The 46339-nt window shown below is 72.2% G+C and carries 46 protein-coding genes, 2 tRNA genes, 1 pseudogene and 1 riboswitch; of the genes and pseudogenes, 11 read left to right on the top strand and 38 right to left on the bottom strand.

Annotated features, from left to right (window positions below):
* Both ACWGDE_RS07445 and ACWGDE_RS07440 read right to left on the bottom strand, forming a co-directional pair.
* A pseudogene (locus tag ACWGDE_RS07445) lies at positions 1-1323 on the bottom strand (hypothetical protein); the annotation flags it as partial.
* Positions 1324-1529: 206 nt separating this feature from the next.
* Positions 1530-2900: a peptidoglycan-binding protein gene (locus tag ACWGDE_RS07440; RefSeq protein WP_453388032.1), complete on the bottom strand. Its 1371-nt coding sequence runs from the start codon at positions 2898-2900 to the stop codon at positions 1530-1532.
* A gap of 285 nt (positions 2901-3185) precedes the next feature.
* Between ACWGDE_RS07440 and ACWGDE_RS07435 the strand changes: the two genes are divergently transcribed.
* Positions 3186-3259 (top strand) — tRNA-Lys (locus ACWGDE_RS07435).
* 84 nt (positions 3260-3343) lie between these two features.
* On the opposite strand, the gene ACWGDE_RS07430 is transcribed toward ACWGDE_RS07435, so the two are convergent.
* The 13 genes from ACWGDE_RS07430 to ACWGDE_RS07370 all read right to left on the bottom strand — a co-directional run bounded on the left by ACWGDE_RS07430 (position 3344) and on the right by ACWGDE_RS07370 (position 16629).
* Entirely contained in the window at positions 3344-4009 is a 666-nt protein-coding gene (locus ACWGDE_RS07430; RefSeq protein WP_453388025.1) for a class F sortase, read from the bottom strand.
* A gap of 4 nt (positions 4010-4013) precedes the next feature.
* Positions 4014-4694 carry a hypothetical protein gene (locus ACWGDE_RS07425; protein WP_453388024.1) on the bottom strand — a complete coding sequence of 227 codons (681 nt, stop codon included), beginning with the start codon at positions 4692-4694 and terminating at the stop codon, positions 4014-4016.
* A 92-nt stretch (positions 4695-4786) separates the two neighbouring features.
* Positions 4787-5566 carry an HAD-IIA family hydrolase gene (locus tag ACWGDE_RS07420; protein ID WP_453388023.1) on the bottom strand — a complete coding sequence of 260 codons (780 nt, stop codon included), beginning with the start codon at positions 5564-5566 and terminating at the stop codon, positions 4787-4789.
* Between the two features lie 117 nt (positions 5567-5683).
* Positions 5684-7216: an alkaline phosphatase family protein gene (locus ACWGDE_RS07415; RefSeq protein WP_453388022.1), complete on the bottom strand. Its 1533-nt coding sequence runs from the start codon at positions 7214-7216 to the stop codon at positions 5684-5686.
* A gap of 185 nt (positions 7217-7401) precedes the next feature.
* Entirely contained in the window at positions 7402-8490 is a 1089-nt protein-coding gene (locus ACWGDE_RS07410; RefSeq protein ID WP_453388021.1) for a 2-aminoethylphosphonate ABC transporter substrate-binding protein, read from the bottom strand.
* 65 nt (positions 8491-8555) lie between these two features.
* On the bottom strand, positions 8556-9353 hold the full coding sequence (locus ACWGDE_RS07405; protein ID WP_453388020.1) for an ABC transporter permease: 798 nt from the start codon (positions 9351-9353) through the stop codon (positions 8556-8558).
* Complete coding sequence (locus tag ACWGDE_RS07400) at positions 9340-10317, bottom strand: 2-aminoethylphosphonate ABC transporter permease subunit (protein WP_453388019.1); 978 nt, start codon at positions 10315-10317, stop codon at positions 9340-9342. The genes ACWGDE_RS07405 and ACWGDE_RS07400 overlap by 14 nt, the downstream gene beginning before the upstream one ends.
* Positions 10310-11359 (bottom strand): ABC transporter ATP-binding protein, encoded by a 1050-nt coding sequence (locus tag ACWGDE_RS07395; protein WP_453388018.1) that lies wholly within the window; start codon positions 11357-11359, stop codon positions 10310-10312. Before ACWGDE_RS07395 ends, ACWGDE_RS07400 begins: the two co-directional genes overlap by 8 nt.
* On the bottom strand, positions 11356-12090 hold the full coding sequence (locus ACWGDE_RS07390; protein ID WP_453388031.1) for a phosphonatase-like hydrolase: 735 nt from the start codon (positions 12088-12090) through the stop codon (positions 11356-11358). Before ACWGDE_RS07390 ends, ACWGDE_RS07395 begins: the two co-directional genes overlap by 4 nt.
* Positions 12091-12098: 8 nt before the next feature.
* Positions 12099-13220: a TIGR03364 family FAD-dependent oxidoreductase gene (locus ACWGDE_RS07385; RefSeq protein WP_453388017.1), complete on the bottom strand. Its 1122-nt coding sequence runs from the start codon at positions 13218-13220 to the stop codon at positions 12099-12101.
* A gap of 147 nt (positions 13221-13367) precedes the next feature.
* Positions 13368-14141 carry a GntR family transcriptional regulator gene (locus tag ACWGDE_RS07380; RefSeq protein WP_453388016.1) on the bottom strand — a complete coding sequence of 258 codons (774 nt, stop codon included), beginning with the start codon at positions 14139-14141 and terminating at the stop codon, positions 13368-13370.
* 141 nt (positions 14142-14282) lie between these two features.
* Positions 14283-15041: a hypothetical protein gene (locus tag ACWGDE_RS07375; RefSeq protein WP_453388015.1), complete on the bottom strand. Its 759-nt coding sequence runs from the start codon at positions 15039-15041 to the stop codon at positions 14283-14285.
* Between the two features lie 481 nt (positions 15042-15522).
* Positions 15523-16629: an ROK family transcriptional regulator gene (locus ACWGDE_RS07370; protein WP_453388014.1), complete on the bottom strand. Its 1107-nt coding sequence runs from the start codon at positions 16627-16629 to the stop codon at positions 15523-15525.
* A gap of 98 nt (positions 16630-16727) precedes the next feature.
* Between ACWGDE_RS07370 and ACWGDE_RS07365 the strand changes: the two genes are divergently transcribed.
* Positions 16728-17819 carry a Gfo/Idh/MocA family oxidoreductase gene (locus ACWGDE_RS07365; RefSeq protein WP_453388013.1) on the top strand — a complete coding sequence of 364 codons (1092 nt, stop codon included), beginning with the start codon at positions 16728-16730 and terminating at the stop codon, positions 17817-17819.
* A gap of 78 nt (positions 17820-17897) precedes the next feature.
* Here the strand turns inward: ACWGDE_RS07365 and ACWGDE_RS07360 are convergent, their stop codons facing one another.
* The 6 genes from ACWGDE_RS07360 to ACWGDE_RS07335 all read right to left on the bottom strand — a co-directional run bounded on the left by ACWGDE_RS07360 (position 17898) and on the right by ACWGDE_RS07335 (position 22821).
* The gene (locus ACWGDE_RS07360) at positions 17898-18755 is read right to left on the bottom strand and encodes a fumarylacetoacetate hydrolase family protein (RefSeq protein WP_453388012.1); all 858 of its coding nucleotides are present in this window, start codon (positions 18753-18755) and stop codon (positions 17898-17900) included.
* Between the two features lie 122 nt (positions 18756-18877).
* Positions 18878-19651, bottom strand: a complete 774-nt coding sequence (locus tag ACWGDE_RS07355; protein ID WP_453388011.1) for a YidC/Oxa1 family membrane protein insertase — start codon at positions 19649-19651, stop codon at positions 18878-18880.
* A 114-nt stretch (positions 19652-19765) separates the two neighbouring features.
* Positions 19766-20134 (bottom strand): DUF6412 domain-containing protein, encoded by a 369-nt coding sequence (locus tag ACWGDE_RS07350; protein WP_453388030.1) that lies wholly within the window; start codon positions 20132-20134, stop codon positions 19766-19768.
* Between the two features lie 127 nt (positions 20135-20261).
* Positions 20262-21764 carry a sodium:solute symporter family protein gene (locus ACWGDE_RS07345; RefSeq protein WP_453388029.1) on the bottom strand — a complete coding sequence of 501 codons (1503 nt, stop codon included), beginning with the start codon at positions 21762-21764 and terminating at the stop codon, positions 20262-20264.
* Between the two features lie 38 nt (positions 21765-21802).
* A complete protein-coding gene (locus ACWGDE_RS07340) occupies positions 21803-21985 on the bottom strand; it encodes a DUF3311 domain-containing protein (protein ID WP_453388010.1) in 183 nt (60 codons plus the stop codon).
* 35 nt (positions 21986-22020) lie between these two features.
* Positions 22021-22821 (bottom strand): class E sortase, encoded by an 801-nt coding sequence (locus ACWGDE_RS07335; RefSeq protein WP_453388009.1) that lies wholly within the window; start codon positions 22819-22821, stop codon positions 22021-22023.
* A gap of 56 nt (positions 22822-22877) precedes the next feature.
* Here ACWGDE_RS07335 and ACWGDE_RS07330 point away from each other — a divergent pair, with 56 nt between their 5' ends.
* Complete coding sequence (locus tag ACWGDE_RS07330) at positions 22878-23885, top strand: SEC-C domain-containing protein (RefSeq protein WP_453388008.1); 1008 nt, start codon at positions 22878-22880, stop codon at positions 23883-23885.
* Between the two features lie 14 nt (positions 23886-23899).
* On the opposite strand, the gene ACWGDE_RS07325 is transcribed toward ACWGDE_RS07330, so the two are convergent.
* The 3 genes from ACWGDE_RS07325 to ACWGDE_RS07315 form a co-directional block, all read right to left on the bottom strand.
* A complete protein-coding gene (locus tag ACWGDE_RS07325; protein ID WP_453388028.1) occupies positions 23900-24307 on the bottom strand; it encodes a very short patch repair endonuclease in 408 nt (135 codons plus the stop codon).
* A gap of 104 nt (positions 24308-24411) precedes the next feature.
* Complete coding sequence (locus ACWGDE_RS07320) at positions 24412-25653, bottom strand: hypothetical protein (RefSeq protein ID WP_453388007.1); 1242 nt, start codon at positions 25651-25653, stop codon at positions 24412-24414.
* 553 nt (positions 25654-26206) lie between these two features.
* Positions 26207-26773, bottom strand: coding sequence for a GNAT family N-acetyltransferase (locus tag ACWGDE_RS07315; RefSeq protein WP_453388006.1), 567 nt, complete (start codon positions 26771-26773; stop codon positions 26207-26209).
* A gap of 192 nt (positions 26774-26965) precedes the next feature.
* On the opposite strand from ACWGDE_RS07315, the gene ACWGDE_RS07310 reads away from it, so the two are divergent.
* Positions 26966-27142, top strand: coding sequence for a hypothetical protein (locus tag ACWGDE_RS07310; protein ID WP_453388005.1), 177 nt, complete (start codon positions 26966-26968; stop codon positions 27140-27142).
* Positions 27143-27387: 245 nt separating this feature from the next.
* Here the strand turns inward: ACWGDE_RS07310 and ACWGDE_RS07305 are convergent, their stop codons facing one another.
* The 6 genes from ACWGDE_RS07305 to ACWGDE_RS07280 form a co-directional block, all read right to left on the bottom strand.
* Positions 27388-28602: an RNA-guided endonuclease InsQ/TnpB family protein gene (locus ACWGDE_RS07305; protein ID WP_453388004.1), complete on the bottom strand. Its 1215-nt coding sequence runs from the start codon at positions 28600-28602 to the stop codon at positions 27388-27390.
* A 146-nt stretch (positions 28603-28748) separates the two neighbouring features.
* Positions 28749-30092: a DUF445 domain-containing protein gene (locus tag ACWGDE_RS07300; protein WP_453388003.1), complete on the bottom strand. Its 1344-nt coding sequence runs from the start codon at positions 30090-30092 to the stop codon at positions 28749-28751.
* 74 nt (positions 30093-30166) lie between these two features.
* Positions 30167-30916 carry a DUF1707 SHOCT-like domain-containing protein gene (locus ACWGDE_RS07295; RefSeq protein WP_453388027.1) on the bottom strand — a complete coding sequence of 250 codons (750 nt, stop codon included), beginning with the start codon at positions 30914-30916 and terminating at the stop codon, positions 30167-30169.
* 244 nt (positions 30917-31160) lie between these two features.
* Positions 31161-32129 carry an ABC transporter ATP-binding protein gene (locus ACWGDE_RS07290; RefSeq protein WP_453388002.1) on the bottom strand — a complete coding sequence of 323 codons (969 nt, stop codon included), beginning with the start codon at positions 32127-32129 and terminating at the stop codon, positions 31161-31163.
* 5 nt (positions 32130-32134) lie between these two features.
* The gene (locus ACWGDE_RS07285) at positions 32135-33025 is read right to left on the bottom strand and encodes an ABC transporter permease (RefSeq protein WP_453388001.1); all 891 of its coding nucleotides are present in this window, start codon (positions 33023-33025) and stop codon (positions 32135-32137) included.
* Positions 33018-33845: an ABC transporter permease gene (locus ACWGDE_RS07280; RefSeq protein WP_453388000.1), complete on the bottom strand. Its 828-nt coding sequence runs from the start codon at positions 33843-33845 to the stop codon at positions 33018-33020. Before ACWGDE_RS07280 ends, ACWGDE_RS07285 begins: the two co-directional genes overlap by 8 nt.
* 184 nt (positions 33846-34029) lie before the next feature.
* On the opposite strand from ACWGDE_RS07280, the gene ACWGDE_RS07275 reads away from it, so the two are divergent.
* Positions 34030-36519, top strand: coding sequence for a transglycosylase domain-containing protein (locus tag ACWGDE_RS07275; protein ID WP_453387999.1), 2490 nt, complete (start codon positions 34030-34032; stop codon positions 36517-36519).
* Between the two features lie 21 nt (positions 36520-36540).
* On the opposite strand, the gene ACWGDE_RS07270 is transcribed toward ACWGDE_RS07275, so the two are convergent.
* From ACWGDE_RS07270 to ACWGDE_RS07260, 3 genes are all read right to left on the bottom strand, one after another.
* A complete protein-coding gene (locus ACWGDE_RS07270; protein WP_453387998.1) occupies positions 36541-36861 on the bottom strand; it encodes a DMT family transporter in 321 nt (106 codons plus the stop codon).
* A 31-nt stretch (positions 36862-36892) separates the two neighbouring features.
* A riboswitch (guanidine-III (ykkC-III) riboswitch) is annotated at positions 36893-36991 on the bottom strand.
* 71 nt (positions 36992-37062) lie between these two features.
* Complete coding sequence (locus tag ACWGDE_RS07265; protein ID WP_204357783.1) at positions 37063-37407, bottom strand: GroES family chaperonin; 345 nt, start codon at positions 37405-37407, stop codon at positions 37063-37065.
* A gap of 46 nt (positions 37408-37453) precedes the next feature.
* Positions 37454-37831, bottom strand: a complete 378-nt coding sequence (locus ACWGDE_RS07260; protein WP_453387997.1) for a DUF3618 domain-containing protein — start codon at positions 37829-37831, stop codon at positions 37454-37456.
* Positions 37832-37893: 62 nt separating this feature from the next.
* On the opposite strand from ACWGDE_RS07260, the gene bcp reads away from it, so the two are divergent.
* Both bcp and ACWGDE_RS07250 read left to right on the top strand, forming a co-directional pair.
* A complete protein-coding gene (bcp, locus tag ACWGDE_RS07255; protein WP_453387996.1) occupies positions 37894-38361 on the top strand; it encodes a thioredoxin-dependent thiol peroxidase in 468 nt (155 codons plus the stop codon).
* Between the two features lie 145 nt (positions 38362-38506).
* Positions 38507-38590, top strand: a tRNA-Leu gene (locus ACWGDE_RS07250).
* A 63-nt stretch (positions 38591-38653) separates the two neighbouring features.
* Here ACWGDE_RS07250 and rdgB read toward each other — a convergent pair.
* The 4 genes from rdgB to ACWGDE_RS07230 all read right to left on the bottom strand — a co-directional run bounded on the left by rdgB (position 38654) and on the right by ACWGDE_RS07230 (position 41066).
* A complete protein-coding gene (gene rdgB / locus ACWGDE_RS07245) occupies positions 38654-39280 on the bottom strand; it encodes an RdgB/HAM1 family non-canonical purine NTP pyrophosphatase (protein WP_453387995.1) in 627 nt (208 codons plus the stop codon).
* Between the two features lie 96 nt (positions 39281-39376).
* Complete coding sequence (locus ACWGDE_RS07240) at positions 39377-39763, bottom strand: hypothetical protein (RefSeq protein WP_453387994.1); 387 nt, start codon at positions 39761-39763, stop codon at positions 39377-39379.
* Positions 39764-39879: 116 nt separating this feature from the next.
* Positions 39880-40611 (bottom strand): ribonuclease PH, encoded by a 732-nt coding sequence (gene rph, locus ACWGDE_RS07235; RefSeq protein WP_453387993.1) that lies wholly within the window; start codon positions 40609-40611, stop codon positions 39880-39882.
* Positions 40612-40766: 155 nt separating this feature from the next.
* Positions 40767-41066 (bottom strand): glucose PTS transporter subunit EIIB, encoded by a 300-nt coding sequence (locus tag ACWGDE_RS07230; protein WP_453388026.1) that lies wholly within the window; start codon positions 41064-41066, stop codon positions 40767-40769.
* 212 nt (positions 41067-41278) lie between these two features.
* On the opposite strand from ACWGDE_RS07230, the gene ACWGDE_RS07225 reads away from it, so the two are divergent.
* Both ACWGDE_RS07225 and ACWGDE_RS07220 read left to right on the top strand, forming a co-directional pair.
* Entirely contained in the window at positions 41279-42580 is a 1302-nt protein-coding gene (locus ACWGDE_RS07225) for a PTS transporter subunit EIIC (RefSeq protein WP_453387992.1), read from the top strand.
* A gap of 421 nt (positions 42581-43001) precedes the next feature.
* Positions 43002-44267: a PTS transporter subunit EIIC gene (locus ACWGDE_RS07220; protein ID WP_453387991.1), complete on the top strand. Its 1266-nt coding sequence runs from the start codon at positions 43002-43004 to the stop codon at positions 44265-44267.
* A gap of 107 nt (positions 44268-44374) precedes the next feature.
* Here ACWGDE_RS07220 and ACWGDE_RS07215 read toward each other — a convergent pair whose 3' ends face one another.
* Positions 44375-45127: an MBL fold metallo-hydrolase gene (locus tag ACWGDE_RS07215; protein ID WP_453387990.1), complete on the bottom strand. Its 753-nt coding sequence runs from the start codon at positions 45125-45127 to the stop codon at positions 44375-44377.
* 239 nt (positions 45128-45366) lie between these two features.
* Between ACWGDE_RS07215 and ACWGDE_RS07210 the strand changes: the two genes are divergently transcribed.
* Positions 45367-45777, top strand: a complete 411-nt coding sequence (locus tag ACWGDE_RS07210) for a hypothetical protein (protein ID WP_453387989.1) — start codon at positions 45367-45369, stop codon at positions 45775-45777.
* On the top strand, positions 45741-46115 hold the full coding sequence (locus ACWGDE_RS07205) for a DUF488 domain-containing protein (RefSeq protein WP_453387988.1): 375 nt from the start codon (positions 45741-45743) through the stop codon (positions 46113-46115). The genes ACWGDE_RS07210 and ACWGDE_RS07205 overlap by 37 nt, the downstream gene beginning before the upstream one ends.
* The last annotated feature ends 224 nt before the right edge of the window (positions 46116-46339 follow it).

Raw genomic sequence — 46339 nt, 5'->3', positions numbered from 1 at the left:
GCCGTGCGCGTCCGGGCCGTACTCGGCCGAACCCTCATGGCCGGCCGAGCCGTCGTACGCGCCGGGGCCTCGGGGCCTCGTGGCAGCGGGAGCAGCGGAATCGCCGTCGGCGCCGCGCTGATGGCCGGCTTCGTCCTCGAGGACGAGTCCGGTCGCGCCACGCGGCCCGGCGCCGTCCGCCGCACCGCTCGGGCGGCCCGGTCCGCCCGGGGCGGTGGCCCGGACCTCGTCCCGCGCCGGCACACCGCCGGCCCCGACCGGTTCGCGGACCGCTACGGCGGGCCCGGGCACGGACAGGTCGCGGGCGTCGGCCCGGTCGGGGGCGTCGCCGCCGGAGCCGGACCGGAGCTCCTCCGGACCGCCCGGCAGGGAGGCGCCGACGGGACGGGAACCGCCCCGCGCGTGCGGGGCAGCATCCGGTTCCGGTTCCCCCGCGGGCACGGGCACGGACGGCACCAGGTCCCGCGCGGCGGGCGCACCGCCGTGAACCCCTTCCGGTGCGAGCCCGGAGACGAGGCCTGCCGAGCCGTGCTCCGACTCACCGAACATCCGGGCCGGAACCGCACCGCGGAACCCGGCGTCCGCACCGCCGGAGCGGGAGTCCGGCGCGGACCCGGCCGCAAAGCCTCGGTCTGCGCCGGTCGAGGGGTGCTCGGACCGTGCGATCGCCTCATGGGGGCCGGGGTCCGGGACGGCGGCCCGCGGAGCGCCGGACGGGGCGGTGGCTCCCGCCGGTTCGGCGCCGACGCCGACGGGTGCCCGCACCGGCAGGCCGTACTCGGCCTGCCGGTCGAACGCAGGCGCACCGGGTGCGGGGACTCGGTCGGCCCCGGCGGACGCGCCGCCGGGGTCGACCTGCCGTGCTGCTCCCGCGGCGGCCGGGGGCCAGGGGGTGTCCTGGGGGTGGGGGCGGGCCGTTTCGGCGTCCGGATCCCGCGGGCGCGCGGTGGCCGCGCCTGCGAAGTCCGTCTCCTCCTGCGGATGCGGGATGTCCACCCGCACGGCCGGTACGTCACTGCGCCCGGACCCGGCCGCGTCGTCGCCCGCCGCGAACGGCACGGCCGGACCACGGCCCTCGGCCCGTACCCGAGCTGCGTGGGAGTGGAGCTCCGCCGAACGGCCCTCCTCCGCAGCCGAAACGGAACCGGCGGCAAACGAGGCGGCGGCCGGCCCGTGCGCGGCGCCCGTCGCGAAGGGTCGCTCCGCCTCCCGCTCCGGGGCCTGCGCCCAGGCCGCGCCCGAGCGGGGCTCCGCCGAATGGCCCGTGTCCGAGGTCCGCGCGGAGGCCGGGTACGGCTCCGCGGCGGCCCGGCCGGGTGCCACGGCCGGCGTCGCCTCCGGTCCGTCCGCGGACGCGGTCGGTGCAGGGGCCGCAGCCGGTGCCGCCTCCGTGGGGGACGGCCACCGGGGCGGGGTGGACCATTGCGTCGAGGTCCGGTCGGACGGGGCGGGGGGCGGGGTCGGGCGTGGGGGGACGTGGAAGGTGCCCGTGGTCGAGGTCGTGCGCGTGGGGTACATCGTTGCCTCCGTCATGCGAACAGCCGGCGCCAGGTTTCCGGGCCCGGGTAGCCGTCGGCCTCGGCTCCGCGCCAGCCCTGGGCGCGCTGGAAGGCCTCGACGTTGCGGCGGTCGGCCTCGCCCCAGCGGGGGCCCGGCCCGGACGTGTAGTACTTGCCGAAGCCCTTCTTCACCAGCTGGCGGCCAAGGGCGGTGATGGACGGGTGGGACACGCCCGGACGGAACGTCGCGGCCCCCGGGAAGGCGGGCCTGCCCGCCGGTCCCGGTGCGCCGCCCGGCTTCGGCGGTGCCGGTGCCGCGCCCGGGATCGGCGGGATGTCCTTGCCCTGGTGCTGGGCGAGCAGCCTCCAGGTGTGCGCGCCGGGGATGCCGTCGGCGTCCGCGCCGGTCCAGCCCTGGGCGCGCTGGAAGGCCTGGGTCGCCTGCCGGTCGGCGTCGGTCCACTGCGTGCCGATGCCCTGCGGGTAGAAGCGGGAGCCGCCGCGGTCGACGAGCATCCGGCCGAGCTGGGCGATGTACTCGTTGTTCGCGCCCGGGCCGAACTTCGACGCCCCCGGGAAGGTCGCCGAGACGGCCGGGGTGCCGCCCGGGGCGGGCGGTTCGCCGACCGGCGGTTCGGGAACGGCCGCGCCGGTCACCCCGTTGAACCGGTACGGGACGTACTTCAGCGCGTTGTTCCAGTAGCCGTAGGGCGTGGCCTGGCGCCGCGTCGTGGGCCGGGTCTGCTCGTAGGCGACGTAGTAGGTCCGCGTCTCGTCCGCCCACCCGCCGAAGATCACCACGTGCGAGCCCTTGTTGGGATCGGCCGGGTTGTGGAAGAGCAGCATGTCTCCCGGCAGCAGCTCCTCCTTCGTGATCTTCGTGGCGAACTTGTCGAGGCTGCCGGTCCATTCGTTCGAGCCGAGGTTCCAGGCCATCGAGACGTAGCCGGAGCAGTCCTGCCGGTACCCGTCCGACCAGTACTCGCTCATGCTGTACGGGACCTGCGCGTCCAACCACAGCTTCGCCCGGTTGATGATCGTCGCCCGGTCGATGCGTTTGACCGCCGAGGGCGCTCCCGGCAGACCGGCCGGCTTCGCGGGCCGGCCCTTGTTCGGCCCGTGCAGCGGGGCCCGGCCGCCCTGCGGCGAGCCGGGGTCGTCCAGCGCCACCGTTCCGGGGCCCGGCGCCGCCACCGCGACCGCCGCTCCCCCGCCACCGCCGAGGACCACCCCGGCTGCGGTGGCCAGCACCAGGGCCCGGCGGGCTCCGCGCGCCGCGGGGTGACCTCCGTCGCGCAGCGGTATGGCCCGGGCGCGGGCGAGCGTGCGCCGGCGCTGGGCGCAGCCCCGGCACGGGCAGTCGCCGGCGGGCTCGTACTCCTCGAAGGCGGGCATCGGCATCGAGGGCAGCGGCGCCGGGGCGGCTGCGGCCGTCGTCGTCGGGGCCGCCGTCGTACTCGGCGTCTGTTCGTACACATGCGTCGGAGGCTGCATCGTCATGCGGTTCCGTCCACTCCCCTGCTCGTCCACTGGGCGGCCGGGACCGCATCTGGCGGGGCATCAGATCCGGCCTGGCCCAGACATATCGTGCACGACAAAACCCCCAAACATGGGTTAATCGGACAGAACGCGCGCGGCTTGTCACGAGCACCGGTACGGGTGGGGTAGAGTTTTCCTCGTCACCAAGCGCCGCTAGCTCAGTTGGTTAGAGCAGCTGACTCTTAATCAGCGGGTCCGGGGTTCGAGTCCCTGGCGGCGCACAGACGGAAGAAGCCCCTCGCAGTGGAAACTGCGAGGGGCTTCTTCGTTTCGTGGGCCGCGTCCGCCGCGTCCGCCTCAGCGGCTCAGGCCGCCGTCCCCGTGCGGGCCGCGACGCCCGTCAGGTACGCCGACACCACCACGTTCGCCGAGTACCGCTTGGCCGCCTTGTCGTAGGTGCCGCCGCAGGTCACCAGCCTCAGCTCGGCCCGGCCCCGGACCTTCGGGCCGTACGCCTTCGCCGGGTCGAAGCCCGCGCGCTCGTGGACCCGTACGTCCTCCACGGTGAACTCGGCGACCGAGCCGTCCGCCCGCACCACGCGCACCTTGTCGCCCGGCTTCGCCGAGCTGAGGCCGTAGAACACGGCCGGCTTCGACTGCGTGTCCACGTGTCCGACCATCAGCGCGGTCCCCGCCGTGCCGGGCTGGGCGCCGCCGCGCCACCAGCCCACCGTGCCGGGGTTCTCGTACGGGGGCGGCTCGATCGCCCCCTGGGCGTCCAGGTCCCGGGTGATCACCGGGGCCTGCACGCCCAGGGACGGTACGTCGACCCGCGCGGGCGCGGCCGGCTCCATCGGGGTGTGCGCGGTGGGCAGGCCGGGGACGGCGGCCGGCCCGCCGGCCTGGCCGGGAAGGGGTATCTGCACCCCGGTGATCTCGCGGCCCCACAGCCACAGGCCGAGGACCAGCACCGACCAGGCGGCGAAGGTCAGCAGCCGGGAGCCGCCGGAGGCCCTCTGCTCCCCGCTCACCCGCTCACTCGCCGCTGCGGCGGCGGCGCAGGCTCAGCGCCCGGCCGGCGACCGCCAGGGTGGCCGCGGCGGCGAGCACGGCGCCGATCACCGTGTGCGGCAGGCCGGGGCCGTCGCCCTCGTGGCTCTTCTTCGCCGCGGCGGCCAGCTGGGCGGAGTCGGCCGCCTTCGCCTGTTCGGCCGCCTTCGCCCGGTCGGCGGCCTTGGCCAGGTCCACCGCCTTGGACTTCGCCGCGATCTCCTCGGACATGCCGCCGCCGCCCGCGTGGACCGGCCAGATCGGCGTGTGGTGCGGATCGGGGTGGTGGTCGCGGCGGCGCTCGATCTCGATCGAGCCCCACTCGCGCTCGCCGCCGCGGCCGCCGCACTTGACCCGGATGTCGTGGCGGCCGGGCTCGGCCCAGGAGCGGATCATCGCGTCGCCCCACAGGGTGCGGCGGTCGTCGCGGCCGGTGGACAGCCGGACCTCGGAGACGAAGACGGAGGACTGGGCGATGGCCCAGTCGTCGTCACAGCCGCGGACGCGCAGTTTGACCTGCGCCCCCGGCTCGGCCGGATTGGGGTCGGCGGAGACGCTGCCGCGGTTCCACTCCTCCGCGAAGGCGATGGGCGCGGTCACGGCGGACAGGGCCGTCAGGGCGACGGCCACCCCGGTGACACGGAGAGCGATCAGATCACTGCGCATGGTGAACCTCCTCAACAAGGAGATTCACGCGCGGCGCGCCGCTCCGCATCCGGAGCGGCGCTCTCTTGGCCCGTACGTGTCAGCCGTACGACCTAAACCAGATCGACCAGATCAGCGATGGAGTTGACCGTCTTGGTCGGCCGGTACGGGAACTTCTCGGTGTCCTCGACGGAGGTCAGACCGGTCAGCACGAGGAAGGTCTGCATGCCCGCCTCGAGCCCGGCCAGGATGTCGGTGTCCATCCGGTCGCCGATCATCGCGCTGCTGTGGGAGTGCGCGCCGATGGCGTTGAGGCCGGTGCGCATCATCAGCGGGTTGGGCTTGCCGGCGAAGTACGGCTTCTTGCCGGTCGCCTTGGTGATCAGCGCGGCGACGGCACCCGTGGCGGGCAGCGGACCCTCGGTGGAGGGGCCGGTCTCGTCCGGGTTGGTGCAGATGAAGCGGGCTCCGGCGTTGATCAGGCGGACGGCCTTCGTCATCGCCTCGAAGCTGTAGGTGCGGGTCTCGCCCAGGACGACGTAGTCCGGCTCGTGGTCGGTCAGGACGTAGCCGATGTCGTGGAGGGCGGTGGTCAGGCCGGCCTCGCCGATGACGTACGCGGTGCCGCCCGGGCGCTGGTCGTCGAGGAACTTCGCGGTGGCCAGCGCCGAGGTCCAGATGTTCTCGACGGGGACTTCCAGGCCCATGCGGCTGAGGCGGGCCTGGAGGTCGCGCGGGGTGTAGATCGAGTTGTTGGTCAGCACCAGGAAGGGCTTGCCGGACTCGCGCAACCGGTTGATGAAGGCGGCGGCGCCGGGGATCGGGGTTCCCTCGTGGATGAGGACCCCGTCCATGTCGGTGAGCCAGGATTCGATCGGCTTGCGCTCTGCCACTGGACTGTTCTCCGCTCTCGGTGGCGTCTGACCTCTGAGACCTATGGTCTCTACCACCCTATCCGGGCCGGACCGCGGACGCGTCGGGCGTCCACGGCCCGGACCGGAGGGCGCCGGTCAGCCCAGACGGACGTTGTCGACGGTCCAGTACCAGTTGTTGCTGCCGGCGTAGCGGAAGCGGATCTGGACGTCGGTGGCGCCGGCCGGGACCTGGAGCGCGATCGACTCCGACCTGGCGACCGCGTCGGCGGTGTAGCTCTTGACGACCGACGGCGTACCGCCGTTGTAGGAGACCAGGACCTGGGCGGTCTGGCCGGCCTCGTGGTGGTAGTGGGTCTGGAAGGTCAGGTTGCGCGTCGAGCCGCCGGTGACCGCCCACTTGGGGGTGATGAGGGTGGAGTCGTAGGAGCCGGTGTGGCTCTTGTCGTCCCACTCGTCGGAGTCGGCGACGGCGAAGACGTCACGGGAGCGGACGTTCAGCTCGCGCCACTGGTCGCGCTGCGCCTGGCTCCAGAACTCGTCGGTGGCGAAGGCCCATCCGGCCCACTCGGTGACACCGCCCGTGCCCATCTTGGAGTTGTCGATCGACCAGCCGGCCGGCGGGGTGTGCGTGAAGCCCTTGGTGGTGGCCGGGATGCCCGTCTCGTCCACGCGCGCCTGGAGGTTCGGGCGCAGGGTGTCGAAGGGGTCGTCGTCCGGGGCGTCGAGCGGCAGCCCGTCGATGGCGGAGCCGGCCGCGACCCCGACGTGGGCGAGCGCGGTGGCCGCCACGTCGACGAGCTTGACGTCGCCGCGCACCGAACCGGCGGGGATGCCCGCGCCCTTGGCGATGACGAAGGTGCCGCGCTCCTGGATGGTGGAGCCGCCGTGGCCGCCCGCGTCGGTGTGCCCGTGGTCGGTGGTGACCAGGATCTTCCAGTTCTCCTGGGCGTACGTGGGGCGCGACTCGACGGCCGTGAGGAGCTGTCCGACCAGCTTGTCGACCCGCGCGATGGTGTCCAGGTACTCCTGGCCGGCGGCGCCCGAGGAGTGGCCGGCGTGGTCGATCTCGCCGAAGTAGACGAAGGCCGCGTCGGGGTTCTGGCCGCGCAGTTCGGCGGCGGCCGCGGTGGCGATCTTCGGGTCCTCGCTGCCGTAGCCGTCGCGGTCTCCCTTGAGGCTCAGGCGCTTGTCGACCTTGGCGGAGAAGATCGGGCCGTTCTGGTCGGTGGAGGTGATGGGCTCCCAGTCGGCGGCCGCGTACGTGTTGAGCGCCGGCTTGGCGTTCTCGATGCGGGTCAGGAAGTCCGGGTAGGCCGTGTAGTTCTTGCCGGTGAAGGAGTTGTCCTTCACCCCGTGCTTGTCGGGCCAGACACCGGTGGCGATGGTGGACCAGCCCGGGCCCGAGGAGGTGGCGGCCATCGGGTTCGCGTACAGGGTGCTGCGGGCGGTCAGGCCCTGGGCCATCAGGCCGTTGAGGTGGGGGGCGTCGGCGGCCTTGACGCGGTCCAGGACCGTGCCGTCGATGCCGATGACCAGCACCTTGTTCACGGGGGCGGCCGCCTCGTCGGCGGGAGCGGCGGTGGCGGCGTGGGCGCCGAGGCCGGTGGCGAGCAGGGCGGTGGCGGTGGCCGCCACGGCGAGGGTCCGTCCGGACAGGACAGTGGGCACGTACTCCTCCAGGAGTAATCGTGGGGAAGGCGCGAGGTGACACGGGCCGGTGCGGGCACCGGGGACATCCGGGGGATCCCCGGACGGAGTCCGGGGGATGGGTCCGGACCGAAGGTGCGGGCTTCGGTCCAGACCCGTTATCCACTCGTCACTGTCCCGGTCGTGGGTGACCGGGAGGCAACGAGTCAGCTTCCGGTCGCCGACTTCCACGCGTCGACGTAGGAGGTGAGGTTCTTGTCGATGTCGGACCAGTCCGGCTCGAAGATCTCGACACCGCCCATGATCTTGGTGAGTTCGACGGCGTTGGCGTCGGTGGGCTGGACGTCGGTGCGCGCCGGGAAGCCGCCGCCGACCCCGCTGACCAGCTTCTGGGCGTCCTCGCCGAGGAGGTAGTCCAGGAGCTTCTTGCCGTTCTCGGTGTGCGGGGCCTTGTCCACCAGGCCGGCCGCGTACGGGAGGGCGAAGGTGGTGGGCTTGCCGCCCTCCTTGGCCGGGAACCAGATGCCCAGGTTCGGCATGGACTTGGACTGCGCGAAGTTCATCTGGACGTCGCCGTTGGCGACGAGCAGCTCGCCCTTGTCGGTCTTGGGCGCGAGCTTGCTGGTGGAGGAGGACGGGCCGACGTTGTTGGCCTGGAGCTTCTTCAGGTACTCGTTCGCCGGCTCCTTGCCGCCGAAGTCGTGCATGGCCTTGATGAGCACGGCGGTGCCGTCGCCCGCGACGCCCGGGGTGGAGTACTGGAGCTTGCCCTTGTACTTGGCGTCCAGCAGCTCCTCCCAGGTCTTGGGGGCCTGCGCCAGCTCCTTCTTGTTGTAGACGAAGCCGAAGTAGTTGTTGACGACGGAGGTCCACTTGCCGTCGGCGGCCTTGTTCGCGCCGTTGACCTTGTCGGAGCCCTGCGGCTTGTAGGCCTGGAGCAGGCCCTTGCCGTCGGCCTGCTGGATGAAGGGGGGCAGGGTGATCAGGACGTCGGCCTGGGTGTTGGTCTTCTCGCGGACGGCGCGCTGCACCATCTCGCCCGAGCCGCCCTCGACGTACTTGACCTCGATGCCGGTCTTCTTCGTGAAGTCGGCGAAGACCTTGTCGTACCAGCCGTCGCCCTTGTCGCTCTTGAGGCCGTCGGCGCTGTAGACGGTGACGACCTTCTCGCCGCCGCCCTTGGAGCCGTCGGCGGAGTCGGCGGTGGAGGAACCCCCGCAGGCGGTGAGGCCGGCGGCGAGGGCGAGGCTGCCGGTGACGGCGGCGGTGATCCGGAGGTGTCTGCTGCTGGGCATGGAACTTCCTTACGGGGAAAGGGAGTCGGCAGGATAATCAGCAAGGGAACGAGCGAACGTGCGGTTCAGCGGTACGCGGCCTTGGTGCGGACGCGCGAGACGGCCAGCAGGACGAGCAGGGTGGTGGCCATCAGGACCACGGCGACGGCCGATCCGCTGAAGAGCGAACCGCGGTCGGTGGCGGTGAAGATGCGGACCGGCAGGGGCATCCAGTCCGGCGGGTAGAGCATCATCGTGGCGCTCAGCTCGCCCATGGACAGGGCGAAGCAGAGCCCGGCGGCCGCGGTGAGCGACGGCAGCAGGAGGGGGATCTTGACCCGCCACAGCACGTACGCGGGGCGGGCTCCCAGGGAGGCGGCCGCCTGCTCGTACGCGGGATCGAGACGCACCATGGCAGCCGAAACCGACTGGTAGGCGAACGCCGTGACAAGAATCGTGTGCGCCAGGATCACGATCGAGCTGGTGCCGTTGAGCAGCAGCGGCGGCTTGCTGAACGCGACGAGCACGGCGAGGCCGACGACCACGGACGGTACGGCGACCGGCAGCATGAACAGCGCGTCCAGGGACCGCTTGCCGCGCTTGCCGGTCCCTGCGGCGGCGAGGGCCGCCCAGGTGCCGACGGTGAGCGCGAGCAGGCTGGCGGCGAGCGCCGTGACCAGCGAGGTGGTCAGCGCCTGGAGGGATTCCCCCCGCACGGCGGCGGCGTAGTTCTCGGTGGTCGGACCGGAGGGGAAGGCGCCGGACCAGTGGGTGGCGAAGGAGGCGGCCACCACCACGAGGAGCGGCAGCGCGAACAGGGGCAGGAAGAGGAGTCCGAAGAGGCTCCAGGCGGCCCAGCGGCCGCTCTTGCTATGCACCAGCACGCTTGCTCACCACCCGGTAGAGGCCGAACAGGCCGACGGAGATCGCGATGTTGACGACGGCGACCACGCAGGCGGCCGAGTAGTCGGATTCGAGGATCGCCTTGCCGTAGACGAGCATCGGGAGCGTGGTGACGTCCTTGGCCCCGGTGAACAGGACGATCCCGAACTCGTTGAGGCACATGACGAGGACGAGGCTGCCGCCGGCGGCGAGCGCCGGGAGGGCTTCGGGGAGGATCACCCGCCGGACGATGCGGCCGGGCTTCGCGCCGAGCGAGGAGGCCACTTCCAGCTGGGCGGTGTCCAGTTGGGAGAAGGCGGCGAGCAGCGGGCGCATCACGAAGGGCGTGAAGTAGGTGATCTCGGCGAGGAGGACGCCCCACGGGGTGGTCAGGAAGTGGAAGGGGCCCTCCTTGATGCCGAAGGCGTCGGTCCACAGGCCGTTGGCCATGCCGGCCGTGCCGTAGACGAAGAGGAGGGCGAGGGTGATGAGGAAGGAGGGGAAGGAGAGGAAGACATCGATGAACTTGGCCACGGCGCGCGCCCCGGGGAAGGGGACGAAGGCGATGACCAGCGCGAGCACGAAGCCGAGGGCCAGGCATCCGGCGGTGGCGCCGACGGCCAGCCAGACCGTGGTGCCGAGGGCCTCGCGGAAGGAGTGCGAGGCGAACACGGAGGCGTAGGCGTCGAAGGCCCCACCGCCGTTCTCGGGGGTGAAGGACTGCTGGACGACCAGCGCGAGGGGGTAGAGGAAGACCGCCGCGAGCACGGCCACGGGCGGTACGGACCACAGCCAGCCGGGCACGGTACGGGGCGCCCGTGCGGCCTGCGCCGCGAAGCCGCCGGGGGCTCCGGCCGGGGTTCCGGGGTGGCCCGGGGCAGGGCTTCGTACCGGCTGGTGGGGAACGAGCGGAGCCCCGCCCTCGGCCGCGGGCTCCGCGACGCGCCGGTCCGTGGCCTCAGCCATCGGACACCCCCGCGGACAGCAGGACCGCGTCCCGCGGCTCGAAGTGCAGGGTGACGTGGTCGCCCAGCGCCGGGGTCTCGCGCAGTTCGGGCAGGTCCGCCTTGACGCGGTGGCCCTCGACGTCGACGTAGAGGCGGTGCGTGGAGCCGCGCCACTGGACCTCGGTGATCGTGCCGGACAGGGCGTTCGGGCCGGCGCCGAGGCCGAGCAGGTGCGGCCGTACGCACAGGGTCGCGCTCGCGCCCACGGCCGCGCGGCCCGGGTCGAGGGCGATCGGGTGCCCGGCGAACAGCGCGCCCCCGTCGGCCACGGTGACCGGCAGCAGGTTGGCGTTGCCGACGAAGGAGGCGGTGAACTCGGTGCGCGGGGCCCGGTACAGCTCCTGCGGGGTGCCGCAGTCCTGGAGGCGGGCCTTGTCCATGACGGCGATCCGGTCGGCCAGGGTGAGGGCCTCCACCTGGTCGTGGGTGACGTAGAGGATCGACACGTCGGGCAGTTCGCGGTGCAGCCGGGCCAGTTCGGCGAGCATCCCGGAGCGCAGCTGCGCGTCGAGCGCGGACAGCGGCTCGTCGAGCAGCAGGACTCCGGGGCGGATGGCGAGCGCGCGGGCGATGGCCACGCGCTGCTGCTGGCCGCCGGAGAGCTCGCGGGGGTAGCGCCGGGCGTAGGCGGCCATCCCGGTCATCTCCAGGGCCTCGGCCACGCGCCCGGGGATCTCGGCCCTGGGGGCCTTCTGCGCCTTGAGGCCGAAGGCCACGTTGTCCTCGACGCGCAGGTGCGGGAAGAGCGCGTACTGCTGGACGACCATGCCGATGCCGCGCTTGTGCGGCGGGAGCGCGGTGACGTCCCGGCCGCCGATCAGCACCCGGCCCGACAGCGGCCGGACGAAGCCGGCGACCGCGCGCAGCGCCGTGGTCTTGCCGGAGCCGGAGGGCCCGAGCAGCGCCATGACCTCGCCGGGCTCGACGGTCAGGTCGAGCCGGTCCAGGACGGTGTTGCCGCCGTAGGCGACCGAGACCGAGTCGAAGCGGATGCCGCTCACGCGCCGGACTCCTCGCCCGGGGCGCCCGCCAGGAGTGCGGGCAGTTCCGCGATGGAGCCCAGGACGTGGGTCGCGCCGTGCTCGCGGAGGGTGGCGCGGTCGTGGGCGCCGGTGAGGACGCCCGCCACGACACCGGCGCCGGAGCGGACGCCGCCGAGCATGTCGTAGGCCGTGTCGCCGGCGACCACGGTGTGGCGTACGTCGGCCACCGCGCCGGTGCGCAGGAAGGCGGCCAGCACCATGTCCGGGAAGGGCCGGCCGCGGCCGCCCGCGTCGGCGGGGCACAGGGTGAGGTCGGCCAGGTCCTGCCAGCCGAGGGCGTCGAGGATGGCGTCCTGGGTGACGCGGGCGAAGCCGGTGGTCAGGACGACGGTGCGGCCGTCGGCGCGGAGCTTCTCGATGGCGGCGCGGGCGCCGGGGATCGGGGCGATGAGGCCGCCGTCGACGAGCTCTCCATAGGCCTCCTCGAAGGCGGAGTTGGCGCGCCGGGCCAGGTCCTCGGCGCCGAAGAGGTGCCGGAAGACCGAGATCTTCGACTCGCCCATGGTGTCGCGGACGTACTGGAGCTTGGCGGCGTGGTCGGCGCTGCCCGGCTCCACGCCGAGGCGCTCGGCGGCGCGCTCGAAGGCGCGCTCGACGAGGCCGCCGTCGGCGACGGTGGTGCCGGCCATGTCGAGGACGACCAGCTTGCGGTCGCCGTGGTCGTGGCTGTGGGGGGTGTTGTCGGTCATCGTGCTGTTCACCAGCCCAGTTCGTTCGCGGTGGTCTCGGCTATGGCGGGCGAGCACGTCATGCCCCGGCCGCCGGGTCCCGTCACCAGCCAGACGCCGTCGCCCACTTGCTGGCGGTGGACGACGCGGGTGGTGTCGGTGCACTGCGCGTACACGCCCGCCCAGCGGTGCCGGATCTTCGGCAGCGGGCGGCCCAGGAAGGACTCGACGACCTCGGTGAGGTGCTCGTAGGGGTCCTCGAGGGTGTCGAACGCGAAGGGGTGCTCGTACTCGTGGGTGTCGCCGATGGTCAGTCCGCCGTCCTGCCGCTGGACCATCAGGAGCTGCATCTTGTGCGCGGCGGCGACCGGCGCCTGGGCCTGCTCGGCGTTGAGCTCGTCGAGGGCCGCCGACTTGTAGGCGGGGTAGTAGCGGAAGCTGTCGGCGTCGGCGACCGAGGTGGTCAGCGGCTCGCCGAGCGGGGCGGTCTGCATCATCTGGAGCCGTACGCGGCGCACGGGCAGCTCGGGGGCCAGCTCGCGGACCAGGCCGGACAGCCAGGCGCCGGTGGCCAGGACCACGGCGTCGCCCCGGTGGACGTCGCCGTGGTCGTCGCGGACGGCGCCCTCGCCGACGACCTCGCGGACCTCACGGCCGGGGAGGAAGGTGTAGCGGCCGCCGGCCCGCAGGGCCTCGCGCAGGTGGAGCTGGGCGGTGCGCGGTTCGACGGCCGCGTCCCGCTCGCACCACAGGGCCGCCTCGAACTCCCCGCGCAGGGCGGGGTTGATCTCCCGGGCCTCGGCCGCGTTGACCAGCTTGTAGCCGCGGGCCGCGGCGTCGGGGCGGGCGACGGCCGCCTCGGCCACCGCGTACTCGCGGGCGCCCCGCACCGGGGTGAGGGAGCCGATGGCGCGGAAACCCAGTCCGGGCACCCGCTCGCCGATCCCCTCCCAGAGCTCGCGGGCCCGCAGGGCGGTGTCGAGCTCCTCGCCCCCCGCCCGCCCGCTGACCCAGATCTGGCCGAAATTGCGCAGTGACGCGCCCCGGGCCTCCGCCTCTCGCTCGATCTGGACGACCTCGTGGCCGCGTTCCACTGCTTGCCAGGCGTGCATGGTGCCTACCACGCCGCCTCCGACGACTATGACCCTCATGCACACCACGGTGGGGGCGGGTCGTGACCCCGGAGGATCGGGCGGGCGACGGGCGGGTGAACAGCCCCCGACGCTTGGACTAGACCCGTTACCGTTCCGTGATACGAGTACGCCCCTTTTCTTTCGATTCAGGCGGTTGGGGCGGGACTATTCGGGCCGCAGGTGGGTCGTGAAGCTGAACCGGTCGCCACGGTAGAGCGAACGCACCCGCTCCAGCGGCCGGCCGTCGCGGTCCCGCGAGAAACGGTGGATGAGCAGCATCGGGAGCGCGGGCGGGGTGCCGATCAGCAGGGCCTCGCGGGGGGTGGCCAGGACCGTCTCCAGCTTCTCGTCGGCGTCGCCGAAGGAGATGCCGAGGCTGTCGTGGAGGTATCCGTAGAAGGAGGAGTCCGGCTGGAAATCGATGTCGAGGCGGGGTGCGCGGGCGACCCCGATGTACGTGCTCTCGAGCCCGACCCGCTCGTCGTCCGCGAGCAGCACGCGCTCGAGGTGCCAGACCGGCTCCCCGGGCTCGGCCCCGATGCCCGCGGCCACGTCGGCCGGGCAGGGGAACCGTTCCAGGCCGATCAGATGGCGCCCGGGCGTGCGGCCTTGGCGGCGTACGCCCTCGGTGTAACTCGCCAGCGACAGCGGCTGTTCGAGCTTCGGCCCGGCGACTACGGTGCCGCGGCCCGAGCGGCGCAGCCGGCCTTCGAGCAGCAGCTCGCGCAGGGCCTGGCGGACGGTCTCGCGGGAGACCTCGTACTGCTCGGCGAGATCGCGCTCGGTGGGCAGCGGCCCGCCCTCGCCGAGCTCGTCGAGCAGCCCGGCGATGCGGGCCTTGACGGCGTAGTACTTGGGGATGCGGCCGTGCTCCGGGATGCCCGAGCGGACGGGCTGGCCGGGCCGGTGGTGGTACGGGTAACGGGTCGGTTCTTCCACGCTCGGACTCTACGTGGACGGGGTGTACGGGGAGGTGGGGGGCTGCGGGGGCGGCGAGTTGGGGGGCGGGCTGCGCGTCGGGGCCCGGGCGGGCTGGGAAGCCTGGGCGGTGTGGGTCAGGCAAGATCCGGAAGAGACGGCCTAGCCCCGCAGGCGGCGGGCTCCGAGCAGGAGCGTGCCCCCGCCGGCCAGGGCCGCGGCGGCACCGGCCCCGTACACCCAGGCCGGGCGGCCGGGTCCGCCGGTGCCCGCCAGCGCGCCCGCTTCCCCGGTCTCGCCGGCGTCGGGTCCCTCGACGTCGAAGCGGTAGCCGCCGGCCTCGCCGACCCAGTCGCCGTCGTCACCCTTGCGCTGGACGAGGGCGGCGTCGGCCACGGCCTCACCGTGCGGGGTTCCGGGGGCGAAGGCGAGCCGGACGGTGACGGTCACGGAACCGCCGGGGCCGACGGTGAAGCCCGCGAAGGCGTCGCCGCCGTCGAAGACGGCGATGATCTCGTCCCGGTCGGTGTGCTCCAGGCTGACGGGGAAGGTCCCGCCGCCCGGTGCTCCGGGGGCCTCGAACTCCATCCGGAAATGGGCGGGGCGCAGGGCCCGGGCCTTGTCGGTGAAGACGACGACGGGGTGGATGGCCGTGCACTCGGAGGCGGTGGTGTTGGTGAGGTCGAGGTACCAGGTCTGCGGCTCGTCGCCGGTCCGGTAGACGGACGGGCCGCCGCGGATGCGGGCGCCGACGGGGAACTGCGTGCTCTTCCCGTCGCCGCAGGTGGCCTCCACCCGGGAGGGGAGCGCGGGGGCGGGGCGGGCCCCGCCGCCGGTGCCGATGTCCGCGGCCGCGGTGGGGGCGAAGGCGGTGACGGCGACGAGGGCGGCGGAGAGGGCAAGGGCTTTGCGCAGTCTCATGGCAGACCTTCGCTACTCGCCGACGGACAGGACGATTGTCGGACGAGGCGACAATCACCCCGGCCCTGCCCGCACCCTCCCACGCCCCCGCAACCCCCTGTCCAGCGCCGCGCCCGACTCACCCCCTTTTCCCCCGGATGGCCGACACACGCCTAGCCCCACCCGAGCGGAGCCCATTCCCGCCCGACCGGCGCCTGCCCCCCACCCGGCCTCCGCCTGGGCGGGGCCATTCCAGCCCGTCCGGCGCCTGCCCCCGCCCGGGCCGAGCCCATTCCAGCCCGACCCGCGCCTGCCCCCGCCCGAGCCGAGCCCATTCCAGCCCGTCCGGCGTTTGAGGACCGGGGTCCGGGGCGGAGCCCCAGGAGGCTCGGGCGCAGCCCGGGCTCAGGGGTCCGGGCTGCGCCCGGGGAACGGTGGAAGGGTGGGTAGGGGACAGGCCCCGCAGGGCCAACCACCGACCCGGACGGGGACGGCCCCCGCCTTACCCACCACGCCCGAACACGGACGCGAGCACCAACTCCGCCGCCCCCTCGGCCACCCCCGCCTCCGCGAGGCAGACCTTCACCGCGCCGCCCCCGCCCCCGCCCCCGCCCCCACCACCGGCCAGGGACCTCGCGGAGACCACCCCCCGCACCCCCTCCACGAACACGCCCGGCGCAGCCGCCACCACGCGTCCCCCCAGCAGCACCCGATCCACATCCAGCAGCGCGACCAGGTTCGCCGTCGCCTCCCCCACGATCCGCGCGGCCTCCTCCAGCCGGCCCCCCGCCACCGCGTCCAGGCAGAGCACCTCCGCGCACCCGCGCCCGCCGCAGCGGCACGGCGGGCCGTCCAGTCGCAGCACCTGGTGCCCGAACTCCCCCGCCGCCGAACGCCGCCCCCGGTGGATCCCGCCGGGGCCGAGCCGGAGCCCCGCCCCCAGTCCGGTGCCGACGTGCACGTACGCCACCGCCTCGTCCGCGGCGGCCGCCTCGAACCCGGCCCCCGCCACCCCCGCGTTGGTGTCCTTGTCCACCCGCACCGGCAGCCCGAGCCGCCCCTGGAGCACCTCCCGCAACGGGAACCCCTCCCATTGCGGGTACCCCGTCACCCGTCCCAGCACCCCGGTCCGCCAGTCCAGCGGCCCCGGCGCGGCCACACCGACACCGAGGACCGCCCCACCGGCCGTGCCCGCGCCGACGCCACCCGCGCCGTCCCACACCCGCTCGACCGCCCGTACCGCCACGTCGACCACCACGTCCGGACCGGCCCCGAAGTCCAGCGGCCCCCGCCAGTCGCCGACGACGCGACCGGCCAGGTCCACCCGTACCGCCGTGAGCTCGTCGCGGTCCAGGTGCACCCCGACCGCGTACCGCGCCTCCGGGACCAGCCTCAGCAGCGTGCGCGGTTTGCCTCCCGTGGACGCCTCGCGCCCGGCGTCGGCCACCAGCCCCTCGTCCCGGAGACGTGCCGTGATCTTGCTGACGGCCTGCGGGGTGAGCCCCGTACGGTCCGCGAGGTCCGCGCGGCCGAGGCCGGCTGGGCCGGCGCCGCGCAGGAGGTCCAGTACCAGCGCGTCGTTGTGCCCGCGCAGCACCGGCAGATTCACGCCGCTCGCCTGGCCCCTGCTGCCTCCGCTACCCCTGTCCACCTGCCCATTGTCCACCCTCCTTGCACTTTGGCAACACTGTTGCCAAAGTGTTCGACATGAACGACAACGCCCCCGCCACCCCCCTCCGCGTCGGAGTCGTCGGCTACGGACTGGCCGGTTCCGTCTTCCACGCCCCCCTCGTGTCCGCGACCGACGGCCTCGTCCTCGACACCGTCGTCACCTCCGACCCGGGCCGTGCCGCCCAGGCGCGCGAGGCCTACCCGGACGTCCGGATCGCCGGCAGCGCCGACGAGCTGTGGGACCGGTCCCCCGCCCTCGACCTCGTCGTCATCGCCTCCCCCAACAAGACGCACGTCCCGCTCGCCACCACCGCCCTCACCGCCGGCGTCCCGGTGGTCGTGGACAAGCCGCTCGCCGCGACCGCCGCCGAGGCGCGCGAGCTGTCCGAGCTCTCCGAGCGGACCGGGACCTTCCTGTCGGTCTTCCAGAACCGCCGCTGGGACAACGACTTCCTCACGCTGCGCCGCCTCCTCGCCGACGGCGAGCTGGGCGAGATCCAGCGCTTCGAGTCCCGCTTCGAGCGCTGGCGCCCGCAGCTCAAGGGCGGCTGGCGCGAGTCGGGCGCCCCGGAGGAGATCGGCGGCCTGCTGTACGACCTCGGCAGCCATGTGGTCGACCAGGCGCTGGTGCTGTTCGGCCCGGCCGTACGGGTCTACGCGGAGGCCGACGTGCGCCGCCCGGGCGCGGAGGCCGACGACGACACCTTCATCGCCGTCACGCACGCGAGCGGGGTCCGCTCGCACCTGTACGTCAGCGCGACCACCGCCCAGCTGGGACCCCGCTTCCGGGTGCTCGGCTCCCGCGCGGGCTACGTCAAGTACGGGCTGGACCCGCAGGAGGCCGCCCTGCGCGAAGGCCTGCGCCCCGGCGACCCCGAACGTACGTGGGGCGAGGAGCCCGAGCACGTGTGGGGCCGGCTGGGCTCCGGGGAGTCCCCGCTGACCGGCGGCGGTACGCCGGTGCCGACGGCTCCGGGCGACTACCCGGCGTACTACGCGGCCGTGGCGGAGGCGCTGCGCACCGGCGGCCCGGCCCCGGTGACGGCACTGGAGGCGGCGCACTGCCTGGACGTACTGGAGGCCGCGCGCAGGTCCTCGCGCGACGGGGTGACGGTCGAACTCGCCTGACGCCGGACTCCGCACGGCACGGAAAAAGGGGCGGCGCCGTCCACGACGGCACCGCCCCTCCCTGTCCGGCCCGCCGGACTAGGCGCTCTTGAACTCCTGGCGCTGGCGGCCGAGGCCGTCGATCTCGACCTCCACCACGTCACCGGCCCGCAGGAACGGCTTCGGCTCCGGCTGGCCCGCGGCCACGCCGGCCGGGGTGCCGGTGACCAGGACGTCGCCCGGGTACAGGGTCATGAACTGGCTCACGTACCGCACGACCTCGCCGACCGGGAAGATCTGGTCCGAGGTGTTGCCGTCCTGCTTGAGCTCGCCGTTGACCCACAGCTTGACGTCGAGCACCTGCGGGTCCGGGATCTCGTCGGCGGTGACCAGCCAGGGGCCGAGCGGCGTGAACGTCTCGCAGTTCTTGCCCTTGTCCCAGGTGCCGCCGCGCTCGTTCTGGAACGCGCGCTCGGTCACGTCGTTGACCAGCACGTACCCGCCGACGTGCGCGAGGCCCTCCTCGGCGGAGGCCAGGTAGCGGGCGGTGCTGCCGATGACGACGCCGAGCTCGGCCTCCCAGTCGGTCTTGACGCTGCCGCGCGGGATCAGCACGGTGTCGTCCGGGCCGACCACGGTGTCCGGAGCCTTGAGGAACAGGATCGGCTCGGCCGGCGGCTCGGCGCCGACCTCGGCCGCGTGCCCGTGGTAGTTCAGGCCGATGCCCACGACCTTGCCTATGCGGCCGACGGCGGACCCGATCCGCAGACCCTCGGCGTCCAGCACCGGGAGCTCACCGGACCCGGCCGCGTCCCGTACCCGGGACAGCACGGAGTCGTCGGCGAGCAGAGCGCCGTCCACATCCGTGATCAGGCCGGACAGGTCCCGCAGGGTCCCGTCCTGGTCGAGCAGCGCGGGGCGCTCCGACCCGACGGGTCCTACACGCAGCAGCTTCATGGGCATTCTCCCGTGGTCGTGGGTGGTCGACCCATGGGCATGCCCCGGGCCGGACGATGGGTTGCGGCCATCGGAGGATTGGTCGATCCTCCAAGAAGTCGGCCCAATCCGCAAGACCCTGTTCACAGACTGGAACGCGCGGCTCCGGTGATCTTCTGCCCGGTCCGCTCGGCCCGCTCCTTGCGGTGCTGCAGCCAGGCCCGCTCGGCCACGGACCACGCGGTGGTGGTGACCAGGTACAGCCCGGCGGCCAGCGGCACCAGGGCAGCGGTGATCAGCGTCCCGAAGGACAGCAGGGGCAGTACGCCGCCCAGCTTGCGCATGGCCTCCCGCTGCTCCTCGCTCACCCCGGCGGGCAAGGCGGGCACGGCCCCGCCCGACGCGACCCCGGCCCGGCCGGCCTTGGCGCCCCCGGCCCGGCCACCGGCAGCCCCGCCGGTGGCCCCGCCGCCAGCCGTCTCCGCCGAGGCAGCCGCCAGCGCCGCGGCCTTGCGCCCGCGTGCCGCGCTCCAGGCGGCCACGACCGCGATGGCCGAGAACAGCCCGAGGAACACCAGCCCCCGCGCCCCGAACAGGCCGCCCTCGCCGAGCGCGTCGCCCCACCGGTCCCCCAGCGGCGCGGCGAACAGCCGGTGCCCGAGCAGCTCGTTGGCGGCCCCGCCGATCTCCGCCGAGGAGAACGCCTGGTACATCACGAAGAACACCGGCAGCTGCAGCAGCACGGGCAGGCAGCCCGCCACCGGGGTCGCCCCGCGGAAGGCGGCCCGGCTCAGCGGGTGCAGCGCGAGCCGCACGAGCACGGTGAACAGCACGATCGCGGCAGCGGTCGCGGACTCGGCCAGGAACGGCTCCAGGAGCCGGCCCAGCTGGGCAACAAGATGAGTGAATACGGACACGTGGGCCCTCCGAGGGGTCTCGTCGAACGTCGAAAGAGATGCGTTTCGGCGTGACGACCCGCGAGGGGCGACAACAGTGATCAGTCAGCGGAAGGCGAGTGGAACTGCGCGCCCCTACGCGGCCGTCGGGACGAGCCGGCCGGGTGCCCTGGGCCGCGACCGGCCCGAGGCGTCGGGATCGCGCTGCGGCAGGAACGCCGTGCGCTGCTCGCGATCACGGATCGCGGTGCGTATGCGGTGCGGCGGCACGGGCAGGACGAGCCGCGCGGCGGCGGCCAGCGCCTCGGCACCGACGGCGACGGTGACCGCCAGGACGGCCACGACAGCGCCCAGCCCGCCCTCCCCGGTGAACGGCCCGGCGAACAGCCCGAGGACTCCCCCGAGCAGCACCAGCAGCACCAGCGGAACCAGCGGGGCCAGCCGGGCGAATGCCCGCGCACCCGAACTCCGGGCGAGCGCGGACAGGGCGGCGAAGCCGGACACGGCGAGGAGGGACGGCGAGGTCCCACCACCGTTTCGTTCCCCAGCCATGCAGACCACCCCCTTCCGCTCCCGCGCACGAACTCCCGTACGCCCGCGTGCCGTACAGCACCAGCACTCGTGATCGATCTTAGCCCGCACCTCTGACAACGGCCGCGGGGACCGGATCGTCCCCGGGCAGCGGATCTCGTGCCAGCACTTCCTCGTCGGGCCGCCCGTCACCCCGGTCCCGCGGCCCCAGCGCGGTCACCGTCAGCGCCACCGCCAGGTTCACGACCAGCGCCACCGTGCCCGCGTTCACGCCCCGCACCGGATCGTTGCCCGTGAAGACCAGCCCGCAGACCACCACGACCCCCGCGACCAGGCCGGCGACCGCCGCCCAGGCCGTCAGCCTGCGCCACACCAGACCCAGCAGCAGCATCGGTACCAGCTGCGCCATGCCCTCGTACGACACGAGCGAGAGCCTCACCAGCGTGTTTGGCGCGGTGTAGGTCATGACCAGCGCGATCGCCCCGGCCGCGACCACCACCAGCCGCGAGGCCAGCTTCTGCCGCTCCCCCGAGCTCCAACTCGGCACCAGCGAGAGCACGCTGCGCCCCCACATCGTGCCGATGACCAGCATGAACACCGCCATCGGCACGATCGACGACAGCGCCGCCGCCACCCCGATCACGCCCACCGCCCAGGCGGGCAGCGAGTCCACGACCAGCTTGAACAGCGCGAGGTTGGAGTCCGCGCCCGTCAGTCCCGGTACGACGAACAGCGCGGCCATGCCCAGCAGCATCGGCACGAAGAGCAGCACGTTGTAGGCGGGCAGCAGGATCGCGTTGCGGCGCAGCGCGTCGGCGTCGCGCGCGCCCAGGTAACCGGCCACGGTGGTCGGGAAGATGACCACGGTCAGCGCGTTCAGGACAGTGGTGGAGGCGAACCACCCCGCCCCCAGCTCCCCGCGGCCGCCCGCCCCGCTCCCGGCGCCGGGGAGCGTCAGCCACTGCGGCCGCTCGGCCGCGAGCCGGTCGAAGAGCTCCCCGTAGCCGCCGAAGTAGTGCAGGGGCACATACACCGCGAGGAACCCGAGCGTGCCGATGACCAGCACGTCCTTCAGTACCGACACCCACGCGCTGCCGCGCAGTCCGCTGACGACGACGAACCCCGTCGTGACGGCGAAGGCGATGAAGTAGGCCCACTCCAGGGACACCGCCCCGTAGGTCACCGTCGAGACGACCACGCCCATGCCCGTGATCTGGAGCTGGATGTAGGGGAGCAGGAAGACGGTCGCGAGCACCGCGACGGCCGCGCCGAGCCAGGGGCGCCCGTACCGGTGGGCCACCATGTCGGTGATGCCGACCAGCCCGTGGCGGCGCGCGTAGTCCCACAGCAGGGGCCCGACGACGTAACCGACCGCGTACCCGCAGGACATGTACGCGATCACGTACATCACGGGGGCTCCGTAGTTGTAGCCCCAGCCGGCCGCGCCGAGGTAGCTGAAGCTGGTGTACCCCTCGCCCGCCATCAGCACCCAGATGAAGACGGTGCCGAGCGAGCGCCCGCCCACCGACCATTCGGCGAGCCCGCCGCCGCCCCCGCCGCGCCCGCGCACGGCCAGCAGGCCGAGCGCGACGGTCGCGATCATGAACACGGCGAAGACGGTGGTCGCCACGGCCGCCGCGCTCACCGGTGGTCACCGCGCCAGGTCAGCCAGACGGCGATCGGGGTGACGAGGGTCGCGCCCGCGCACCAGAGGAGCAGGAACGGTACGCCTCCCGGCGCCGGATCCGCCCGGTTCACGAAGGGCAGCGCCCCGACGAACAGCACGAACGGCACGGCGAGCCACAACAGCTGAGGACGTTTCACCCATTTCAGACGCACCGCCCCACACTAAGGGCCCTTCAACGCCGCAGCGTTCCCCACACCACGAGCCGGTACTTGGAGCTGTACTCGGGCGTGCAGGTGGTGAGCGTGATGTACGCGCCGGGCTCCCCGTAGCCGGCCTCCGGCTTGACGGTGCTGCGCGGTACGGGCGCGATCACCCCGGTGTCGCGCTCGCTGGTCTCCGCCAGCGTCTTCCCCACGACGTACACGTACCTGCGCCCCCGCACATCGACGATCACCTCGTCCCCGGCCTTCAGCCGGTTGATGTAGCGGAAGGGCTCCCCGTGCGTGTTGCGGTGCCCGGCGAGCGCGAAGTTCCCCTCCGCGCCGGGCTGCGCGGTCCCCACGTAGTGGCCGACGTACCCCTTGTCCAGGATGGTCCGCCTGTCGACGCCCTCGGCGATGGGCGCGACGACGCCGAGGCGCGGAATGCGCAGGACCCCGTACGCGCCCTCCCGCGGCGCGGGCTTGGGAGCACTCGGCGCCCGGGTGGCGGGTTCCGCCGCGGGAGGGGCCGAGACGGCCGGCTCCTCGGAGGGCTCGGCGGGCGCCTCCGCGACGGGGGCGGGATCGGGGACGGACTCGGAAGGAGCAGGGGAAGGAGCGGAGGCCCACTCGCTCTCCAGCTCCCTGACCTGCTGATGTGCAGCGGCGAGGGCCTGCCGGTTGGTCCACCACACCTGGTGCACCACCAGCAACATGACCACCATGCCTACCGTGACGGCCAGTTCGCCCGCCGCCCACAACACCCCCGCGAGACCGGCCCGGCGCGCCCGCCGGCCCCTCCCCTGCACCACGACCCGCACGTGATCCCGCACGGGCGGCACCTTAAGTCCTCCCCCGTCAACTGACCAGCCGCAGTACGGTGTGAACCATGCGCCCCGACACGCCTGCCGAGCACATCGCCGAAGCCGAGCGCCTCATCCGCACGGCGACCCGCTACCCCGAGGACCAGGAGCCCTTGCTCCTCCAGGCCGCGGCCCACCTCGAACTGGCCGACGAACGCGAACGGGCGAGCGCCCTCTACGACCAACTCCTGGCCAGGGAAACCGTCGACGACCCGTCCCTGATCAAGGCCCTCCAGGCGGCCAACCTCTGGGAGTACGGCCACGAGCCCGAGGCCCGCGCCCTGATCTCCGGCATCCGCGCGGCCGCCCCCACGGACCCTGCCCCCTGGGAGGTCATCGCCGAGGCCCTCGAGGCCCACGACGAGCTCGAAGCCTCCCACGAGTGCTTCACGGAGGCGGCCACCCTCCTCGCCCCGGACAACGCCCCCCTCACCCGGGCGACCACCGCGCTCCTGACGGGCCGCCACCGCGTGCGCCGCCTCCTCGGACTCCCGCACGACGACTGGGACATGGTCGCGGACACCCGGCACATCGGCCCGATCCCGCTGGACGAACTCCACGACCCCAAGCGCATCTGGGCCCTCGGCTCCGACGACCCCGCAGAGCTCCGCGCCGAGATCGCCCGCCTGCGCGCCGAACTCGGCGACCGCCGCGCCGCGCTCTCCCGCCCGTTCCCGGTGGCCATCCTCCACTGGCCGGCCCGCGAACTGGCCGAACTCCTCACCTCGTACCCGACCCTGGCCGCGGAGTACCCCTCCCACGACGCCCACCTGGCCCAGGTCGAAGCCTCCCTCCGCTCCCTGGCCGCCTCGGGCACCACGAACCTGGGCATCGTCACGGCCAGCGTCCCCTCGTACGAAGCCTTCGCGGCCTCGGAGAAGACCTCCCCGTCCTCCCCGTCCCTCCTGGCGGAATACGCCACCACCCTGGCAGCCCGCGGCAAGGCCACCCCGTGGCCCCCTCAAGGGACAACCCCATGCTGGTGCACCTCGGGCAAGCCGTACGCGGAGTGCCACGGCACGGCCGCCGCCTGACGCAGGGCCCAGGTTCAGCGCCTGTCCTCGAGGGCCGCGAGGATCCGTACCACGACATCATCCGGCGACTCGTGCTCCCAGAAGCGGAGGACCAACCAACCCTCCTCCTCCAGGCGGGTGTTGGTCTCGACATCCCGCTCCCGGTTCCGGTCGAGCTTGGTACGCCACCACTCCGAATTCGCCTTGGGGCTGGTGGCGTGCTGCGGGCAGCCGTGCCAGAAACAGCCGTCGATGAAGACGGCAACGCGGCGCCGCTGGAAGGCGATGTCGACTGTCCGCCGGGACATACCGGGCACCTTGCACTGGAGCCGGTACCGCGCTCCCGACGCGTGGAGCAGTCGCCGCACCGCCATCTCCGGCTTGGTGTCGCGACTCGCCTGGCGCCGCATGCGAGCGGAAACCCCACCGCTCGACGGCGTCATCGGGGATTCTCTCCGCTTTTCCGACACCTGGACACCTTCACCGCAGCCATCAGATTCCGAGTAGATCCTCCCACGCCGCTTCGACTCACGACTTCCGTGCTCCATCAGCCCCGCGGGGCTCCTGAGCCGCGAGACGGTGCCCATCCCGGCAGCGCCAGTTGCACGTGGCCGCGGGCTTGGGCTGTGGGTGGGGTGGGGCGGGTGGTGGCGAGGGTCAGGAGGGTGCGGAGGGCCGCGATTACCTCGTCGGGGGTGTCGCGGATCATCGACGGGGTGGCGCTGACCACCAGGACACCGTGGGACTCCAGGCGCAGGCGGCGGCGGAGGGTGGCGTGCCAGGAGTCGCGGGTGTAGTGGTACTCCGCCGAGTCGATCTCCAGGGCCACGCCCTCGTCGGGCCAGTAGGCGTCCGGGCTCGCCAGGAAGGTGCCGTCCGGGGTGTAGAGGCGGGCGTTCCACAGGGGGGTCGGGAGGTCGGTCGCGGTCAGGGTGTCGCGGGCCTGGGCCTCGGCGATCGAGCGGACTCCGGCTACCAGTTCCGCCGCCGCCTCGCGGATCGCCGGGCGGCGCAGGAGCCGGGCCTCGCGCAGTTCGGTGTGCAGGTCGTGCGGGTGGCACCAGCCCGACTGGACCACCTGGGCCAGGACCGAGCGGATCCGGTCGGGGACCTCGCAGCGGGCGGCGAAGTCGGCGGCCGCGCGGACCGGGCGGGTGCTGGGGATGCCGGAGACGGTGATGGTGCGGGGCCAGCGGGTGGTCCGGAGCGGGTGCACCCCCGTACAGCCGGCGAGCCGGCGCGGGGCGCGGATCAGGATGTCGGCGGGTGCGTACGGGGCTTCGCGGATGCCGAGGAGGGCGAGGGCGGCGCCGCCGGTGAGGGCGGCCGTATCTCCGGAGAGCGGGTCCGAGCCGGGCTCGGCGGCGTAGAGGACCGCGGCGAGGGCGCGTTGACGGTGGTCCGGGGGCCCCGTCTGGAGCAGGTAGACGCGGGGCAGCAGCCGCTGCCAGGGCCCGCCGGGTCGGGTGCGGGAGGTGATCGTGCCCGACGGGATGCCGGCCTGGGCGATGAGCTGATGGCGCGTGGCGAGATTGAGCTGACGTCGGGCCGCGGGGGCGGGGGCGGGGCGGGCCTTGGGGGGAGCGTGGGGGGTGTGCGGAGGCGGGGCCGCCGGTGGGTTGTGCGGGGTCGGGGCCGCCGGTGGGTTGGGCGGGGTCGGGGCCGCCGGTGGGTTGGGCGCGGACGGGAGCGCCGGTGGGTTGTGCGGAGCTGGGGCCGCCGGTTGGTTGGGCGGGGCGTGCAGAGCCTCCGGCGTGCGCTGAGCCGGTAGGGTGCGCTGAGCTCGCAAGGCCTGGGGTGGGCGCTGGTCCTGGGGTGGGCGCGAGGTGTGGGGTGCATGGGGTGTGTGTTGGGCCTGAGGGGCCTTCGTGGAGTGCAGCGAGTGGATGGTGTGCGTGGTGGGGTTCATGGCCGCGGTATGCCCCGGGGGAGGGGACTGGACTCCCCCGGCGGGCCGCCTTTTGGAACGGTCTGTCGGCGCTCCGGGGGGTGCGTCGGCCTGCGGGTGTAGGGCCTCCGGCAGGGCCGGGGCCTTCGGGTGCTGCGCCGCAGGCGGGTCCGGGCGAGTCTCGGCTGCGCGGCTCCGGTGTTGTGGCCGGGGCGCCCGGGCCGGGGCGCCTGGGGCGGTGCTTCTGCCCCGGCTCCCGCTTGAGATGGGCCCCGGGCGGAGGGGCGCGGCTCGCGCTGGGTGTGCTCGCGTGGGCCGACGACGGCGCGAGGTGCCGTGCCGGGTGGGATCCGGTGAACCTTGCCGGTCAGAGCACCATCCGGCGCCGACCGGCGCCCGACGGAGGTTCGGGAGGGGCCTCGCGGCGCCCGGCGGGCGACCGCAGGGGCAGGGGTCAGGCTGCTCGGTTCGGGTGGTCCGGGGAGAGGAAGACGATCACGCCCGTCTCCGTGCCGGGCAGGGCCTGGACCTCGTGCCAGCCCAGGCGGCGGTACGTGGCCACCGTGTCCTTGGCCAGGCGGCTGGTCAGCAGCCAGGCGCGGCGGTCCGGGGCGTCGGTGGTGATCTCGGTGAGGAGGGCCCGGCCGGTGCCGCGGCCGCGCGCGTAGGGGCGTACGGCGAGTTCGTCTATCTCCAGGGCTCCGGCGAGGAGTTCCTTGACCCGGGCCGGGCCGAGCTGGGCCGCGACCTGGGCGTACGCGCGGTTCTTCGGGAAGGCCGCCGGGGTGATCCAGCCCGTGGCGAAGCCGTCGATGCCGGTGGCGGACTGGGCGAGGGCGGTACGGAAACCACGGCGCCGGGCGTCGGCCGGGAGCCGGGCCGCGAATTGGCGAATGGTTTCTTCGTCTTCGTTCCACGGCGGGGCGGAGAAGACGTCGGCGTAGGCGTCGACCAGTTCGTCCGCGAGGTCGAGGACGGCCTGTCCGTAGCAGATCACGATGTCCTGGCTCCTGGTGTTCATCGGGGATCGGGGAGGGGAATGGGGGAGGGGCGGGTGAGCTCCGCGGGGCGGAGGTGGTTTGCCCCTTTGGGTGGGAGATTGAATTTATGCCCATCCGGTTCCCTGGGCAGACATCGCACGGATGCGGCGAGTGTGCGACAAATCCCCTCGGCGCGGTCCGTGTCGGGCGGCCGGGCGGCGCGTTAGCAGCGCGTGGACAGACTGCTTCGGGCCGCCGCCGGGTGCGGGCTCGCGTTCCTCCTCGTCCTGGGCGTGGTGGCCGTACTGCCGCGCGGCGTACGGGATTCGGTGCCGGAACCGGTGATCGGCGGGGCCGTGCTGGTGCTGGGCGCGCTGGGCGCCCGACGGGTGGTCAAGGGGCCGGGTTAGCCTCGCCGTCGCACGAGCGTATGGGTCGGTGACGTCGAGGAGTTGGGCGTGGCGGCGCGGGTACCGAGTTCCGTATTGACCTCGCCTCGCCCCACGGAAACGGGCGATTCTCCGTCCGTCGGCGCTCACGTATGTGGGCGACAACCACGATGTTTCCTGGTTCCTCCCGTCAAGGGACGGGGTTGCGTGCGCTGCCTGGCCGCGGCCTGGTCTTACGCACACTCCGCAGGCGTTTGCTCACCCCGTTACCGGCGCGAGGCCCCCGGTCCGGGGGTGGATGGTGTCATTGCCGCGAGGACGCGCCGGCCTTCAACACGGACGTTCTTGCTCGCGTTCCAGTCCCGATCATGCCGCGTGCCGCAATTGCTACACGCCCACTCTCGGACATGCAACGGCTTGGGGCCGTCCCGGTGCCCGCAGGCGGAACAGATCTGGGAACTGGGAAACTCGCGGGCGACCTTGACGAACTGCCGCCCGCGCCTGATCGCCTTGTACTCACAGAACGCGAGGAACTGGGCCCAGCCCGCATCATGCACGCTCTTGGCCAGCCGGGTACGCGCCAGTCCACGCACGTTCAGAGTTTCAGCGAAGACGGCTTGGTTCTCGCTCGTCAGCTTGTGAGACCACTGGTGGTGGAAGTTGCGGCGCGCGTCAGCCACGGCGGCGTGAGCGCGGGCGACCTTGATCCGGGCCTTGTCCCGGTTGCTTGATCCCTTCGCCTTGCGCGACAGTTCCCGCTGCCGCTTCTTCAGCCTCTTCTCCGCCCGGCGCAGGTACTTCGGGCTCGCGATGTGCGACCCGTCCGCGAGGACCGCAAAGCGAGTCAGGCCCAGGTCGATGCCTTGGTCCCCGTCTGCGGGCGGAAGAATGTCGGCGGCCGGGTCGGACTCGACCACGAACGAAACGAAATACCGGTTGGACCGATCCTTGATCAAAGTGACCGATGACGGGTCCGATGGTAGATCCCTGCTCCACTTGACCTCGATGTCACCGATCTTCGGCAGGCGCAGCCTGCCGTCACCGGTGATCGACCACCGGTCGGAGCGTGTGAAGCGGGCCGTCTGCCGGTTGTCGCGCCGCGTCTTGAACCGGGGCGGCGCGACCCTGGGGCCCTTGCGCTTGCCAGTCTTGGAGTCCTCGTGCGCCGCCCACGCCTTGTCAAAGTCCCGCAAGGTCTGCTGGAGCACGCCTACTGGCGCATCCGACAGGAACGCGCGCTCCGGGGTCTTCTTCCCAGCCGTGATCAGGAGCCTGGACAGGTCTGGGCTCTTAGGGATCTGCCAGTAGGGGCCCTCAGTGGTCCGGGTCTTGGGGCTGCCAAGCAGCTTGTTCGACGCCTTGACCGGCTTAACGATCGCCAGGGCATCGTTCCAGACCACACGCCGACACCCGAACACCCGTCGGGCACGAAGAGCCTGACCAGGCGTCGGGTAGACACGGTACTGGTAACGAAGCTGCACACCGATCACCGTATTACGGCTGGTCCACGGCCGAATACGAGAACATCTGTGCTGGCAAGCGCGTGGCCGGGCGGCCACGAGCAGCGACCGCGCCGGGCCCCGTACCGGGCCCGGACGGCCCGGCGCGCAGCCCCGTACCGGCGGCGCTACGCCCCGAAGGCCCGCGACAAGGTGTAGATCAGCAGGCCCGCCAGGGCGCCGACCACCGTGCCGTTGATGCGGATGAACTGCAGGTCGCGGCCGATGTGGGCCTCGATCTTGCGGGAGGTGTGTTCGGCGTCCCAGGCCGCCACCGTGTCCGTGATCAGCGAGGTGATCTCGGTCCGGTAGGTGGTGACCACGTACACCACGGCGCCCTCGATCCAACCCTCCACCTTGTTCTGCAGCCGGCCGTCCGTGGCCAGCCGGGACCCGAGGGACATCAGCGAGGAGCGGACGCGCAGGCGCAGCGCGCTCCGCTCGTCCTCCGCCGCCGAGATGATCATCGACCGGACCGCCGTCCAGGTGGAGGCGATCACGTCCTGCACCTCGTCGCGCGCCAGCAGCTCGGACTTGAGCCGCTCCACCCGCGCCCGGGTCTCCGTGTCCGACTGGAGGTCCGCCGCGAAGTCCGCGAGGAAACGGTCCACCGCACCGCGCGCCGGGTGCTCCGGCATGTCCCGCATCTCCTGGACGAAGCGGAGCAGCTCCTTGTACACGCGGTCGCCGATCTTGCGGTCCACGAAGCGCGGGGTCCAGCCGGGCGCCCCGCCCTGCACCGCCGCCTCCACCGAGTCCGCGTGCGTGACCAGCCAGTCGTGCGCCCGCGAGCACACCAGGTCCACGACCCGGCGGTGGCCGCCGTCCGCGACGACCTTCTCCAGCGTCTTGCCGAGCCCCGGCGCGATCTCCGCCGTCTCGGCCCGCCGCGTGATCGCCTCGCCCACGACGGCCTGCACATCGGAGTCCCGCAGGACCGTCAGCGCCCCGCGCAGCGCGGTGGCCAGCTCCGCCGTGACCCGGTCGGCGTGCGCGGGCTCGGCCAGCCAGGCGCCGAGCCGGCCGCCGATGCCCAGCGCGTGCAGTCTGGTGCGCACCACGTCGGCGGAGAGGAAGTTCTCCCCGACGAACTCCCCGAGGGAGACGCCGAGCTGGTCCTTCTTGGTCGGGATGATCGCGGTGTGCGGGATGGGCAGGCCGAGCGGCCGCCGGAAGAGCGCGGTGACGGCGAACCAGTCCGCGAGCGCGCCGACCATGCCCGCCTCGGCGCCGGCCGCGACATAGCCCGCCCAGCCGCCCGCGCCCGCGTGCTCGGCCCATTTCGCCGCCACGTAGACCAGCGCCACCAGGATCAGCAGGCCGGTGGCGGTCCGCTTCATCCGGCGGACGCCGCGCCGGCGCTCCTCGTCCGCCTCGCTGAACACGAAGCCGCCCCGTGCCGTAGCCGCCGTAGTCGTGCTGCCCTGCTCCACGTGCTCCTGCCTTCCCCCGGGCGCCGGTTTTGTCTGCATAGCATCCGACTCCCGGGGCGCCCCGAGAGTTCCCGGCGCGCCGGGCCCCTCCGGCCGGGCCCCTCCGGCCAGGCCTACAGCTCCTTGCGCCGCTCCGGCCGCGGAAGCTTGTTCGAGCGCGACGCCGACTTCGGCGCCTTGACCTTGATCTCCACCCCGCCCCAGAAGGCGAAGCCCGTGATGACCACCCGCGGAGCACCCGGCGCCGGCGGCCCGGGGTTGTCGCGCTGGTCGAAGGCGCCCATGACGCCGATGCCCCGTACGTCGACCTCGACGCCCGGCGGCACGGTGATCTGGATGCCGCCCATGACGGCGACGCAGTTGATCACGACCTCGCGCTCCGCGAAGTTCGCCTCGCGCAGGTCGAGCTCACCACCGCCCCAGAACGCCACCGCGTGGAGATGGGCGGGCACGGTCCAGTTGCCCTTGCGCTGGAAGCCCGACATGACCGCGACGGCCATGGCCGGCCCGCCCGCCGGGCCAACGCCGCCGATCCTGGCCGGCCAGTCGGACTCCGACCCCGCCGGCACGCCCTTCGTCAGGCCGACCGGTGCGGGCGGACCGACCGGTGCGGCCGCGATCGGGGCCGTCGCGCCGGGCGCGGGCAGGTCCCGGGTGAGCGGCTCCAGCTCCGCGTACGTACGGGACTTGTACGCCGCCTCCAGCCGCTCCTCGAACTCGTCCATGTCGAGCCGGCCCTCGGCGACGGCGTCCCGCAGCCGGTCCACCACCCGGTCCCGGTCGGCGTCCGAAGCCCTCAGATCCGGGAGCGGCGCCGGCTCCGGCTTCAACTCGGGCTTCAGCTCCGGCAGATCAGGCTTCAGCTCCGGCAGATCAGGCTTCAGCTCCGGCAGATCAGGCTTCAGCTCCGGCAGATCAGGCTTCCCGAACAGCACCGGCTCCCGCGGCAACGGCTTCTCAGGCCGCTCGTCACTCATGAGGACCAGCCTAAGCAGTCGCCCCCGAGAGTTGTATGACTTCAACCCGGCTCCGGCTCAGGGTTGTCCCTGATTTATCCCCGCCCCGCCGTCCCCGCCCCGTCGTCCCCGCTCCGCCGTCCCCGCCCCGCTATCCCCGCCCCGCGTACATCCGAGCGATCACGTCCTCGATGTCCGGCTCCCGCACCGACAGGTCCAGCAGCGGGTACTCCGCCGCCACCGCCGCCACCAGCGGCGCGGCCGAAGCGCGCGCCGGGAACGCCAGCCACTGCCGCGCCCCCTCCACCTTGACCACCCGCGCCCCGGCCACCTCGACCGGCGGAAACTCCCGCTCCAGGTCCACCACCAGCGTGCGCTCGCCCTCCCCCGCCCCGCCCGCCGTGTGCAGACCGCCCAGCGACCCGTCGTACATCAGCCGCCCGTGGTCGATCACCATCACCCGCTCGCACAGCTGCTCGATGTCCTGGAGGTCGTGGGTGGTCAGCAGCACCGTGGTCCCGAGTTCCTCGTTCAGCTGCCGCAGGAAGCCCCGTACCTTCGCCTTGCTGACGACGTCCAGCCCGATCGTCGGCTCGTCCAGGTACAGCACGTCCGGGTCGTGCAGCAGCGCCGCCGCGATGTCCCCGCGCATCCGCTGCCCCAGCGAGAGCTGCCGCACCGGTACGTCGAGCAGCTCGGCCAGGTCGAGCCGGTCCACGCAGCGCTCCATGTTCTCCGCGAACCGCGCCGCCGGGATCCGGTACATCCGCCGCATCAGCCCGTACGAGTCCTTCAGCGGCAGGTCCCACCACAGGGTCGTGCGCTGCCCGAACACCACCCCGATCCGGTGCGCGAGGCGCATCCGCTCCCGCGCCGGGTCGATGCCGGCGACCCGCAGCTCGCCGCCGCTCGGGGTGAGGATGCCGGTCAGCATCTTGATGGTCGTCGACTTGCCGGCGCCGTTGGGCCCGATGTAGCCGACCACCTCTCCCCTCGCCACCTCGAAGCTGATCCCGTCCACGGCCCTGACCTGCCGCTTCTCCCGGCGCATCAGCCCGACCCGGCGCCGTACGTCGAAGACCTTCTCGACCCCGTCCAGCGAGATCAACGCGTCGGCCATCTGTCTCAGCTCCCCGTGCTCCGGTACGAACGGACCCCCGCGCGCCACGCCAGCGACGCGGGGAGGAACACCGCGAAGGCCACCAGCGGGCTCGCGTACGCCACCCACCCCGGCAGCCCCAGCGGATCGGGCCTGCCCAGCACGTGCAGTGCGGGCAGCCAGTTGACGAAGGCCAGCGGGACGATGAACGTCACCCCGCGCAGCAGGTCCTTCGCGAAGACCGTCGGCGGGTACTGGAGCATCGTGCAGCCGCCGTAGGTGAAGGAGTTCTGCACCTCCGCCGCGTCGCCGGCGACGAACTGGAAGGCCGCCCCCGCCACCATCACCGCCCCGAAGATCGCCGCACCGGCCGTGATCATCACGGGTACCAGCAGCACGTTCCCGAGCGTCCACCGCACCTGGTCCAGCTCCGAGACCGCCCACCCCAGCACCGCGAGGCCCTGCACGATGCGGCCCAGCCGGCGCAGCGCGAACCGGTCGGCCGCGACCTGGGCGAGCACCGGGACCGGGCGGACCAGCATGGTGTCCAGCGACCCGTCGCGGATCCGCGTACCGATCCGGTCGGTGTTGCCGAGCAGCAGGTCGGCAAGGCCCAGGGAGGCCGCGCAGGACCCGTACAGCAGGGCGATCTCGGGGAGCGTGAAGCCTCCCAGCTCGTCCACGTGCGAGAACATGATGGAGATCGCGACGAAGTCCAGGAGGGTGATCGCCGCGTTCCCGAGGGTGGAGAGGAAGAAGGACGTGCGGTACGTCATCGTCGACCGGATCCACATCGCGGCGATCAGGCCGTAGCCGCGCAGGCCCTCCGCGGCCCGGTTGCGCCGCGGCACGTCCAGCGCCGGTGCGGGTGCCGGCCGGTCCCGTACCTCCTGGACCACGTCCACCCGCTCAGCCACCCTGGACCACCACCTTGCGCGTCGCGGCCGACTGCACGACCCTGCCCAGCCCCAGCAGGGCCAGTGCCCAGGCGGCCTGGAAGCCCAGCGCCCCCGCCGCGCTCCCGGCGCCCGAGCCCTCGCCGAGCAGGACGTCCATCGGCACCTGGAGCATCGCCGCCCACGGCAGGACGCGGACGAACTCCCCGAAGCCGCCCGGGAACACGGTCAGCGGCAGCAGCATCCCGGAGAAGAAGATGGAGACGACCGTGGCCATCATGTTGATCCCGGTTCCGTCCATCAGCCAGAACGCCGCCAGACCCAGCAGGTAGCGCAGCGCGAAGCTCACCACCAGCCCGAGGGCCACGGAGACGAGGAACAGCAGCCAGCGCACCGGATCGGCGGGCAGCGCCAGGTGGAAGGCGAGCCCGCCCACCACCAGCGGGGCCACTCCGCGGCCGAGCAGCTGGAACCCGGCACGGCCCAGGTCTCCGGCGAGCCACCACAGCTGGAGGTCGGCCGGGCGGTACAGGTCGACGGCGATGTCACCCGTACGGACGCGTTCCTGGAACTCCTCCTGGAAGCCGCCGCCGATCAGCGCGCCCGCGGACAGCAGCGCCTGACTGACCCACATGAAGGTGAGGGCCTGCGACTGGTCGTAGCCGCCCAGACCGGGCCGTTCGTCCCAGAGCGCGATGTAGGTGTAGGCGAGGATGAAACCGAACACGGTGTTGGTGAACACCCCGGCCGCGGTCGCCGTCCCGTAGGTGGCGTACCGGCGGAAGCCCCCGGCCGCGACCGCTCCGTAGAGCCCGGCGCGCCGGGCTGCCGTCTGACGCACCGCACCCTCCGTTTCCCACGTCATTGCTGCGTCGTTCCTAGGTCAGCCAAAGCGCGCGAGCTTAGTGCGGAGGGGCGATCCACGCGAACGAATTACGCCCGTCCGGAGCGGAACCGGTGGCCATCGGGTAGACAGCATGAGGTACAGATGTGGATATTTCGTACGGCGCCGAGGAGTTCCGGAGATGAGCGACCCGTCACCACCGCCCGGCTGGACCCCTCGTGACCCCGACACCCCCGCCGGGCCGCAGGCCGGCGGCGCGGGCTCTGACGCGGGCGCGAACACGGGCCCGGGCTCGGACGCGGCGAACGCGGCGGGGCCGGCAGGTCCGGCGGGCCCGGCGAACGCCAAGGACGCGAAGAGGGCGGAGAAGCAGCGGGCGAAGGCGGCGAAGAAGGCCAAGCGCAAGCGCACCGGCTGGCGCCGGGCCCTTCCCACCTGGCGCATGGTCCTGGGCGGCCTGCTGCTGCTGGCCCTGCTGGGCGGCGGCGCGCTCGTCGCCGGCTACCTGCTGGTCGACATCCCGCCCGCCAACGCGGCCGCCGTCGCGCAGTCCAACGTCTACCTCTACGCCGACGGTTCCCAGCTCGCCCGCGACGGCGAGGTCAACCGCGTCAACGTGCCGCTCTCCCAGATCCCCCGGACCGTCCAGGAGGCCGTCCTGGCCGCCGAGGACCGCGACTTCTACTCCGAACGGGCGGTGGACCCCGCCGCGATGCTCCGCGCCGCCTGGAACACCGCGACCGGCAAGGGCACCCAGTCGGGTTCGACCATCACCCAGCAGTACGTCAAGAACTACTACCTGGGCCAGGAACAGACGATCAAGCGGAAGGTGAAGGAGTTCTTCATCGCGATCAAACTCGGTCGCGAGAAGTCGAAGGACTACATCCTCGAGGGGTACCTGAACACCAGCTACTTCGGCCGCAACGCCTACGGCATCCAGGCCGCCTCCCAGGCGTACTACGGCAAGGACGTCGGCAAGCTCGACACCGCCGAGGGCGCCTACCTCGCCACCCTCCTCAACTCCCCCAGCGCCTTCGACGTCGTCTCCCACCCCCAGAGCCGCGCACGCGCCCTGGCCCGCTGGAACTACGTACTCGACGGGATGGTCAAGAAGGACTGGATGACGGCCTCCGAACGCGCGGCCACCCGCTTCCCCGAACCGGGCAAGGTCCGCCCGGCCGCCGGACTGTCCGGACAGCGCGGCTACCTCGTCGAGGCCATCAAGGACTACATCGTCGAGAACAAGATCCTCGACGACAAGACCCTCGCCGAGGGCGGCTACCGCATCACCACGACCATCGACAAGACCCGCCAGACCGCCATCGTCGACGCCGTCAACGACAAGGTGGTCAAGGAACTCGACCCCGAGAAGATCAAGGCGGACCGCGTCGTGCGCACCGGGGCCGTCTCCATCGACCCGGCCACCGGCAAGGTCGTGGCCATGTACGGCGGCATCGACTTCACCAAACAGTTCGTCAACAACGCCACCCGCCACGACTACCAGGTGGCCTCCACCTTCAAGCCGTTCGTCTTCGCCTCCGCCGTGCAGAACAACTCCCGCACCCAGGACGGCCGCACGATCACCCCGTTCACGGTCTACAACGGCGACAACAAGCGGCGCGTCACCGGCACCCGCATCCCCTACGCCCCCGAGAACGAGGGGCAGGTCAGCTACGGCAACATCACCGTCAACACCGCCACCGACCTCTCCGTCAACGCCGTCTTCGCCCAGATGGTCGTCGACGTCGGCACCGAGAAGGTCAAGCAGACCGCCATCGCCCTCGGCATCCCCGAGAACACCCCGAACTTCGACGCGGGACCGGCCATGGCACTGGGCACCATGCAGGCCAGCGTCCTGGACATGACCCAGGCCTACGCCACCCTCGCCGACCACGGCCGCCACACCCCGCACACCTTCCTGGAGAAGATCACCAAGGCGGGCGAGAGCGTCCCCCTCCCGCGCCGCGACCCCACCCAGGCCGTCAGCCGCGAAGCCGCCGACACCACCACGTCCATGCTGGTCAGCGTCGTGGACAACGGCACCGGTACGGCCGCCCTCGCCGCCGGCCACCCCGCCGCGGGCAAGACGGGCACCGGCGAACTGGACCGCTCGGCCTGGTTCGCCGCGTACACCCCGAACCTGGTCACGGTCGTCTCGATGATGGGCCAGGACCCGGACACCGGCGCCCTGGAATCCCTCTACGGAGCCCTCGGCGAGGCCCGCATCGGGGGTGGCGGCTACCCGGCCAGGATCTGGGCGCAGTACACGAAGACGGCCCTGGGGGACAGCGACCCGCTCGACTTCGACCTGGAGCTCATGCCGGGCGCCAACCAGGTCCCGTCACCGCCCTTGATCCCGAACCCGAACCAGTCGCAGGAGACCCCGGGCGAGCGCCCCTCGGGCCCGCCGGTCCGCCCCACGCCGACCCCGCCGACGGGCGGGCAGACGCAGGGCGGACAGACGAACGGAGGCCAGACCACCGGGGGCCAGACCACGGGCGGTCAGACGAACGGAGGCCAGACCACCGGAGGCCAGACCACGGGCGGTCAGACCACCGGGGGCCAGACGACCGGCGGTCAGACCACCGGAGGCCAGACCGACGGCGGCGCGACGGCCGGCAACAGCGGCGGCACGGAGGGCCTGCGCCCGCCGGCGGACCTACTGGAGTAACGCCGAGCGCGAGCCGCGGGGTCAGTGGCCGGAGGTCACCTTCAGGCCGATCACCGCGACCAGCAGCAGACCGATGAAGAAGATCCGGGCGGCGGTGACGGGCTCCCCCAGCACCGCCATACCGAGCACCGCCGCACCGGCCGCGCCGATACCGACCCACACGCCGTACGCCGTACCGATCGGCAGCGTCTTGGCGGCGTACGACAGCAGCACCATGCTGGTGACGATGCCGGCGCCCGTGAACACACTCGGCCAGAGCCGGGTGAATCCCTCGGTGAACTTCATACCGATCGACCAGCCGACTTCGACCACACCGGCGATGACGAGCAGAACCCAGGCCATGACAGGCACCTCCAGAACGAGAGCGGAACGGGGTGCGTCGTCTTGTCATGCAGCCATCGGCGCGGCATCAGCGATGCACGGCGACGGTCACCCGGTACGGCGCGTCTCGTCGGGGGTTCCCCACCACCGTAGCAAAAACGCACGAAAAGGGCCGGTGACCGTGGTCACCGGCCCTTTTCGACCTTGGAATCCTGGAGAAACCTAGAGATAGAGCCCGGTGGAGTCGTCCGACCCCTCCAGCCGCTCGGCGGCCACGGCGTGCAGGTCCCGCTCGCGCATCAGCACGTACGTCGCCCCGCGCACCTCGACCTCGGCCCGGTCCTCGGGGTCGTACAGCACCCGGTCCCCCGGCTCGACCGTCCGTACGTTCTGCCCGACCGCGACCACCACGGCCCAGGCCAGCCGCTTGCCCACCGCGGCCGTGGCGGGGATCAGGATGCCGCCGCCCGAGCGCCGCTCGCCCTCGGGCGAGTCGGACTTCACGAGCACGCGGTCGTGGAGCATGCGGATGGGCAGCTTGTCGTGGGTGGTGGTGTTCTCGCTCACGCCCCGAACCTACCCGCCCGCGCCCGTCCCGCGCCCCGCAGGTCCATCAGCGCTTGCGCCGTGCCGACAGGACGAGCAGTCCCACGACCCCGACCGCGAGCAGGGCCACGGGCACGATCCGCTCGACGCGCGGGGCACCGTCCTCGTGCCGTAGCCCGTCGCGGGCGTCGGTGAGGAGGCGGTTCACCGTCGCCACGGCACGGCCGGCGGTGTGGTCGACCGTACCGACCACCTTCGCCTTGGCGTCCCCGATGATCGTCTTGGGGTGCACGCGCACACCGATCTCGTCGAGCGTCTCGGCGAGCTGCTCGCGGCGGCGGACGATGTCCGCCTCGATCTGTGCGGGGGTCCTGGCTTCCGGCACCGCGCTGCCTCCGTCGTCGTCGTGATCGTTCGGTCGGTCGTGGCGGGCGTAGCCCACCATGAACAGTCTGTCAGCAGCTTAGTCTCGAGACCGTACCGATCCCCTCTTGAGGAGACTTTGAGATGAGCGAGCGACTTCAGCCGGGCGACGCCGCCCCCGCCTTCACCCTGCCCGACGCGGACGGCAACGAGGTTTCGCTCGCCGACCACAAGGGCCGCAAGGTGATCGTGTACTTCTACCCGTCCGCGCTGACGCCGGGCTGCACGAAGCAGGCCTGCGACTTCACGGACAACCTGGACCTGCTGGCCACGGCCGGCTATGACGTCATCGGCGTCTCCCCGGACAAGCCGGAGAAGCTGGCGAAGTTCCGCGAGAAGGAGAACCTGAAGGTCACCCTGGTCGGGGACCCCTCCAAGGAGGTCCTGGCGGCGTACGGGGCCTTCGGCGAGAAGGTCCTGTACGGCAAGACGGTGACCGGGGTCATCCGCTCCACGGTGGTCGTCGACGAGGAGGGCAAGGTCGAGCGCGCCTTCTACAACGTCAAGGCGACGGGCCACGTGGCCAAGATCATCAAGGACCTGGGCATCTGACCCACCCCCGCCCCGCCGCAGCGGCCCGCACCGACCCGTGCGGGCCGCGCCGTTTGTCCGCCGAAACAAACCTGCCACCCTCCCCGGCCGCCCCGTAGACTGAGAGCGGCCCATCAGGCTCAATGTCCGAGTTGGGTGCAATGTAGCGGTTGTGGTGGAATAGGCAGTCACGCTTGGTTTAGGTCCAAGTGGGGTAAAACCCGTGGGGGTTCGAGTCCCCCCAACCGCACGCTCACGCCGAAGGCCCCGTACGCAGTTGCCGCGTACGGGGCCTTCGGCATACGGCCGGGCGTCAGCCCAACAGGTCCCGGACGACCGGGATCAGGGCTCGGAAGGCCTGGCCCCGGTGGGAGATCGCGTTCTTCTCCGCTGCCGTGAGTTCCGCGCAGGTGCGGGACTCGCCGAGGGGTTCGAGGATCGGGTCGTAGCCGAAGCCGCCCGTGCCCGACGGGGCGTGGCGCAGGGTGCCCAGGAGGCGGCCCTCGACCACGCGTTCCGTGCCGTCCGGGAGCGCGAGGGCGGCCGCGCAGAAGAAGTGGGCGCCGCGGTGCTCGTCGTCGATGTCGCCCAGCTGCGCGAGGAGCAGGTCCAGGTTGGCCTTGTCGTCGCCGTGGGAGCCGGCCCAGCGGGCCGAGAAGATGCCCGGGGCGCCGCCCAGGACGTCCACGCAGAGGCCCGAGTCGTCGGCGACCGCCGGCAGGCCGGTGGCCCGGGCGAGGGCGTGGGCCTTGAGGAGGGCGTTCTCGGCGAAGGTGACGCCGGTTTCCTTGACGTCCGGGATGTGCGGGTAGGCATCCGCGCCGACCAGCTCGTGCGGCAGGCCGGCGTCGGACAGGATCGAGCGGAGCTCGGTGACCTTGCCCGCGTTGCGGGTGGCCAGGACGAGGCGGTTGGGCGCGGGAGTCGGCGTCGAGGTCATGACCCCATTATCCGGCCCTCCGGTCGGGCGTCCGTCAGGGCACCGTCCCCCGCCAGGCCCCCGGTTCAGGGCTCCGATCGGGACCCCGCCCGGGCGTCAGCCCGGGGTGCAGACCTTCGAGATCTCCTTCGCCGCGTCCGCGACCGGGGTGATGTCCGGGGCGGAGTTGCCGTTCTGGAGCGACGTACGGACGTTCTGCACGGCCGTGTTCATCGAGGAGATGGCCTTGCTCAGGTCGGCGTTGTCCGTCTGGTCGCCGACCTTCTTGAGGTTCGCCTCGATCGAGTTGAGCGCGTTCTGGGCGTCCTGCGGGCTGTTGCCGGCCTGCGAGACGGCCTGCTGGAGGTCGTTCGCGCCGTCCGTGATGGCGACCGCCGTGTTCGCGCAGTCCATCGCCGTCGAGATCGCGTCGCAGGAGGTGATCGCGGGTATGGCGAGCGCTGCCGTCAGGGCAACGGCCGCCAGGCGGTACTTCGGCTTCACTTCGGCCCCCAGAGCTGGACAAGGATTCGGGTACGTGGACGGGTGCACAGCTTCGACGCCGTGCACCCGTACCGCAAGAGACGCACGGACGTACCGCGCGGTTGCCAAGAGCCGGCTCAGAGCGAGAGCTCCAGGGCGCTCAGCTGGAGGGCCTCCAGGTCGGCGCAGCCGCCGGCGGCCAGGTCGAGGAGGGCGTTGAGTTCCTTGCGGTCGAAGGGCTCGCCCTCCGCCGTGCCCTGGACCTCGACGAAGCGGCCGTCGCCGGTGCAGACCACGTTCATGTCGGTCTCGGCGCGCACGTCCTCCTCGTAGCAGAGGTCGAGGAGCGGGACGCCGTCGACGATGCCGACGCTGACGGCGGCGACGGTGCCGGTCAGGGGCTTGCGGCCGGCCTTGATCAGCTTCTTCTGCTGACCCCAGGAGATGGCGTCGGCCAGGGCCACGTAGGCGCCGGTGATGGCCGCGGTGCGGGTGCCGCCGTCGGCCTGGAGGACGTCGCAGTCCAGGACGATGGTGTTCTCGCCGAGGGCCTTGTAGTCGATGACGGCGCGCAGCGAGCGGCCGATCAGGCGGGAGATCTCGTGGGTGCGGCCGCCGATCTTGCCGCGTACGGATTCGCGGTCGCCGCGGGTGTTGGTGGAGCGGGGCAGCATCGAGTACTCGGAGGTGACCCAGCCTTCGCCGCTGCCCTTGCGCCAGCGCGGGACGCCTTCGGTGAAGGAGGCGGTGCAGAAGACCTTGGTGTCTCCGAAGGAGACGAGGACGGAGCCCTCTGCGTGCTTGCTCCATCCGCGTTCGATGGTGACCGGGCGGAGCTGTTCGGGCGTACGGCCGTCGATGCGAGACATGGCACCGAGCCTAGCCGGTGCGGGGGTGTGAGCGGCCCCCGCCGGAGGGACGACGAAAAGACCCCGTCCGGGTGCGTCCGGGCGGGGTCCTGTCGTACGTGCGGGTATCCGTACGGGGAGGTGTACGGGTACGGGTGCGAGCCGGTGGGCTCAGCTCACATCATGTCTTCGATGTCGGCGGCGATCGGGTCGGCGTCGGTGCCGATGACGACCTGGATCGCGGTGCCCATCTTGACGACGCCGTGGGCGCCGGCGGCCTTGAGCGCGGCCTCGTCGACCTTGCTGGGGTCGATGACCTCGGTGCGCAGGCGGGTGATGCAGCCTTCGACCTCTTCGATGTTCTCGATGCCGCCGAGCCCGGCGACGATCTTCTCAGCCTTGGTGGCCATGTGTTTCTCCCTGAGTTCTACGAAGAACGAGTCTCGGCGGCCGCCGTTGCCTGTCGGCCGGCGGATGGTGCGTCCGACCGACCGGCGTGGTCCGCTTCGTCACGGTAACCCACGATTGGCCCAGCTACGCGAGCGCATGCCCGCCATCTGCCGAATGATGACGATCAGCATCAACCTGCCCCGGGGGCGGGTGAAATGCGACCGCAACACAAGTGGTCTACACCAGTGTGCCGCAAGTGTCGCGACTGCCAAAAACGGGCCGGTCAGGGAGGACGCGGATGAGCGCGAGCAGCGCCGCAGCAGTGCCACAGCAGAAGTGGTGGAACGGCTTGTTCCAAGGGCTGCAGAAGATGGGGCGGAGCCTCCAGCTGCCGATCGCCGTGCTGCCCGCCGCGGGCATCCTGAACCGGCTGGGCCAGGACGACGTCTTCGGCAAGGACGGCCTGGGCTGGACGAACGTCGCCAAGGTCATGGCGTCGGCGGGCGGCGCCCTGCTCAACGCCGACCTCGGCCTGCCGCTGCTCTTCTGCATCGGCGTCGCGATCGGCATGGCGAAGAAGGCGGACGGCTCGACCGCCCTGGCGGCGACGGTCGGCTTCCTCGTCTACCGGAGCGTGCTGCACGCCTTCCCGAAAGACTGCGCGGCGGGCACCAAGGACATCGGGGGCGGCTGCCTGGGGGCCGGTGACGCCTTCGCCGAACACACCTTCCAGAACCCGGGGGTGTTCGGCGGCATCATCATGGGCCTGCTGGCCTCCTGGTTCTGGCAGCGCTACCACCGCGTCAAGCTGGTCGACTGGCTCGGCTTCTTCAACGGCCGCCGCCTGGTCCCGATCATCATGACCTTCGTGGCGATCGCCTTCGCCGTGATCTGCCTGTGGATCTGGCCGCCGATCGGCAACGCGCTGGAGAGCTTCTCCGACTGGCTGGTGGGTCTGGGGTCGGTGGGCGCGGGCATCTTCGGCATCGCGAACCGCGCGCTGCTGGTGATCGGCCTGCACCAGTTCCTGAACGTGCCGGTGTGGTTCCAGTTCGGCAGCTACACCAAGCCGGACGGCCAGACCGTGCACGGTGACATCCCGATGTTCCTGGCGGGAGACCCGAACGCGGGCCAGTTCCTCACCGGCTTCTTCCCGATCATGATGTTCGCCCTCCCCGCGGCGGCGCTGGCGATCACGCACTGCGCGAAGCCGGCACGGCGCAAGGAGGTCGGCGGTCTGATGCTGTCGGTCGGCCTGACCTCCTTCGTCACCGGCATCACGGAGCCGCTGGAGTACTCGTTCCTCTTCCTGGCGCCGGCGCTGTACGCGGTGCACGCGGTGCTGACGGGCGTGTCGATGGCGGTGACGTGGGCGTTCGGGGTCAAGGACGGCTTCAGCTTCTCGGCCGGCCTGATCGACTACGTCATCAACTGGAGCCTGGCGACGAAGCCCTGGCTGATCATTCCGATCGGACTCTGCTTCGCGGTCGTCTACTACGCGGTGTTCCGGTTCGCGATCACCAAGTGGGACATCAAGACGCCGGGCCGGGAGTCGGACGAGGAGATCGAGGCGATGCAGGCGGAGAACACGAAGGCCTGAGCGGGGGCCCGAGCGGGAGCCCGAGCAGGACCTCGGCCCGCGCGGAGCGCGCCGAACGGACCGTACGCAGTGCGCCGAACGGACCGTACGGAGCGCGCCGAACGAATCCTGCGAGACCTGCCGAACGCCCCGCCCAAGGGGCCGGAATACCCCCTTCCGGGGCCGTTTCCGAGCCAAAAAAGAGGCCGAAAGCCCTCGGACCCACCGGGTCCGGGGGCCTTTGTCATGTATGCCCGCATGTGTCCTCCCCCACGGAAATGGTGGGTTCCTTACCTGGACCTCACGTGCTACAACTGGTCTACACCACTGAGTGGTGTAGACCACGTAGGCCTTTCGGCCCCGCGGTCCTCCCCTTTCCTGAGACGCCGCCACCCCCCTTTTCCATGTCCCCAGGCAGCGCCTTGTCCACTGGAGGAAGTTGATGAGTACGGCCACCGCCGCTCCCGCCAAGAAGCGGGGCTCCGGCCTGATCCAGGGTCTGCAGAAGGTCGGCCGCAGCCTTCAGCTGCCGATCGCCGTCCTGCCGGCCGCGGGTATTCTGCTGCGCCTCGGCCAGCCCGACGTCTTCGGCAAGGACGGCCTCGGCTGGGGCAAGGTCGCCACGGTGTTCGCCACCGCCGGTGACGCCGTCTTCGCCAACCTGCCGCTGCTCTTCTGCATCGGTGTCGCGATCGGCTTCGCCAAGAAGGCGGACGGTTCCACCGCCCTCGCGGCGCTCGTCGGCTTCCTGGTCTACAAGAACGTCCTCACCGCCTTCCCGGTGACCGAGGCCGTCATCAACACCACCGAGAACAAGGGTGTCGACGTCGCCGCGACGTACAACAACCCCGGCGTCCTCGGCGGCATCATCATGGGTCTGCTCGCCGCGGTCCTGTGGCAGCGCTTCCACCGCACCAAGCTGGTGGACTGGCTCGGCTTCTTCAACGGCCGCCGCCTGGTCCCGATCGTCATGGCCTTCGTCGGCGTCCTCGCCGGTGTCTTCTTCGGCCTGGCCTGGGAGCCGATCGGTGAGGTCATCACCAACTTCGGCGAGTGGATGACCGGCCTCGGCTCCGTCGGTGCGGGCATCTTCGGCCTCATCAACCGCGCGCTGATCCCGATCGGCATGCACCAGTTCGTCAACGCCGTCGCCTGGTTCCAGATCGGTGACTTCACCGACGCCACCGGCGCGGTCGTCCACGGTGACCTCACCCGCTTCTTCGCCGGTGACCCGGACGCGGGCATGTTCATGACCGGCTTCTTCCCGATCATGATGTTCGGTCTGCCGGCCGCCGCCCTGGCCATCGCCCACACCGCCCGCCCGGAGCGCCGCAAGGCCGTCACCGGCATGATGGTCTCGCTCGCCCTCACCTCGTTCGTCACGGGTGTCACCGAGCCGATCGAGTTCTCCTTCATGTTCATCGCGCCGGTGCTGTACGCCATCCACGCGGTGCTGACCGCCGTGTCCATGGCCGTCACCTGGGCCCTCGGGGTCCACGCGGGCTTCACCTTCTCCGCCGGCCTGATCGACCTGGGCCTCGGCTGGAACAAGGCCACGTCCCCCTGGATGATCATCCCGATCGGCCTGGTCTTCGCGGCGGTCTACTACTTCGGCTTCCGCTTCGCGATCACCAAGTTCAACCTCCCGACGCCGGGCCGCGAGTCCGACGAGGAGCTCGCCGAGATGGAGAAGGCCGAGGCCAAGTAGGTCCCGCGCCACACCACGACGAAGCCCCCGCTCTCCCGGAAGGGAGGGCGGGGGCTTCGTCGTACGTGGCCGGGGCGACCGGGATGGCCCTGGGGCCGGGGCGTGCGTCAGACCTCGTAGACCGCGCCCGCGTACGCCAGGTCCACCGGTCCGTCGTAGACCTCGCGGGCGTCGGCCAGGTTCTGCTGGGCGTCCGTCCACGGCGGGATGTGGGTCAGCACGAGCCGGCCGACCCGGCCGCCGCGGGCGAACTCGCCGGCCTCGCGCCCGTTGAGGTGGAGGTCCGGGATGTCCTCCTTGCCGTGCGTGAAGGAGGCCTCGCACAGGAAGAGGTCGGTATCCTCGGCGAGCAGCCCCAGCTCGGGGCAGGCGCCGGTGTCTCCGGAGTACGTCAGCGAGCGGCCGCCGTGCTCGACGCGGATGCCGTAGGACTCGACCGGGTGGGAGACCTTCTCGGTGCGGACCTGGAACGGGCCGATCTCGAAGCTGCCCGACTTCAGGGTCCGGAAGTCGAAGACCTCGCTCATGGACCGCTCGTCGGGGACGTCCTCGTAGGCGGTGGAGAGCCGCTTCTCGGTGCCCTCGGGGCCGTAGACGGGGATGGTGCCGCAGCGGCCGCCCTCGTGGCGGTAGAAGCGGGCGACGAAGTACGCGCACATGTCGATGCAGTGATCGGCGTGCAGATGGCTCAGGAAGATCGCGTCGAGGTCGTAGAGCCCGATGTGCCGCTGGAGATCGCCGAGGGCGCCGTTGCCCATGTCGAGGAGCAGCCGGAAGCCGTCGGCCTCGACGAGGTAGCTCGAACAGGCCGATTCCGCGGACGGGAACGAACCCGAACAGCCGACGACGGTGAGCTTCATGGAGCGTGAACCTCCGTGGACGGTCCGTGGACGGAATGCGGGCCGTGCGTGGGTCGAGCGTAAGGCGCGAAACGTCCGGTCGCTCCTCCGCGGCGGGCCGTTGTGGGGGGAATCACCTGTGCTGTCACCCGGGGGAGCGACGGGGCGGATGCGGGTTGCCGTCCGGTGGGGGCCGGGGCGGCGGGCCGGGACGGCGCGGCCGCCGCGCCGGGTGGTGCGGCCGAGGCTACGGTCGGAGTATGGACACGTCCTGGTGGCCGGCGGTCGCCGCGGTGGTGGTCGTGGTCCTGCTGGTACTGCTCCCCCGGCGGGCGCGGCGGGAACCGCGTGCCGCCGAGCCGCGGCACGCGCCGGGGCCCGAGCCCCGGCCGGAGCCCGGTGAGCTGTGGTCCCTGCCGGACGGGCGGCCCTGCCTGATCCTGGGCATACGGGGCCACTGGGCGCGGGTCGCGTGGATCACCGGGAAGTACGACGACCGGCGCGCCGGGGTGATCCCGCTGCCGCCGGGCGTGGTGGGGGCGCGGGGCGGGTTCCTGGAGGCGGACCGGGTGGCGGAGGTGTCGGTATGGGAGTTCGAGCGGGCGCGGCGGCTGGGGACGGTGGATCCGGCGGTGTGGGACGAGGTGAAGGGGCTCGGATCGTCCGGCTGAAGCGGGTCTACGATCCCGCGGAGCCGGGGGTGGACGGCGTACGGGTCCTCGTGGACCGGCTGTGGCCGCGGGGGCTGTCGAAGGAGGCGGCGGGGGTGGACGACTGGGCGAGGGCTGTCGCCCCGTCCACGGAGCTGCGGAAGTGGTTCCACGGGGGCGGGTCCGTGGAGGAGTTCCGGGAGCGGTACGGGGTGGAGCTGGCGGGGCCTGAGGCGGTGGCGGAGCTGGGGCGGCTGCGCGGGCTCGTCTCGGGTGGCCCGGTGACCCTCTTGACCGCGGTCAAGGATCCGGCGGCGAGCCACGCCGGTGTGCTGTCCGCACTGTTGTCCGCTCCTTGACGCGCCGCCCGCACGTCTCGGCCCTGGCGGGCCCCACCGGCTGCGCGGGGGCCGTCGGCCCGGCGCGGGCCGTGGGCCCTGCGGGGGCTGTCCCCCACCCGCCCTTCCACCGTTCCCCGGGCTCCGCCCGGACCCGGTCCTCGAACGCCGGACGGGCGGGAAGATCTGGGGCTCCGCCCCGGACCCCGCGCCTCGAACGCCGGCGGGGCCGGATTCATCCGGCC

The sequence above is a fragment of the Streptomyces sp. NPDC054956 genome, assembly GCF_053609185.1.
This window is presented reverse-complemented; position numbering and strand designations above follow the sequence as displayed.

Coding starts and splice junctions, on each gene's coding strand:
- ACWGDE_RS07440 (WP_453388032.1), bottom strand. CDS start 2,900: ATGCCGATGCCCGCCTTCGAGGAGTACGAGCCCGCCGGCGACTGCCCG.
- ACWGDE_RS07425 (WP_453388024.1), bottom strand. CDS start 4,694: ATGCGCAGTGATCTGATCGCTCTCCGTGTCACCGGGGTGGCCGTCGCC.
- ACWGDE_RS07410 (WP_453388021.1), bottom strand. CDS start 8,490: ATGCCCAGCAGCAGACACCTCCGGATCACCGCCGCCGTCACCGGCAGC.
- ACWGDE_RS07400 (WP_453388019.1), bottom strand. CDS start 10,317: ATGGCTGAGGCCACGGACCGGCGCGTCGCGGAGCCCGCGGCCGAGGGC.
- ACWGDE_RS07390 (WP_453388031.1), bottom strand. CDS start 12,090: ATGACCGACAACACCCCCCACAGCCACGACCACGGCGACCGCAAGCTG.
- ACWGDE_RS07385 (WP_453388017.1), bottom strand. CDS start 13,220: ATGAGGGTCATAGTCGTCGGAGGCGGCGTGGTAGGCACCATGCACGCC.
- ACWGDE_RS07375 (WP_453388015.1), bottom strand. CDS start 15,041: ATGAGACTGCGCAAAGCCCTTGCCCTCTCCGCCGCCCTCGTCGCCGTC.
- ACWGDE_RS07365 (WP_453388013.1), top strand. CDS start 16,728: ATGAACGACAACGCCCCCGCCACCCCCCTCCGCGTCGGAGTCGTCGGC.
- ACWGDE_RS07360 (WP_453388012.1), bottom strand. CDS start 18,755: ATGAAGCTGCTGCGTGTAGGACCCGTCGGGTCGGAGCGCCCCGCGCTG.
- ACWGDE_RS07345 (WP_453388029.1), bottom strand. CDS start 21,764: ATGATCGCGACCGTCGCGCTCGGCCTGCTGGCCGTGCGCGGGCGCGGC.
- ACWGDE_RS07330 (WP_453388008.1), top strand. CDS start 22,878: ATGCGCCCCGACACGCCTGCCGAGCACATCGCCGAAGCCGAGCGCCTC.
- ACWGDE_RS07325 (WP_453388028.1), bottom strand. CDS start 24,307: ATGACGCCGTCGAGCGGTGGGGTTTCCGCTCGCATGCGGCGCCAGGCG.
- ACWGDE_RS07315 (WP_453388006.1), bottom strand. CDS start 26,773: ATGAACACCAGGAGCCAGGACATCGTGATCTGCTACGGACAGGCCGTC.
- ACWGDE_RS07300 (WP_453388003.1), bottom strand. CDS start 30,092: ATGCAGACAAAACCGGCGCCCGGGGGAAGGCAGGAGCACGTGGAGCAG.
- ACWGDE_RS07290 (WP_453388002.1), bottom strand. CDS start 32,129: ATGGCCGACGCGTTGATCTCGCTGGACGGGGTCGAGAAGGTCTTCGAC.
- ACWGDE_RS07275 (WP_453387999.1), top strand. CDS start 34,030: ATGAGCGACCCGTCACCACCGCCCGGCTGGACCCCTCGTGACCCCGAC.
- ACWGDE_RS07270 (WP_453387998.1), bottom strand. CDS start 36,861: ATGGCCTGGGTTCTGCTCGTCATCGCCGGTGTGGTCGAAGTCGGCTGG.
- ACWGDE_RS07260 (WP_453387997.1), bottom strand. CDS start 37,831: ATGGTGGGCTACGCCCGCCACGACCGACCGAACGATCACGACGACGAC.
- bcp (WP_453387996.1), top strand. CDS start 37,894: ATGAGCGAGCGACTTCAGCCGGGCGACGCCGCCCCCGCCTTCACCCTG.
- rdgB (WP_453387995.1), bottom strand. CDS start 39,280: ATGACCTCGACGCCGACTCCCGCGCCCAACCGCCTCGTCCTGGCCACC.
- rph (WP_453387993.1), bottom strand. CDS start 40,611: ATGTCTCGCATCGACGGCCGTACGCCCGAACAGCTCCGCCCGGTCACC.
- ACWGDE_RS07225 (WP_453387992.1), top strand. CDS start 41,279: ATGAGCGCGAGCAGCGCCGCAGCAGTGCCACAGCAGAAGTGGTGGAAC.
- ACWGDE_RS07220 (WP_453387991.1), top strand. CDS start 43,002: ATGAGTACGGCCACCGCCGCTCCCGCCAAGAAGCGGGGCTCCGGCCTG.
- ACWGDE_RS07215 (WP_453387990.1), bottom strand. CDS start 45,127: ATGAAGCTCACCGTCGTCGGCTGTTCGGGTTCGTTCCCGTCCGCGGAA.
- ACWGDE_RS07210 (WP_453387989.1), top strand. CDS start 45,367: ATGGACACGTCCTGGTGGCCGGCGGTCGCCGCGGTGGTGGTCGTGGTC.